The 57,671-nt window shown below is 55.6% G+C and carries 53 protein-coding genes, 1 tRNA gene and 1 pseudogene (2 of these 55 only partly in view); 19 read left to right on the forward strand and 36 right to left on the reverse strand.

All coding sequences use genetic code 11. The features are described from left to right. From ccpA to aroA, 11 genes are all read right to left on the reverse strand, one after another. On the reverse strand, positions 1–920 hold the 5' portion of the coding sequence (gene ccpA / locus KXG62_RS03440; RefSeq protein ID WP_218090521.1) for a catabolite control protein A. The gene continues 100 nt to the left of window position 1, outside the view; only the first 920 of its 1,020 coding nucleotides appear in the window; it begins with the start codon at positions 918–920; its stop codon lies beyond the left edge, outside the window. Between the two features lie 153 nt (positions 921–1,073). Further along, positions 1,074–1,490: a hypothetical protein gene (locus KXG62_RS03445; RefSeq protein WP_218090522.1), complete on the reverse strand. Its 417-nt coding sequence runs from the start codon at positions 1,488–1,490 to the stop codon at positions 1,074–1,076. Between the two features lie 192 nt (positions 1,491–1,682). Beyond that, positions 1,683–2,096, reverse strand: a complete 414-nt coding sequence (locus tag KXG62_RS03450) for a VanZ family protein (protein WP_246627270.1) — start codon at positions 2,094–2,096, stop codon at positions 1,683–1,685. Positions 2,097–2,115: 19 nt separating this feature from the next. Continuing rightward, a complete protein-coding gene (locus KXG62_RS03455; RefSeq protein WP_218090523.1) occupies positions 2,116–2,649 on the reverse strand; it encodes a type 1 glutamine amidotransferase domain-containing protein in 534 nt (177 codons plus the stop codon). A 68-nt stretch (positions 2,650–2,717) separates the two neighbouring features. Then, positions 2,718–4,469 (reverse strand): phosphoenolpyruvate--protein phosphotransferase, encoded by a 1,752-nt coding sequence (ptsP, locus tag KXG62_RS03460; protein ID WP_218090524.1) that lies wholly within the window; start codon positions 4,467–4,469, stop codon positions 2,718–2,720. Next, positions 4,462–6,351 carry a glucose PTS transporter subunit IIA gene (locus tag KXG62_RS03465; RefSeq protein ID WP_218090525.1) on the reverse strand — a complete coding sequence of 630 codons (1,890 nt, stop codon included), beginning with the start codon at positions 6,349–6,351 and terminating at the stop codon, positions 4,462–4,464. Before KXG62_RS03465 ends, ptsP begins: the two co-directional genes overlap by 8 nt. A 171-nt stretch (positions 6,352–6,522) precedes the next feature. After that, positions 6,523–7,227, reverse strand: a complete 705-nt coding sequence (locus KXG62_RS03470) for a hypothetical protein (RefSeq protein WP_218090526.1) — start codon at positions 7,225–7,227, stop codon at positions 6,523–6,525. Positions 7,228–7,412: 185 nt separating this feature from the next. Further along, positions 7,413–8,060: a thiamine phosphate synthase gene (thiE, locus tag KXG62_RS03475; RefSeq protein WP_218090527.1), complete on the reverse strand. Its 648-nt coding sequence runs from the start codon at positions 8,058–8,060 to the stop codon at positions 7,413–7,415. Then, positions 8,060–8,488 (reverse strand): CoA-binding protein, encoded by a 429-nt coding sequence (locus tag KXG62_RS03480; protein ID WP_218090528.1) that lies wholly within the window; start codon positions 8,486–8,488, stop codon positions 8,060–8,062. The genes thiE and KXG62_RS03480 overlap by 1 nt, the downstream gene beginning before the upstream one ends. Before the next feature lie 16 nt (positions 8,489–8,504). Beyond that, on the reverse strand, positions 8,505–9,317 hold the full coding sequence (locus tag KXG62_RS03485) for a C39 family peptidase (RefSeq protein ID WP_246627271.1): 813 nt from the start codon (positions 9,315–9,317) through the stop codon (positions 8,505–8,507). Positions 9,318–9,398: 81 nt separating this feature from the next. After that, positions 9,399–10,694, reverse strand: coding sequence for a 3-phosphoshikimate 1-carboxyvinyltransferase (gene aroA, locus KXG62_RS03490; protein ID WP_218090529.1), 1,296 nt, complete (start codon positions 10,692–10,694; stop codon positions 9,399–9,401). A gap of 200 nt (positions 10,695–10,894) precedes the next feature. Here aroA and KXG62_RS03495 point away from each other — a divergent pair, with 200 nt between their 5' ends. Beyond that, positions 10,895–11,188 (forward strand): rhodanese-like domain-containing protein, encoded by a 294-nt coding sequence (locus KXG62_RS03495; protein WP_218090530.1) that lies wholly within the window; start codon positions 10,895–10,897, stop codon positions 11,186–11,188. On the opposite strand, the gene KXG62_RS03500 is transcribed toward KXG62_RS03495, so the two are convergent. Beyond that, positions 11,185–11,700, reverse strand: coding sequence for a shikimate kinase (locus KXG62_RS03500; RefSeq protein ID WP_218090531.1), 516 nt, complete (start codon positions 11,698–11,700; stop codon positions 11,185–11,187). The genes KXG62_RS03495 and KXG62_RS03500 overlap by 4 nt on opposite strands. A 212-nt stretch (positions 11,701–11,912) precedes the next feature. On the opposite strand from KXG62_RS03500, the gene KXG62_RS03505 reads away from it, so the two are divergent. Then, positions 11,913–12,257 carry a hypothetical protein gene (locus tag KXG62_RS03505; RefSeq protein WP_218090532.1) on the forward strand — a complete coding sequence of 115 codons (345 nt, stop codon included), beginning with the start codon at positions 11,913–11,915 and terminating at the stop codon, positions 12,255–12,257. Here the strand turns inward: KXG62_RS03505 and gndA are convergent. The 14 genes from gndA to KXG62_RS03575 form a co-directional block, all read right to left on the reverse strand. Further along, positions 12,254–13,666 (reverse strand): NADP-dependent phosphogluconate dehydrogenase, encoded by a 1,413-nt coding sequence (gndA, locus tag KXG62_RS03510; RefSeq protein WP_218090533.1) that lies wholly within the window; start codon positions 13,664–13,666, stop codon positions 12,254–12,256. The genes KXG62_RS03505 and gndA overlap by 4 nt on opposite strands. 188 nt (positions 13,667–13,854) lie before the next feature. Continuing rightward, on the reverse strand, positions 13,855–14,622 hold the full coding sequence (locus KXG62_RS03515) for an SDR family oxidoreductase (RefSeq protein ID WP_218090717.1): 768 nt from the start codon (positions 14,620–14,622) through the stop codon (positions 13,855–13,857). Positions 14,623–14,641: 19 nt separating this feature from the next. Then, a complete protein-coding gene (locus tag KXG62_RS03520) occupies positions 14,642–16,195 on the reverse strand; it encodes a gluconokinase (protein WP_425517329.1) in 1,554 nt (517 codons plus the stop codon). A 10-nt stretch (positions 16,196–16,205) separates the two neighbouring features. Beyond that, positions 16,206–17,480, reverse strand: a complete 1,275-nt coding sequence (locus tag KXG62_RS03525) for a nickel pincer cofactor-dependent isomerase, group 22 (RefSeq protein WP_218090535.1) — start codon at positions 17,478–17,480, stop codon at positions 16,206–16,208. A gap of 2 nt (positions 17,481–17,482) precedes the next feature. Next, a complete protein-coding gene (locus KXG62_RS03530) occupies positions 17,483–18,496 on the reverse strand; it encodes a LacI family DNA-binding transcriptional regulator (protein ID WP_218090536.1) in 1,014 nt (337 codons plus the stop codon). 189 nt (positions 18,497–18,685) lie between these two features. Continuing rightward, positions 18,686–19,282: a hypothetical protein gene (locus KXG62_RS03535; protein WP_218090537.1), complete on the reverse strand. Its 597-nt coding sequence runs from the start codon at positions 19,280–19,282 to the stop codon at positions 18,686–18,688. A gap of 373 nt (positions 19,283–19,655) precedes the next feature. Next, positions 19,656–21,965: a DUF4962 domain-containing protein gene (locus tag KXG62_RS03540; RefSeq protein ID WP_218090538.1), complete on the reverse strand. Its 2,310-nt coding sequence runs from the start codon at positions 21,963–21,965 to the stop codon at positions 19,656–19,658. Positions 21,966–21,982: 17 nt separating this feature from the next. Next, a complete protein-coding gene (locus KXG62_RS03545; RefSeq protein WP_218090539.1) occupies positions 21,983–24,028 on the reverse strand; it encodes a heparinase II/III domain-containing protein in 2,046 nt (681 codons plus the stop codon). Continuing rightward, entirely contained in the window at positions 24,025–24,792 is a 768-nt protein-coding gene (locus KXG62_RS03550) for an SDR family NAD(P)-dependent oxidoreductase (RefSeq protein WP_218090540.1), read from the reverse strand. The genes KXG62_RS03545 and KXG62_RS03550 overlap by 4 nt, the downstream gene beginning before the upstream one ends. A 35-nt stretch (positions 24,793–24,827) precedes the next feature. Next, positions 24,828–26,690, reverse strand: a complete 1,863-nt coding sequence (locus tag KXG62_RS03555; RefSeq protein WP_218090541.1) for a cache domain-containing sensor histidine kinase — start codon at positions 26,688–26,690, stop codon at positions 24,828–24,830. Further along, positions 26,690–27,727: a response regulator transcription factor gene (locus KXG62_RS03560; RefSeq protein WP_218090542.1), complete on the reverse strand. Its 1,038-nt coding sequence runs from the start codon at positions 27,725–27,727 to the stop codon at positions 26,690–26,692. Before KXG62_RS03560 ends, KXG62_RS03555 begins: the two co-directional genes overlap by 1 nt. Positions 27,728–27,831: 104 nt before the next feature. Beyond that, positions 27,832–29,394: an extracellular solute-binding protein gene (locus tag KXG62_RS03565; RefSeq protein WP_218090543.1), complete on the reverse strand. Its 1,563-nt coding sequence runs from the start codon at positions 29,392–29,394 to the stop codon at positions 27,832–27,834. A 174-nt stretch (positions 29,395–29,568) separates the two neighbouring features. Continuing rightward, on the reverse strand, positions 29,569–30,447 hold the full coding sequence (locus KXG62_RS03570) for a carbohydrate ABC transporter permease (RefSeq protein ID WP_218090544.1): 879 nt from the start codon (positions 30,445–30,447) through the stop codon (positions 29,569–29,571). A 34-nt stretch (positions 30,448–30,481) separates the two neighbouring features. Then, on the reverse strand, positions 30,482–31,441 hold the full coding sequence (locus KXG62_RS03575) for an ABC transporter permease (protein ID WP_218090545.1): 960 nt from the start codon (positions 31,439–31,441) through the stop codon (positions 30,482–30,484). Positions 31,442–31,675: 234 nt separating this feature from the next. On the opposite strand from KXG62_RS03575, the gene KXG62_RS03580 reads away from it, so the two are divergent. The 5 genes and pseudogenes from KXG62_RS03580 to KXG62_RS03600 form a co-directional block, all read left to right on the forward strand. Then, positions 31,676–32,311 carry a YktB family protein gene (locus KXG62_RS03580; protein WP_218090546.1) on the forward strand — a complete coding sequence of 212 codons (636 nt, stop codon included), beginning with the start codon at positions 31,676–31,678 and terminating at the stop codon, positions 32,309–32,311. 129 nt (positions 32,312–32,440) lie between these two features. Continuing rightward, positions 32,441–33,214, forward strand: coding sequence for a hypothetical protein (locus tag KXG62_RS03585; RefSeq protein ID WP_218090547.1), 774 nt, complete (start codon positions 32,441–32,443; stop codon positions 33,212–33,214). Between the two features lie 999 nt (positions 33,215–34,213). Further along, positions 34,214–36,136 (forward strand): threonine--tRNA ligase, encoded by a 1,923-nt coding sequence (gene thrS, locus KXG62_RS03590; RefSeq protein WP_218090548.1) that lies wholly within the window; start codon positions 34,214–34,216, stop codon positions 36,134–36,136. A 93-nt stretch (positions 36,137–36,229) separates the two neighbouring features. Next, on the forward strand, positions 36,230–37,129 hold the full coding sequence (locus KXG62_RS03595; RefSeq protein WP_218090549.1) for an S-layer homology domain-containing protein: 900 nt from the start codon (positions 36,230–36,232) through the stop codon (positions 37,127–37,129). Between the two features lie 66 nt (positions 37,130–37,195). After that, positions 37,196–37,369 (forward strand): annotated as a pseudogene (locus tag KXG62_RS03600) (GNAT family N-acetyltransferase); the annotation flags it as partial. Positions 37,370–37,637: 268 nt separating this feature from the next. Here the strand turns inward: KXG62_RS03600 and KXG62_RS03605 are convergent. Beyond that, positions 37,638–38,819, reverse strand: coding sequence for an MFS transporter (locus KXG62_RS03605; RefSeq protein ID WP_218090550.1), 1,182 nt, complete (start codon positions 38,817–38,819; stop codon positions 37,638–37,640). 245 nt (positions 38,820–39,064) lie between these two features. Between KXG62_RS03605 and KXG62_RS03610 the strand changes: the two genes are divergently transcribed. Then, positions 39,065–40,534 carry an aminotransferase class I/II-fold pyridoxal phosphate-dependent enzyme gene (locus KXG62_RS03610; protein ID WP_485020605.1) on the forward strand — a complete coding sequence of 490 codons (1,470 nt, stop codon included), beginning with the start codon at positions 39,065–39,067 and terminating at the stop codon, positions 40,532–40,534. A gap of 169 nt (positions 40,535–40,703) precedes the next feature. On the opposite strand, the gene KXG62_RS03615 is transcribed toward KXG62_RS03610, so the two are convergent. After that, entirely contained in the window at positions 40,704–41,546 is an 843-nt protein-coding gene (locus tag KXG62_RS03615) for a Cof-type HAD-IIB family hydrolase (protein WP_218090552.1), read from the reverse strand. 131 nt (positions 41,547–41,677) lie between these two features. Between KXG62_RS03615 and KXG62_RS03620 the strand changes: the two genes are divergently transcribed. Next, complete coding sequence (locus KXG62_RS03620) at positions 41,678–42,097, forward strand: DUF1885 family protein (protein ID WP_218090553.1); 420 nt, start codon at positions 41,678–41,680, stop codon at positions 42,095–42,097. Between the two features lie 201 nt (positions 42,098–42,298). Here the strand turns inward: KXG62_RS03620 and KXG62_RS03625 are convergent, their stop codons facing one another. The 3 genes from KXG62_RS03625 to pruA form a co-directional block, all read right to left on the reverse strand. After that, a complete protein-coding gene (locus KXG62_RS03625) occupies positions 42,299–42,589 on the reverse strand; it encodes a DUF1292 domain-containing protein (RefSeq protein WP_218090554.1) in 291 nt (96 codons plus the stop codon). 98 nt (positions 42,590–42,687) lie between these two features. After that, positions 42,688–43,302 (reverse strand): stalk domain-containing protein, encoded by a 615-nt coding sequence (locus tag KXG62_RS03630; RefSeq protein WP_218090555.1) that lies wholly within the window; start codon positions 43,300–43,302, stop codon positions 42,688–42,690. 519 nt (positions 43,303–43,821) lie between these two features. Then, entirely contained in the window at positions 43,822–45,372 is a 1,551-nt protein-coding gene (gene pruA, locus KXG62_RS03635) for an L-glutamate gamma-semialdehyde dehydrogenase (RefSeq protein ID WP_218090556.1), read from the reverse strand. A 156-nt stretch (positions 45,373–45,528) separates the two neighbouring features. Here pruA and KXG62_RS03640 point away from each other — a divergent pair, with 156 nt between their 5' ends. From KXG62_RS03640 to KXG62_RS03660, 5 genes are all read left to right on the forward strand, one after another. Then, positions 45,529–46,449, forward strand: coding sequence for a proline dehydrogenase family protein (locus KXG62_RS03640; RefSeq protein ID WP_218090557.1), 921 nt, complete (start codon positions 45,529–45,531; stop codon positions 46,447–46,449). 74 nt (positions 46,450–46,523) lie between these two features. Continuing rightward, a complete protein-coding gene (gene rocF, locus KXG62_RS03645; RefSeq protein WP_218090558.1) occupies positions 46,524–47,504 on the forward strand; it encodes an arginase in 981 nt (326 codons plus the stop codon). Positions 47,505–47,518: 14 nt separating this feature from the next. After that, positions 47,519–48,745, forward strand: a complete 1,227-nt coding sequence (locus KXG62_RS03650) for an ornithine--oxo-acid transaminase (protein WP_218090559.1) — start codon at positions 47,519–47,521, stop codon at positions 48,743–48,745. A gap of 49 nt (positions 48,746–48,794) precedes the next feature. Beyond that, positions 48,795–49,028 carry a DUF3892 domain-containing protein gene (locus tag KXG62_RS03655; protein ID WP_218090560.1) on the forward strand — a complete coding sequence of 78 codons (234 nt, stop codon included), beginning with the start codon at positions 48,795–48,797 and terminating at the stop codon, positions 49,026–49,028. A 222-nt stretch (positions 49,029–49,250) separates the two neighbouring features. Next, on the forward strand, positions 49,251–50,882 hold the full coding sequence (locus KXG62_RS03660) for an ATP-binding protein (protein ID WP_218090561.1): 1,632 nt from the start codon (positions 49,251–49,253) through the stop codon (positions 50,880–50,882). Here KXG62_RS03660 and KXG62_RS03665 read toward each other — a convergent pair. From KXG62_RS03665 to KXG62_RS03675, 3 genes are all read right to left on the reverse strand, one after another. Beyond that, positions 50,851–51,366, reverse strand: coding sequence for a divergent PAP2 family protein (locus KXG62_RS03665; protein WP_218090562.1), 516 nt, complete (start codon positions 51,364–51,366; stop codon positions 50,851–50,853). The genes KXG62_RS03660 and KXG62_RS03665 overlap by 32 nt on opposite strands. Positions 51,367–51,407: 41 nt before the next feature. Beyond that, the gene (locus KXG62_RS03670; RefSeq protein ID WP_218090563.1) at positions 51,408–52,913 is read right to left on the reverse strand and encodes a hypothetical protein; all 1,506 of its coding nucleotides are present in this window, start codon (positions 52,911–52,913) and stop codon (positions 51,408–51,410) included. Positions 52,914–53,170: 257 nt separating this feature from the next. Continuing rightward, positions 53,171–53,494 carry a DUF1811 family protein gene (locus tag KXG62_RS03675; protein WP_246627272.1) on the reverse strand — a complete coding sequence of 108 codons (324 nt, stop codon included), beginning with the start codon at positions 53,492–53,494 and terminating at the stop codon, positions 53,171–53,173. Positions 53,495–53,651: 157 nt separating this feature from the next. Here KXG62_RS03675 and KXG62_RS03680 point away from each other — a divergent pair, with 157 nt between their 5' ends. Further along, on the forward strand, positions 53,652–53,864 hold the full coding sequence (locus KXG62_RS03680) for a hypothetical protein (protein ID WP_218090564.1): 213 nt from the start codon (positions 53,652–53,654) through the stop codon (positions 53,862–53,864). A gap of 101 nt (positions 53,865–53,965) precedes the next feature. Next, the gene (locus KXG62_RS03685; RefSeq protein ID WP_218090565.1) at positions 53,966–54,418 is read left to right on the forward strand and encodes a PilZ domain-containing protein; all 453 of its coding nucleotides are present in this window, start codon (positions 53,966–53,968) and stop codon (positions 54,416–54,418) included. Here KXG62_RS03685 and KXG62_RS03690 read toward each other — a convergent pair. Continuing rightward, the gene (locus KXG62_RS03690) at positions 54,398–55,336 is read right to left on the reverse strand and encodes a hypothetical protein (protein ID WP_246627273.1); all 939 of its coding nucleotides are present in this window, start codon (positions 55,334–55,336) and stop codon (positions 54,398–54,400) included. The genes KXG62_RS03685 and KXG62_RS03690 overlap by 21 nt on opposite strands. 201 nt (positions 55,337–55,537) lie before the next feature. On the opposite strand from KXG62_RS03690, the gene KXG62_RS03695 reads away from it, so the two are divergent. After that, positions 55,538–55,610 (forward strand) — tRNA-Val (locus tag KXG62_RS03695). 121 nt (positions 55,611–55,731) lie between these two features. Here KXG62_RS03695 and KXG62_RS33990 read toward each other — a convergent pair. Next, entirely contained in the window at positions 55,732–56,322 is a 591-nt protein-coding gene (locus KXG62_RS33990; RefSeq protein WP_246627274.1) for a CBO0543 family protein, read from the reverse strand. A gap of 89 nt (positions 56,323–56,411) precedes the next feature. Here KXG62_RS33990 and KXG62_RS03705 point away from each other — a divergent pair, with 89 nt between their 5' ends. Beyond that, positions 56,412–56,765, forward strand: coding sequence for a hypothetical protein (locus tag KXG62_RS03705; protein WP_218090566.1), 354 nt, complete (start codon positions 56,412–56,414; stop codon positions 56,763–56,765). A 475-nt stretch (positions 56,766–57,240) separates the two neighbouring features. After that, positions 57,241–57,671 carry the 5' portion of a cation:proton antiporter regulatory subunit gene (locus KXG62_RS03710; protein ID WP_218090567.1) on the forward strand. 64 nt of this gene lie beyond the right edge of the window, so the window shows 431 of its 495 coding nt (coding positions 1–431); it begins with the start codon at positions 57,241–57,243; the stop codon falls past the right edge of the window.

Consider the following 57,671-nt stretch of genomic DNA (forward strand, 5'->3'; position numbering starts at 1 on the left):
AGAAGCCTCATCGCCACTGCACCGATATCGTACATCGGCTGAGCAACGGTCGTAAGCTGCGGGCGTACCATGGACGCCATCCGAATGTTGTCGACGCTGATCACCGACATGTCTTCCGGCACCTTGAGCCCGTTGTCCTGCAGCGTATGGATGGCGCCGATCGCCATTTCGTCGTTGGCGGCGAAGATGGCCGTCGGACGCTCGTCCAGCGTCAGGAAGTATTTGGTCACTTCAAGACCGGATTCATAGCGGTAATTGCCTACGCGAACATAGTCCTCGCGCACCGGGATGCCGGCGGACTCGAGCGCGTTCTTGTAGCCCTGGTAACGGGCGAAGCCAAGCGCCGGATCCTGCAGCGTTCCCGAAATCATAGCGATGCTGCGATGCCCTTTATCGATCAACAGCTGAACCGCGTCGAATGCCGCTTTCTCATGATCGATGTCGACCGACGGAATCGTATGCTTCTCATCGGCCGTAGCGCAGAGAACGACAGGAACCGACGACGTCTTGAACGCTTGTATATGCTCGTCCGTAATTGTGCCGCCCATAAAGAGGAGCCCGTCCACTTGCTTCTCAAGCAAGGTGTTGATGACGCGAATCTCCTTCTCTTTCTTCTTGTCGGCGTTGCAAAGTATAATATTGTAATGGTACATGTTAGCGATATCCTCGATTCCCCTTGCCACTTCGGAGAAGATCGAATTGGAAATGTCAGGAATGACTACGCCAACTGTCGTTGTCTTTTTGCTGGCGAGCCCTCTGGCCACTGCATTCGGCCGGTATCCCAACCGCTCGATGGCTTCAAAAACTTTTTTGCGGGTTTGCGGCTTTACGTTCGGGTTGTTGTTAACAACGCGCGACACGGTTGCCATGGAAACGCCTGCTTCTCTGGCTACATCATAAATTGTCACAGTCACGGACATTCTCTCCAATGTTTATCATATTTATTAATGCGAACAGGCCATCATTTAGCCTTATCATACGACAAAATGCTGAGCTTCGCAACGAATTTGGATTGTTCCCATGTTTAATAGTATCAAATAAAGGCAAAAAAGCCAACTGCAAGGCAGCGGCTTTCAGAAATCCCGGGCAGTTAACGAGCGGCTGGCAATCTGGGACAACCGTTTCCTGAGATCGGCAATCCATGCTTCATCCTCTAGCGACTGGGCCAGAAGCAGTAAATCGAGCAGCTCGTTGATGCGTTCATCGATGATCATCTCTACAGGGTCTGCGGCACGTTTTTTCTCCGTAACCTTCACCATCAAATGGGCGATTTCACTGATGTCCTCGAATTGCATCTGCTGCTTGCCAGGCTTGCTGCCCAGTGTCCCGATCAGACCGGTGAGCTCCGGCTTCACCTCGGGGAACACTTCGCTTCGGCTGCATGAGCCGCACGAGTAAATCGGTACGTTTTCAATTTCCACTTTGTTTTGATAAATGACGGTACGAAGACGGATGGTCATCGCTTTGCCGCATTTGCATTGCTTCTGCAACAAAACCACTCCTTTGGACGAGTCAGAAATGCGAGCGTTTCCCCGAACCCCGGAAATCGGGATAACGGCATTCTGAATGAAGAAAAACGGCCTGCCTGCAAGGCGGGTAAGGCGCTTTTCTTACAAGAGATCGCATACGTTTGTTATGTAGAATAATTCTACTTCCGTTTCGAATCTCCTGCCGTTTGGAGGTTAGTAATATTTAGCATCGGCCCGGCGTTCGAACCACTTCTTGCAAGCCGGAATCCTTGCGGCAAGCATCGCCAGCGCGGCACCGATGGCATCGTTGCGAATGTCCGCCGCATCCGGCGTCCGGCCGGGGATGAACGATTGATGGTACTCATCCGTAATCCCGTACAGCACGCATAGCAGCACGACAATAAGCTGAATGCGGAGGGTCACTCGTTTCGGACGAATACCCCATAGCAACGTAAGCGAAAGAATAAAATAGGAAAGAAAATGGCCCCAATCGAAACTTTCCAGCATCGGCACGTAGCGGCGCACTTCATCGAGCCAGCCGCCCACGTCATCGCCCGTGCGGGAAGACATATAAAAGATGACTGCCATCCAAGCGACGGACGGCAACCATGAACCGATTGTTCTCACCAGCAAAGCTCCTAACGGATTATTTTTGAATATAAGCCGTCAGTACGTCGACGAACGCTTTGGTAAATGCCGGCAAGTCCGGCGGTCTGCGCCCGGACACGATGTTGCGGTCGACGACCGCTTCCTCGTCCACCCAGATCGCTCCCGCGTTCTCCAGATCGTCTTTAATGCCCGGCGTGGACGTCATTTTGTAGCCTTTGCATATTTTCGCCGAAGCCAGCACCCAGCCGGCGTGGCATATATGTGCGATCGGCTTCTCCGCCTCATGGAACTCACGGGTCAGGCGAAGCACAGATTCATACCGTCTCAGCTTGTCCGGCGCCCATCCTCCCGGCACGTACAGGCCGATATAATCATCCGCCTTCACTTCATCCAGCGCATGATCGGTCGTCAGCGGCACTCCGTATTTGCCATGGTACACAGCGGCTGATTTCGGTCCTGCCAGATGCACCTCGGCCCCGGCTTCGCGAAGCCGCAGCACCGGATACCACATCTCCAGATCTTCGAATTCTTCATCAACGAATGCAAGCACTTTATAACCTTTAAGCTCCATCGTATATCCTCCTGCACTATCGCGTATTGATTGCTTCTCCTATGCTTGAGGCGATCGTCCTGCCGACGTTACAGCCCGGCCGCTCTCGTCTCTTCCGCCAAATCGACCTGAATGTAGCGATTGAGCACATCCATCACGTGCTGGCTGCTCGGACAGCGCGACAGCTCGCTCCAGATGTGGTCGCCGTCGTTGTAACGGCTTTGGAGCACACTGTTTTTGACCCGCAAAATCGACTGCACCGACATGCTCAGCTCGGTGACGCCGAGGGCAATCCAAATCGGCAGGGCGCGGATATCGCCCGCCAGCTCGCCGCACACGCTGATGTGTTTCCCGTAGCGTCTCGCGCCTTCCACCGTCATGCGCAGCATGCGGAGCACCGCCGGATGAAACGGATCGTACAAATGCGCCACCGTCTCGTTCATCCGGTCAACGGCTAATATATACTGAACGAGATCATTCGTGCCGATGCTGAAAAAATCGACCTCCTGCGCCAGCAGCTCCGCGATCATGACCGCCGCCGGCAGTTCGATCATAATGCCCACTTCCAGCTTCTCGCGGAACGGGATCCCGTCGGCCGCCAGCTCGCGTTTGGCTTCGGCCAAAATTTCATTCGCCCTGCGAAGCTCGTCAAGCGAAGAAATCATCGGGTACATGATCTGGATGTTGCCGTAATGGCTCGCCCGCAATATGGCCCGTAATTGCGTCTTGAACAGGTCGATCCGGTCGAGGGAAATGCGGATGGCGCGATACCCGAGCGAAGGATTCTCCTCCTCGGGCAGCTCCAAATAATCCAGATGCTTGTCGCCGCCGATGTCGAGGGTGCGAATGACGACCCGCTTGCCTTCCATCCGCTCGGCTACCTCTTTGTACACCGCAAACTGTTCTTCTTCCTGCGGAAAATTATGGCGGTCCATGTAGAGAAATTCGGTTCGGAACAGCCCTACGCCCGAAGCTGCATTCCGAATCGCTTGTTCCAGCTCCTTGACAGAGCTGATGTTCGCGGCAAGCTGGAACGGCTTCCCGTCCTCCGTCTCCGCGGCTACATGCGCAAGCTGCTGCAGCTGCTCGTGCATCGCCTTCCAATTCTCGCGAAGCTTTTTGTACCGATCAATCACATCTTTGGGCGGGTTCACGTAAAGCAGTCCGGCATCGCCGTCAATAATGAGAAAATCGCCGCTTTGAATCGGAACCGGCAGCTTTCCTTCGACCCCGAGCACATAAGGAACGCCCATAGCGCGCGCCATGATGGCTACGTGCGACGTCTTGCCTCCGAGCATCGTAACCAGACCGAGCGCGTGATTCACGTCCAGATGCACCATCTGCGACGGGGACAGCTCCTTGGCTACAAGCACATACGGCTCGTCCTTGGGCGGCAGCGTTTCTTCCAATGCGCCGAGCAAATGCTTGAGCAGCCGGTTGCCGACATCTTTAATGTCCAGCGCCCGTTCCTTCATGTACGTATCGTCGAGCAGATCGAACATATTGACGAACTTCTCGATCGCTTCCTTCACAGCGACTTCGGCCGCTTTATACTGCCGCTGCATAATGCCCTGCACTTCGTTCATAAAGATCGGATCGTCCAGTATGGCCAGATGCGCGTCAAAAATTTGCGTCTGATCCTCTCCGATCACGCTCACGAAGTCCTGCTTGATTTGTTCGATTTCTACTTTGGAATGACGAATTCCGTCATACAATCTTTCGAACTCGTAAGCAAGATCCGTGACGTCGATGAGCTTCTCCGGAAAGTCCCATTCCCAGGTTGGAATGACGAACGCTTTGCCCATGGCGATACCGGATGAAGCTCCTATCCCCTCAACCATAAGTGCTTCCTCCCCCTGTGACGGCATTTTTGAGTACGACCGACATGACGGAAGCTTGGCCTTTCTTTACCGCCTTATACGGCGCGAAGCTCCATGATTTGACTATATCGGCATTAGTAATAAGCATGGGGGTCGCAAGCGATGTGCTGTTCTGCTTCACCTTTTGCAGGTTAAACCGAACGAGCAGCTGTCCCGGCTCCACCTCGTCGCCTTCTTTGACGTGAGCGGTAAAATATTTCCCTTGCAGATGCGACGTATTGATCCCGATATGCAGCAGCACCTGCAGCCCTTCCCGCGTCTCGATCCCAAGCGCATGCAGCGACGGATAAATATGGACGATTTTTCCCGCGACAGGCGACACAAGCTCCCCTTTTTCCGGAAGGAAGGCAACGCCGTTGCCGACCAGCTTGCCGGCGAATATTTTATCAGGCACCTCTTCGAGCGGAATCATGCGACCCTGCATCGGCGAGCTGAACAGCACCTGATGAATATCTTTGCGGATCGTCTTCATGATCTCTTCCCGGATCAGCTCGGAATACGTACCGAAGACGACCTGGACGTTCCCGCCTCCAAGATGGATGACGCCGGCCGCGCCCAGCAGCTTGAGTGCCGCCGTGTCCATCTGCTTGTCGTTGACCAGCGTCAGGCGCAGCCGCGTGATGCACGCTTCGATGTTCTTGATGTTCTCCTTCCCGCCGAGCGCCTGCAAAATAAGCGGTGAGCGGTAAGGGATATCCCCGGCCCACTCCTCGAGCTGAGAGCCTTCTTCACGTCCCGGCGTCGGAATGCGGAAGCGGCGGATCGCGAAGCGGAACAGCACGTAGTACAGCAGCCCGTACGCAATCCCTATCGGAATGAGCAGCATGCCGTTCTTCGACAAGTGCAAATTGATCAGGAAGTCGATCGCGCCCGCGGAATACGAGAAGCCGTGATGAATGTCCAGCACATAGGCGATCCACATCGATAAACCGGATAATAGCGCATGAATAAAAAATAAATAAGGGGCCACGAACAAAAAAGCAAATTCGATCGGCTCCGTTACGCCCGTCAGGAAGCATGCGAAAGCTGCGGTCAAAAAGGTAGCACGGATTTTAGGTTTTAAATCTTCGCGCGACTCCTGGATGATCGCGATGGCAATCGCGGGAAGCGCAAACATCATGATCGGATACAATCCGGCCATGTAAATGCCCGCGGTCGGGTCGCCGGCGAAATACCTCGGCAAATCGCCGAACACGGGATTGCCTTCCGCATTGTACGCGCCGAGTTGAAACCAAAAAAAGTTATTGAACACATGATGCAGCCCCGACGGAACAAGCAGCCTGTGAATAACCCCATATAAGAACGTCCCGAAGCCGCCCAGCCCCAAAATAAAATCCGTCAATGCCTGCATGCCCGTCTCGAGCATCGGCCCAACCTGAATCATGATGCCGGCAAGAATAAAAATGACCAGCCCCATAAGAAGCGGAACCATGCGCGGGCCGCCGAAAAATTGAATGGATTCAGGCAACTGAATATGTTTCACGCGGTGGTATAAGACCGCTGCGATCAGTCCGATTAATATGCCTCCGGGCACGCCAAGCTGAAACAAATCGCCCATGTAATGCTCTACGGAGACGGTAAACATATAGTGGCCGATGAGCGCGGACATCCCGGCAATCCCTGCATTCTCCGTAAGTCCGAGAGCCACGCCGACAGCGAAGATCAAAGGCAGATAAGTGAAAATCGTCGTGCCGCACATCAGCAGCAGTTCGCCCACTTGCGGAATATGCATGGCATCCCATGGTAAATTACCGAGCCGCAGCAAAATGGCAGCGACAGGTAGCGTGATGGTCGGCAGCATTAACGACCTTCCCAGCTGCTGCAAATTCCCCATCCAATTCAAATAACCGTTCCTCCTTTCCCTATAACGATGGTACGCGCACAACCGTTATTTGTCAAACGAATCCGCTATGTATGCTGCACCTGCAGAAGCCTGCGCCGAACGCCTGTTTTCTTAAAAAAAGCGGCAGGCCGTTCAGGCCCGCCGCTAGCTCAAATATACGCTGAGGACGAATTAAAATTGGTAACGGTTGATGCTGCCCGCACCGTATTGGCTTTGCGCAGGCTGCGCAGAATCCGAGCGCAGGTAGTTATCATGACCTTGCTGATTGCCGCGGTAGTTCGCCGTATGGTAAGCTTGCGGGCTCGCAGCTTGCGCATACTGTGCGGACGGATTCCAGCTGGATGCGGAAGTCCCGAACTGGCTGCCGTACGTGTTCGTCGTGTACTGGATTTGGCTGTTCGTCGGCTGCGTGGAGTCCGCACGCAGGTAAGCGTCATGACCTTGCTGGTCGCCGCGGTAGTTCGCGGTATGGTAGGACTGAGGGCTTGCGAACTGAGAGGACGTGTATTGATTTTGATTTTGGATCTGGTTCATGGCGCCCATCGAAGTGCCGTAGGAAGATGCGCTGAAGCCCGTCGCGAATTGGGCAGGCTGCGTAGAATCCGAGCGCAGGTAGGCGTCATGGCCTTGTTGGTCGCCGCGGTAGTTGGCCGTATGGAACGATTGCGGGCTTTGATAGTTGGTGTACTGGGCAGCGAAAGGTTGGCTGCTGAATTGCTGGCTGCCGATCGATTGGTTGTTCAGGGATTGGTTATACTGGGACTGTACCATCCCTACCGGTTGGTATTTCGCTGCATAACCGCGATATTGCGAGTTTGCAAAGCCTGCGCCGGATTGATTGGAGAAGTTGTTTTGTTGGTAGTTTTGGCTGTACATGCAATAAATCCTCCTCGAGGTATTAGAGAAGTCTTCCGGATGACGATCCGAGTTTCCAACAAGGACCGTTCCCTTCCAGAAGCCTTTCTTATTGTCTTCAAGGAGGATTTATTTTATAACCGTGCACCCATAAACTTTTCGAGCATTGCCGATCGGAATGGTAATAACTTGGTTCGCCCGATAGGTTATTGCGTTTCCTTCATGTGACGAAGCAGCGTTTGCGCCGCTTGCTTCGGGTCCGCCTGACGCGTAATCGCCGATACGACTGCTACGCCATCGGCGCCTGCGGCGATAACTTCCTTGCTGTTGCCAGGGTGAATGCCGCCGATGCCGACCATGCACACCTGCGGCCAGCGTTCTTTGATCTGCGCAATCAGGCCTGTGCCGATCGGCGCGCCCGCGTCGCCTTTGGTCAAGGTCGCGTATACTGCGCCTACGCCCAAATAATCGGCGCCTTGCTCCATAGCCCATTCCGCTTCTTCCATCGTCCCCGCCGATACGCCGATAATCTTGCCCTCGCCGAGCAGCTTGCGCGCTTCCCGGGCCGGCAAGTCGTCCTGGCCGACGTGCACGCCGTCCGCATCCAGCAGCAGCGCTACGTCGACCCGGTCGTTAACGATAAACGGAACGCCGTGCTCGCGGCACAGCTCCCGGATTGCCGCCCCCGCTTGGAGCGTATCGCGCAGCTGCGCTTTTTTCTCCCTCAGCTGCACCATCGTCACGCCGCCTTGCAGCGCTTCGCGGACGATGTGCAAAGCCGATTTCCCTTCGTACTCCGACAAGTCGGTAACCAAATATAGCGGTAAAAGGCCGCGAAGCTGTTCCTTGAACATTACTTTCCTCCAGGCAATAAAATCGAGTCTTCCACTTTAATGCAGCGGTCCATGATGACTTCAAGTCCGCCCGCTTTGGCAATGTCGGCTGCTTCTTCATTATATATGCCGAGCTGCAGCCAAAAGACGTTGGCTTTGATCTTCACCGCTTCCTCCGCCACAGGCACGACTTGATCGCTGCGCCGGAACACGTTGACGATATCGACCGGTTCCGGAATATCGCTGAGCGACGCGTAGCATTTCTCGCCGAGAATCGTTCCCGTGACCGTCGGATTAACCGGAATGATCCGGTATCCTTTCTGCTGCATCGCTTCCGACACCATGTACGATACGCGGTCCGGTTTATCGGAAAGTCCGACGACCGCCACAGTCTTCGCTTGCTTCAAAATATTCCGGATTTCATCTCTCGAAGGATTTTCGAATGGCATAGCATTGACCTCCTCATCATTTGGCCGCTTCCGTGTAGCTTAAAGCCTGTTTTCCCATTGCTTCCCACGTGGCGATAAATTGCGATTTCTCGATTTTTCGTTTGCCGGTCAACGGGTCGTTCACGTATACATACTGCTCATCATAGCCGACCAGCAACACGGCGTGCTCCATAAAAGTCGTCCGGATCGGACCCAGGTCGGTATCCCACGTTACCCACTTTTCCGGGACCTTATAATCGATGGTGGTCCAGGCGACGACCGGGAATCCTTCCGATACTTGGCGCTCCAGCTTGGAGAACGGCTCGCGAGTCAAATCGACCGCAGAAGAAACATATTTCTGTAACAAATCGATCAAGGCGGTGTGGTAAATGCCGAAGCCTTTGGCACTGCCCGTAATCTCACCGACGAAACCTGTATTCGGATTGCCCCAGTAAGCGATCGAGCCGTCCTTATTATATCGGATCGGCGTCGTATCCTTCTTCATCTCGGGTACAAGCTCCATCTTCGATTTCTTGACGCCGTAATATTGCAGCAGCATCGCAAGGCTCGTCAGCTCGCAGCCGGAAGGCAGCTCCGGCTTCTGATAAATGAGCGGCGCCTCCAGCATCGCTTTTTTCGGCGGCTCTTTTGCGGCGGCAGCCTCCGCGGCGCGCGTCGAACCGTTCGCGGGATCGGGCGGCGCCACCGCCGTTTCCTCCGCTGCGGATACTTGGCTATGCTCGGCATAGGCGACCATCTCGGTATCGCGAAACCATTCCTGTCCCGTTAGTTTACCGTAAAGCAGTACGCCGAATACGGCGCTTGCGAACACCAGTCCGGCGATGAGCAAATAGCCGATCGCGACTTGAATTCCTTTCCATAAAACGGTCAGGGCGTCTCACCGTCCTTACAGCAGTCATTGATGAACGTTTTATTCCTTGACCAGCTCGATTTGCGCCCCGAGCGACAGCAGATGGTCAAAATATTGCGGGTACGACTTGGCCACGTGATGCGCATCGTTAATGACAAGCCCCTGCTCCGAACGGAGACCGACGATCGTCAGCGCCATAATGACGCGATGGTCGTAATGAGCATTGATCTCGACGCCCCCGGCAACCCCTTGCGGACGGCCGTGAATAATAATTTCACTCTGTCTTTCTTCCACGTCGGCTCCAGCTTTGCGAAGCTCGGTTACGAAATCGGTAATGCGGTCACATTCCTTGTAGCGCAAATTTTCCACGTTGTAGAAGCGGGATGTTCCTTCGGCAAAGACGGCGGCCGCTACCATGGCGAGCACTCCGTCCGTAAAATGATCCCCGTCGAATTCGCCGGCTTGAAGCTTCTGGTTGCCCAGCACGTGAACAACATCATTCTCATGCGTCAGGTTGACGCCCATCGCGCGAAGCACATCGACGACGGCCCGCTCGCCCTGCTTGCTGTTCTCGGCCAGACGCAGCACCTTCACGTCGGAATTCGTCACTGCCGCCGCAGCCAGAATCGCGGCCGAACCGGGATAATCGCCCTGAACGACATACTCCTGCGGCGCATACTTCTGCTTGCCCGGGATTTTATAGTGCATCAAATCGTCGGACGCTTCGATCGTAATGCCGGCTTGGGCGATGACTTCAAGCGTTTGACCGACGATAACTTTGGACTTCAGATCATGCAGCACCGTAATTTCCGTATCTTCTTCCAGCAGCGGCGTCATAAACAGCAGCGAGCTTAAAAATTGCGAGGACACGTTGCCGGATACCGTGATTTTGCCGCCGCGCGGATTGCCGCCGCGGATCGTAATCGGCAATTTGCCGTCGTTGTGCTCCACTTGAACGCCCATTTGCCGAAGCGAATCGATCAAATCGTCATGCGGCCGTTTGCCGAGCGAGTTCGGATAAGCGTTAATAAATGTCACTTCCGGGCAAAATGCCGCGGTCGACATGAGAAATCGAAGCACCGCTCCGGCGTTGCCGACGTTGAGCTCCTTCACATGCTTCGGATGTTTGCCGAAGCCGCGGATCGTCATCTTCGTATCGTCTTCCTGCACATCGGCGCCCAGATCGCGAATGCAGCGGCGCATGGCGTCGCTGTCTTCGCTGTGCGCGGGATAGTAGACGGTGCTGGTTCCATCGGCCAGCGCGCCGATCAGCAAATAGCGCGTCGTATAGTTTTTCGAGGATAGTGCATTGATCGTGCCTTCCAAACGGCCCGTAGGCTTCACAATTGCTTTCATGACGATGTAATCTCTCCTTCATTGTGTATAGACCGAGATCTGTTGCTTTTATTCGACATGGGAAACGGGTTTCCTCTTCTTGATCGTTGTCGATTTGATGGCGATTCGGAATGCGCTGCGGCGGTTTGACAGACCGCCCGATAGTTCTTATGATGAAATGACGAGCGAACCCAAGAATTCAAAGGAGGCCATCTGCCCGTATGAACACGATTATGCCCGAACAATTGAAACAGCGGCTCGCCGGCGGCGAGAAGCCCGATATTATTGATGTCCGGGAGGACGAGGAAGTCGCGCTCGGCATGATCCCCGGCGCCATCCACATCCCGCTGATGCAGCTCCCCGAACGGCTTGCGGACATTCCGCAAAAAGGGGAAACGATTCTCGTATGCCGCAGCGGCAACCGAAGCGGCCGCGCCTACGAATATTTGACGGCGCAAGGCTTGACGGGGTTGAAAAACATGACCGGCGGCATGCTGGAATGGGAGAAGCTTTAAGCTTCTCCTCCCGGCAGCCGGCTCGCAATCCATTCCACGATGTCTTCTACCGGCTTGTCCGTCGTGTCAACCATAGCGTCGGCAAAATCGTAAGCATGCTTGCGTTCCTCCAGGAGGCGGCGCACCCGTTCCGCGGCATTGCCTTGCAGCAGCGGACGGTTGTCGTCGTTCCCCACCCGGCTAATAATCGTCTCCTCCGTCGCGCGCAGCGCAACCACGAAGCCGCCCGCTTTCATCGCATCCCGGTTCTGCTCCGCAAGCACAGCGCCGCCGCCGGTAGAAACAATCCGCTGTTCTCCCTGAAGCGCCTCCACGATCGTCTCGCTCTCCAAGCTGCGAAACGCGGGCTCCCCCTGCTGCGCAAAGATCGCCGGAATGGTCGCTCCCGCTTTCTTTTCAATGACCGCATCCGTATCGATAAACGTCCATCCGAGCTTTTCCGCAAGCGCTTTGCCTACCGTCGATTTCCCTGTGCCCATCGGCCCGATGAGCACCACATTTCTGCCTTTCAACCTATTCACCTCTTACTGAGCGCAGCCTGCAGAGCCTTGCGCTTATCCTATTGCGCGAATTATGTATTTGTACAAACTTACCCTTTATCATATCACAGCTTCCCGGGCGTGAATAGAAACTTTGTCCAAATCATATGATGGATGTGAATAATTTCCAACAAGAACAGTCATGATGTTAATACGACCCGATTACGCGAAAGGAGTTCGACGATATGTCCAGCGCCATGTCCCGTCCCAAACCGAACGCTCCGCAGTCGCCCGAAGCCCGGCTGGAGCATATACTGAACCCGTCTCACCCGCTGTGCAGAGACGATATTGTGTGGGTTCTGGAGTACATCAAAAAAAAGGTGACTGAGGAAGATCCTAGATTAATGGATCTGCCCCAGCCACGCTTGATGCAAAACTTTCGTTATTTTGCCGACATCTCGTTAATGCTGATTCAACGCCGGAACGGGTTCGATCAGGAAGCCGACCGGCTCAAACATTGGGTTTACGAAGCGGCCTACGGCCTTCATCCCCATCGTTCCGCAGACGCGGCAGCCAAAAAGAACCGTTAGTCGTTCATCCACTGGAAATGGAATGTGCCTTCCTTGTCTACGCGTTTGAACGTATGCGCTCCGAAATAGTCGCGCTGCGCCTGCAGCAGGTTCGCCGGCAAACGCTCCGTACGGTAGCTGTCGTAATAAGCCAGAGCGGATGCGAACGCCGGTACGGGCACGCCGCGCGTGATGGCGGTCGCAACGACCGTTCTCCATGCATCTTGATAGTTCTCCACGATGTTCTTGAAGTACTCGTCCAGCAGTAGGTTTCTCAGCTCCGGATTGCGGTCGTACGCGTCCTTGATGTTTTGCAGGAAGCGGGCGCGAATGATGCAGCCGCCGCGGAAAATCATCGCGATGTTGCCGTACTGCAAATCCCAGTTGTACTCTTCGCTTGCGGCGCGCATTTGCGCGAAGCCTTGGGCGTAGGAGCAAATTTTGCTGGCGTACAGCGCTTTGCGCACCGCTTCGATGAAGGCGGCCCGGTCGCCGTCGAATGCCGCCGGCTTCGGTCCGTTCAGCACCTTGCTTGCGGCTACTCGCTCTTCCTTCATCGCGGAGATGAAGCGGGAAAATACCGATTCCGTAATGATGGACAACGGTACGCCGAGATCCAGCGCGCTTTGCGATGTCCATTTGCCCGTGCCTTTTTGGCCTGCGGAGTCAAGAATGACATCCACCATCGGCTTGCCCGTTTCCGGGTCGTACTTCGTGAAAATATCCGTCGTAATTTCGATCAGGTAGCTGTCGAGTTCGCCTTTGTTCCACTCAGAGAAAATTTCATGAAGCTCCTGCGTGCTCAGGCCGACGACATCTTTCAGCAGCTGGTACGCTTCGCAGATCAACTGCATGTCGCCGTACTCGATGCCGTTATGCACCATTTTCACGTAATGGCCCGCGCCGTCCGGTCCAATGTACGTGCAGCAAGGGTCTCCGCCCACTTTGGCCGAGATGGCCGTCAGGATCGGCGCCACGAGCTCATAAGCGTCCTGCTGTCCGCCCGGCATGATGGCCGGCCCTTTGAGCGCGCCTTCTTCGCCGCCGGATACGCCTGTCCCGATGAAACGGAGGCCATGCGCTTCCAGTTCTTTGTTGCGGCGCTGCGTATCCGGGAAGAACGCATTGCCGCCGTCGATGATGATGTCGCCCTTGTCGAGGTGCGGAATCAATTGATTGATCGTATCGTCCGTCGCATGTCCCGCTTGCACCATGATCAAAATTTTGCGCGGTGCCTCAAGCGATGCTACGAATTCCTCAATCGTATATGTACCGGTCAAATTTTTGCCTTTCGCTTCGGACAAAAGCACATCCGTTTTTTCACGCGAACGGTTATATACGGACACGGTAAAGCCTCTGCTTTCGATATTGAGCGCCAGGTTTTTACCCATAACTGCGAGTCCGATCACGCCTACTTGCTGTTTTGCCATAATGGTTCTCTTCCTCTCATCTTTAGTTGCCGCATGCCTTTCTAAGCGCCGGCGGCGATCGCGTCAAGCGCCATACGGCTGGCGAACCGCAAACCGTCTACTATGCATAAGAACGATTGGCCGTTTGTCCACGGTCCGCGCCGCTGCGCACTGCCTGATCGGGGCCGCCGATGCTTGCCCCGCTTTCGCTAGATCGTCATTGCCCCGTAGCCGCCGTCCACACGCAGCAGCGAGCCCGTCACAAAACTCGAAGCCTTGTCGGAAGCCAAATAGACGGCAGCGCCTTGCAGTTCTTCCGCTTCCCCGAAACGGTTCATCGGCGTATGGCCGAGAATCGCTTGCACACGCTCGGGAGACAGGATCTTGCGGTTTTGCTCCGCCGGGAAAAAGCCCGGAATGATCGCGTTGACGCGCACCCGCGCAGGCGCAAATTCGCGCGCAAGGAACTTCGTTACGTTGTTGACCGCCGCTTTGGAGGCGGAGTACGTAAACACGCGGGAAAGCGGCGGTTCCGCCGAGACGGAGGAAATGTTGATGATGCTTCCTCCCTCGCCATTCTCCACCATATGTTTCCCAAATACTTGGCAAGCTAGCACGACGCTCTTCAGATTGACCTCCATGATGGAATCCCATTCTTCCATCGTAATCTCGAAGAAAGGCGTTGCGCTGTTTTTTCCTGGACAATTCATCAGCACATCGCAGCGGCCCGTCCACGCCAGCACTTCAGACAGCACGCGCTGCAAATCGTCCGCGCTCGTCGCGTCGGCCGAGAAGCTCTTCGCCTTGCCGCCTACCTCTTGAATCCGTTTGACGACCGCTTCCGACTTCTCTTCATTGCGGCCTACGACCGCCACATCGGCGCCGTGCCCGCCGAGCGCAACCGCCATTGCCCCGCCGAGCGTACTGTTTCCGCCGATAATGACGGCTGTTTTCCCCGTTAAATCGAACAAATTCATAGACATGAAGTGCATCCTCCTAAACAATAGTGTGCGTCTGTTGAAAGGCTGCGATTGCGTCAAACTCGTCCTTCAACTGATGGTACACACGATTATAAATTTTTGTCAACTGCATATATGTTTCATGATGCTGTTCGTTGGTCCGAAGCGACTGTTCCACCTGCATCCAATCGTGCACGGAACTGAAGTCCTTGATCTCCCCGAGCGCCAGCATCGCAAGCTGCGCCGCTCCGAGACCGGAGCTCTCAATCGTGTTCGGCACGGCTACTGTTGTGCCGAGCACATCGGACATCATCTGCAGCCAGAACGGCGAGCGGGCGAAGCCACCGGAAGCGCGCACTTCCTTGGTCGGCCCGCTGAGCTCTTCGAGCGCCGTGACGACCGAGTGAATGCGGTACACGACGCCTTCCAGCACCGAGCGGATCATATGCGGCTTCTGATGGTACAGCGACAGGCCGAAAAAGACGCCGCGTGCATTCGCGTTCCAGTAAGGCGCGCGTTCGCCGGCCAGCAGCGGGAGAAAGATCAGACCGTCGGAGCCTGGGGCGATGCCCTGCGCCAGCTCGGTCAAGTAATCGTACGGGTCCATGCCGCGGCGGCGTCCTTCTTCCGCCTCCAGCGTGGCGAGCTGATCGCGAACCCAGCGGAACATGATGCCGCCGTTGTTGATCGCGCCGCCGACAACCCAGAAATCTTCGTTCAGCGCGTAGCAGAACAGGCGGCCCTGCGGATCGGTCACCGGCTGGCGGACGACGCCGCGCACAGCGCCGCTCGTGCCGATCGTGACCGCGTATACGCCGGGGTCGATCGCGCCGACGCCGAGGTTGGCGAGGACGCCGTCCGACGCGCCGACGACGAACGGCGTGTCCGCAGGCAGTCCGATGGCGGATACATATTCGCCGTTAATGCCCTGCAGCACATGCGTCGTAGAGACCGGATCGGACAGCTGCTCCCGGCGTACGCCGCATGTATCGAGCGCCTGCTGATCCCAATCGAGCTGCTTCAGATTGAACAGCCCGGTCGCACTCGCGATAGAGTAATCGATGACCAGCTTGCCGAAAAGCTTAGCAAATACGTACTCTTTAATCCCGATGAATTTGTACGCCTGCTCGAACAGGTCCGGACGGTTGTCGCGGAACCACATCAGCTTGAGCAGCGGCGACATCGGGTGAATCGGCGTGCCGGTGTTGCGGTAAATTTGCAGCCCGTCCAGCTGCTCCTTCAGCGTCTTCACGTAGCCTACGCTGCGGTTGTCCGCCCAAGTGATGCAGCGGGTCAGCGGATGAAGATCGCGGTCGATCGCGATGACGCTGTGCATCGCGGAGCTGAACGACACGCACAGCACCTGGCTCGGCAATATGCTCGCCTTGCCGATGACGGTGCGGATCGCGGTCAGCACCGCCTGGAATATTTCATCCGGGTCCTGCTCGGCCATATCGGGCCTTGGCGTGTGCAGCGGATATTCGACGGAGTGCGAGCCGAGCACCCGGCCGCCCGCCGTGTCGATGACGAGCGTCTTCGTGCTCGTCGTGCCGATATCCGCGGCGATGATATATGGTTTTGCTCCCGTCATACCAGCCATGTTATCTCAAATTCCCTTCACTGTTAAATGCAAGGTCATAAGGTTCGGACAAAACTTCGATATCCGGATTGCGCTTCGCTTCCTCAAGCAGGTTGACGGATATTTCGATTTCGCCCAAATGCAGCGTATCCTGAATCCGGACAAGACGGCAAGTCGTATAGTCCAATATGTTGCACGTCTTCACCGCCGCCTTGATCGCGTACAAGTCGTTCTCCAGCGTCGTCGCCTGCTTCGTCGGGGCGCAGACGGTGGAGGTCAGGCCATTGGCATACGTAGCCGACCAGTTCGTCTTGTCCGCCAGCCGCTGCGTCGTGAAGTCGGCCGTGCCTACGCCGTTCGCGTTCCCCTGCGTTTCCGGCGTCAGGTCGAGCACGACCATCTTGGATACTTCCGGTCCGCCGTGCGCATATGGCGTCGGATAACGTCCCGTAATGTTCGGGTCCATCCCGTCGCCGCTAATGTTTTTGCCGATGTAATCGATCACGAGCACGTCGATCTGGTCGAACAAAATTTTCGGCAGGCGCGATTTGGCGATGTCGAGCAACTTCTCTTCCCGCTCCTCGATAAGCGCCGCCGGGAGCACTTCCACGATGCACGTTTCGTCGAAGGCGTTCTCGACCAGCGCGACGCCGAAGACGATCGGCAGCTTCTCCAGCATGATCTTGGCCATCGCGGGCACGTTCTCGGCCATGTACTTGAAGCCGAGCTGATGGCATACTTCCGCGCCTTTCTGCTTGCCGAGGCCAATGGAGATCATCTTCATGATGCCGCTCTCGATCCGTCCGCGGAACGCCGTATGCGGCTTCACGCGGTTGATGACGACGATCGCGTCCGCTTCCGATGCGTATTTGTCTACATAGACGGGAAGCCCGTTCGGAAGCTGGTCGATCTGAATCACTTCCATCGACGAGCGGATTTCCGCGCCCATCTTCTCTTCGGTGACGCCGAGATGGTGCAGCACTTCCTTCTGCCCTTCCGCCGTAGCTCCGCCGTGGCTTCCCATGCAAGGAACGATAAACGGATGCGCGCCTGCTTGTTTGATCGCGTCGATCGTCGTTTTCGTAAAGGCCGCGATGTTCGCTACCCCGCGGCTGCCGACAGCGACCGCGACTTGCTGGCCCGGCTTGAGCTGATCGATCGCGCCCGGCTTTTGCAGTTCGCGTTCCAGCACTTCGGCCGGATTGTCCAACTTCGTGCCGTCGAATTTTTGGCGGATGCGAACCATTTGCGGAATCGGAATATCCTGCAGCAGCGTTCTTAATACGCTTACGCTCATTGTTATTTTCCTCCTGCAATCGTTTTGACGGAATCCCGGATCACGAGCTCCGTGTGGAAGTAAACCGTTGATTTCTCGACTTGTTTTTTCTCGATGAAAGACAGCAGCTTCTCCGCCCCGACCCGGCTGATCTCCTCGATCGGCCTGCGGACCGTTGTGAGCGCCGGCGTCATAAAGGACGAAAACAAATGATCGTCGAAGCCGACCACCGACAAGTCGTCCGGCACGCGGAGTCCCCGCTCGGTAACGGCCTTGATCGCGCCGAGCGCCATGTCGTCGTTGGAGCAAAATACCGCGGTGGGACGCTCCGCCAGGTCCAGCAGCCGGCTCATGCCCGCATAGCCGCTCTCCAGGTCGTAATTGCCGGGCACGATCCACTCGCTGCGCAAGGGCACGCCGTGCTTCTCCAGCGCTTCACGGTAGCCGTCCCGGCGGGCCTGCGTCGATTTGAACCCTTGCTTGCCTTCGATGATGGCAATGCGCCGGTGGCCCTTCTCGATCAAATGCTCCGCGGCACGGTAAGCGCCGCTCTGATCGTCCGGCACCAGATTCATCACCTCGACCTTATCGATCGGCCGGTTGAGCACGACGAGCGGAATTTCCTTGTCTGCGGCGTATTCGATAAAGGATTGGTCGCTTGCGCTTTGGCTCATGACGATGAGGCCGTCAAAGCTTTTCCGATTCACGTTATGATAGCTCTTGTAATCGTCGATCCCGCGCACGATTAAGTTGAATTGGTCCTTGATGACATCGTTGACGCCCTTGACCGCTTCGTATAAAAAGCCCGAGGAGGTACCCGTATGCAGCGTCGAAAAAAATAGCCCCAGATTGTACGACCGGTCCAGAACCAAACTTCTTGCGCTGTAATTAGGCGTATAGTTCAGGCTGCCCGCAATCGACTTGATTCGTTCCTTTGTTTCCGGATTGATGAGCGGACTGTCGTTAAGCGCCCGGGAAACGGTCGTATGCGAGACACCGGCCAGTTTCGCGATGTCCTTAATTGTAACGCTGCTCATCCTTACCTACCACCCTCTAACAGTCATCATAGCATAGTGTTGCACACGTTAACAATGCTCTTTTCTTGCCCATTATAACGAAATATTAACCTTTTTTGCGACAAAAAGCGAGTCCGCCGCAAACCAAAAGAAAAACGGCCTGTGAACGATTCACAGACCGCTTATTTACAGGGCCATGCCCGAATGCCCTTACATTTCAAGCAATAGCATTTCATGCCGCAACTCCCTCAGCTTTTCTTTGCACTTTTGCACAGTCGCCAGGTCGCCGGATTGAATGGCTTCGTGCAGCGTAGCCAGCTCGTAATCAAGCTCCAGCCGCAATACCGGAATGCGTTCATCCGGCCGTTTGGAGCGGAAAGCCTGCATCATTTCTTCCACGGTCACCACCGGTTCCTTCTGAAACAAAACTTTATGCTCAACGCCAGAAATTTCAACCATCCGAATGATTTCCCCGAACATGATATTTTCGATCAAAATTTGCCGGTCCTTGAACCGCTTCACGACGGCGTGACCGCGCGTATCGCCGATCATTTTTTCCATCAGCTCCGCCAATTTCTCATCTTTGAAGGAATAATTGCCCACGATTTTGTACCGTTCGCCGATGCGTTGAAATTTCAGCTTCACCAGCTTCCTGCCCGTGCGGATCGATACGATGAATTGCTGGTCGTTCTCGTTCCAGTACAGCGAATACCCTTCTTGAATGAGCGTTTTGATGAAGTTACGGATTAGCCGACGGTCAAATCGTAACTCAAGGTTGCAATATTCCACTTCATGACTTTTACTCACGGCAATCCCCTCCTCATATTTCAAAAAACGGGCATCGGACTCGCAGCGACTTGAATTTCTTATCTTGTGGCGTGCGGCGCTCCGCAAAAGGCAAGCTCGCGGAGGACCGGACTTCGAAATGCCCTCAGCCCCTTTGATAGAATTTTCAGACTATTCGCATTTCTTGATTCTATCTTATTATGATTCATATGTTTTAGCAACTTGGTTATTGTCTTTTTTTACTCGATTTCGAACCTATTTTTATGGCGGCATGGTTCCTTTTCCTGCGCTTTCCAGAGGGGAGGCTCTGGGCGGAACAGACGGAACGCCAAATAACCCGCAGCTCCATAAAGGAACCGCGGGCTTCATTCGCCATCTAAGACGCCTAAACCGCTTAATAGGCGTTCGGGACGTCCACCTTGCGCGTGTTGCCGTCCAGCGTGAAATAAATGTTCACGCCGTGTCCTTGATCGTCCATGAAGAACGAAACATACTTCGGCTCGCCCTTCTTGACCGGGACGAGCAGCGTGGCGATCCGGTGGTTGCGGGCCTCGCCCGTCGTCGCCTTCAGGTGCCAATGAACCGGCAGCCCTTCGATCTCGCTCATGTCCACATCCGTGAACTCGTGATGCTGCGACAGCGCGAGCTCCCCGGACGAGCAGTACACGAACCGGCCATCCAGCTCCGCCTTCGCCCCCTGCACTTTGAACGACGCTCCGTTCAGCTTCATCTCGTGCAGCGTCTGGAACAGCCAGTCGACGCGGGCCGGCTGCGCCAAGTCGATATGATCGACAACGACGACGTACGCGTTATCCATGAAGTACAGCTCGCGCACGTACCGCTCCAGATAAGGCACATTCTCCTTGTAGGCGGCGGTCGCGTCGCTGCGGCTATAGCCATATCCGTCCCGCTGCTCGGCGATTTCAACGGTGCCCGTCGCTGCCATGTTCAACACCTTGTTCGTGCCTGCATACTGCCCTTGTCCGTCGATCAATATATTGTTCGTGCTTCGCGTCTGCTTGCGCCAGTTCATATGCATCGTGCTGCCAAACGCGACGTAATGCCCGCTCTCGATCGCCAGCGGTTCACCGTAAGCATGCAGCAGGAAGCCGTTCTGATCGCCGTGGCTGTGGCTGACGGAGCCGTATTTGCTGCTCTTCGTCAGCAGCATAATATGACGCTCCGGATCGGCCATATTCGCGTGGAAGGCGACCCAGCCGACGTCGCGGAACCATTTGACCGGTTCGATCTTGCCGTTGTCCGGCACGACCGGGGCGACGATCGGGTAATCGTTGCGGTACACCATCTCGTCGAAGCGGAAATCCCACCAGCCGTAATTGTAGAACTTCATTTCCGAATCGGTGTCGATTTCCTTCACCCGCTCGTAATACCACTGGTACAGCCCGCTGCCTGTCACTCCGGCGAACTGGCGCACGTTGAATCCGGTCTTCAGGCTGACCGGATCGCCGAGCGTCGACTGGTCGCCAAAGCTGGCCCGCAGCGTGTCCGGGCTGAAGCAGTACAGCGGGAAATCCCCGGTCTTGCCGAAAAACGGACGGCGGTAAAAATCGATCCCCGTATACTTCTTCAGCAGGTTCATCGCTTCCGTCACAAAAGCCATGCCGGTCGTCCAGTACATCGGACCTTCCGCCCAGCCGCCGTCAACGCCGCCCCACGGCGTATAAAGGGCGGCATAATATTCCAGCGTATAGTCGAGCCATTCCTGCGCCTTCGGCTCTTCTCCGAGCATCGCGATGCCGCAAGGCACCAGCACGCTGGACAGCGAGCGCACCGCATGGCTGTCGAACGGCACTTGATGAATCTTCGAACGCTCGATGACGTGAAACGCGACTTGTCCGGTGCGGGCGATCAGCTGCTTGCGCACCGTATCGCGCTCCTCCTGCGACAGATGGCTGTACAGCCAGTCGTAGCCCCAGGCCAAGGCGCCGGCCGTGCGGAAGGCCGCCTCATCGTTGTAATCGCGCGACGTCGGGCCTTCCGGGTTCCAGCCCGCTACGTGCAGCAGCCATGTCTTGGCGCGCCCGATGAGCGCGTCGTCCTCGAGCACGACGCCGGCTACGGCGAGATGCCGGATCGCATACAGCGCTTCCTGGCAATCGATATACATTTGCCGCCACAGCTTGGCGACTTTTTTGTTATTCGGGTAAGGCTGCGGCTCCGCGATCAGCTCGCGGTCGATCCACGGCTTGACTGAGCGCTCGTAAAAGACGTCCCAGCCGGTTCCCGCCGGATCGGTCTTCACCTTTTCACGAAAGCCGTCCAGCTCGCTCGCCTGCAGCCATAGGCGCGGATGCGCCGGCGCCGCCGAGGCGTAGCGCCCTTCCCGTGCCGTCAGCGGCGTCTCCGGCAGCCCTTCGGGCACGGCAAAGCGGCGCACGCGGCTCCAGACCGTGCGGCCGGCAGGCTCGTCCGTAAGCAGCGCGTAACGCCAGTAATAGACGCCCGGCGTCAATGCTTGCGCGGGCGTGTACAGGTTATAAGGGATCGGCTCTACCGTCGTGGTCCGCTCCTCGGAGAACTGCGCATCGCTTGAAAATTGAAGCACATAACGATCGTTCTCCAACTGAGCGGGAATCCATGTAAACCGCGGCGGGTTCTCGATCAGCACCGTCGTTTCGTCAGGTTCGTATTGCACGGTCAATACGCCGCTTTGCGGCTCGTATAATGGTGATAGCTCGCTCATTGTCCGTCCCCTCTCCCTTATCCGATCGTCAAACCATGTTCCTCATTAAGCTTGCAGGCGGTCGTCTCGGAGCCGCAGGTCACGCGCAGCTCATTGTCTCCATGCATCGCGACCTGGACAGGTCCCTTCGCGCTGTAGACATGGACGAATCGGCAGCGTTCCCCCATCTGCCGATGGAGCAGCGCCGTTAACGGTGCGCTCGGGTCGACCGTCGTGCCAGGCGTGCGCACGGACAGCGCCTCCTGCTCCGGCAGCAGCAGCGCCGTATGATACAGCTTCGAGCCGTCCTGCAGCGAATACGCGAACGACAACGGCTGCGCCATTCCCGATTCGCCAGATGCCGCATAGCGGCCCACAATCGGCAGCTCCCGCTGCGTCTTATCGATCTGCAGCGAATAGGCTTCCGGCGCTGCACCGGCCGAATACGGCGGCGCATGCACCGGCTCCGACACCGGATGCATCCACCATTCGACGGAAGCGGTCCGGTCCAGACGCACCTCGAATACGTCGAGCAGCCAGTTCTCCGTCAGCAGCAGGCGCCGGTCCAGGAGGCAGCCGGGATACGCGGCATCGGACTGCAGCCACACCGATGTCGCCGCCGCCGATTCCGCGAACGCGACGCAGCGGCCTGTGTGCTCGGCCTGCGACGTCCCGTCCACCGAAACCGTGTTGTGACTGGCGGTCTCGGCATACCATTGCTTACGCAGCGTCGAGCCGTAAGGCACCATCCCGAAGTCCGGCGTCCAGGCGCCGCTCTTGTGCATCACGGATACGTGCAGCTTGTCGTAGTGGCCATGCGAACCGCCGTGCGGTCCGAAATCGGCGAGAAACGAGAGTGTATTCCCCGCATGACGGCCGACGACAAAGCCGGAGGCAGGCAGCAGACATGAACCCCGCTTCTCCCCCTCGCGGATCGTCGATGACGAAACCGCGTGGCTGTCCTCGCCATACAGCAGCGCCTCCAGCTCGTTTCGTTCTCCCGTCTCGCTTCCCATCTGTCTATACGCTTCCGACAGCAGTGGAATCCATTCGCTTTTCCGGTAGCGCGCCAGGCCGATCTCCATAATTTCCGCGATTTCTCTGGCATACGGCACGCGCTGCATTGGTCCGTCATGCAAGGCGGGAAGCACGCCCGTATCGTCCGCAAGCGCCGCCAAGACGTCGAACATGCCGACCATCGACTGGCCCTCGCTCCCCTGCTCGGAATACAGGTCGACGCCGAACCGTTCGGCCATTTCGGCGGCAATCAAATACGCCCGCAGCACGAATATATGATAATAACCCGAGCCTTCGAATTCCAGTTGATCCGGCTTGACGCCGATCGACAGATGATGCTTCCAGCCGCCTTCGCCTTCAATCAGCCCGAGAAGCGCCTCGCGATTGCCCTGAACGGCGTAGACGCATGATAACGAAGCGTTCAGCCACGCCGTATAATTGTTCTCCGGATTTTTCCGCTCGTGAATGAGGATATGACGATATTCCGTCATGCTCGATTCAAGCATCGATACGAACAGGTCGAGCGCCGAGCGTTCGTCGGCAGTAAAGCTGACGCCCTCATCCTGCAAAAGCAAGTAAGCGCGAAGCAGTGTCGTCGACCAGATCGCTTCCGTCAGCGCCTGATGGAACGCTTTCCCCTTGAGCATCCACGGCTGCGCGTCCGGGTGCACCGGATAACGCGGGAACTGGCGTGCGTATGCGACGAGCAGCCGCTTGGCCAGCTCCGCATACGACGGCTCTCGCAAGCCGGCGTATACGGCCGCCGACTGCAGTGCAGCCCGGGCCAATGACTGGTGCTTGAATACGAGCCACGCTCCCCGGTATATTTCCTCATCGATCCGGCAGCCGTGCGGACATACGAAGGTATGCGCATCCGGCTCCAGCGGATCGAACAGCAGCTCCGCATGATGAACCGGGCATACATATTGATGCCACCAGCCCCCGGGCTCCTCCGGTATCGTCAGGCTATCTGCCTCGATCATCCGGTCAAGCTCGTCTTTCATCCGAAGCAGCACCTTGTCCACCCATGCCGACATGTTCCGTTTCTCCCCGATCGCCATGCTCATCTCATCATCATCCCGCCGTTAATTTCTAGCGTTTCCCCGGTTACGTACGCCGCCAAATCCGAAGCCAAGTACAGTACCGCCCCGGCCACATCCTCCGGCGTGCCTTCCCGCTGCAGCGGAATGCCGCCGATCGTCGCCTGCCGCGCGGCGTCGGACGTAAACGTCGCATGGAACATCGTACTGCCGATAAAGCCCGGCGAAACAATGTTCACGGTAATGCCGCTAGCCGCAAGCTCCTTGGCCAGCCCTTTGGAGTAGGCCGATACGGCCGCCTTGCTCGCCGCATAAATACTCGCGCCGGGACCGCCGCCATTTTGCGCCGCGACCGAAGACATATTGATGATGCGTCCCGCTCCTTTGGCTTTCATACCGCCGATCACGCGTTTACACAGGAACACCGTGCTTTTCAGGTTAACGTCCATCACCTGCGCGTAATGCTCCTCCGTCATCTCGCTGTTCGGCAGACGGCGAATCATATGGCCGGCATTGTTCACCAGAATGTCGACCGTACCGCCGAGCGCGCGCTCCACTTCGTCAACCAGCCGTTCGATTTGCGCCGGATCAGTGACGTCGGCTTGCACGAGCACCGCTTCGCCGCCGGCATCGCGAATGGCCGCAACCGTTTCTTCCCCTTGCGCTACGTTGCGTAGGCAGTTCACGCCTACCTTCGCTCCATGCGCCGCAAGCGCGATCGCGATCCCGCGGCCGATCCCTGCGTTCGAGCCCGTAACCAGTGCAATTTTCCCCGTAAAATCGATATTCATTGTGTATGTCCTCCCAGATTTGAAAAATGTACTTGCTATTCCTTCGAGCGAAGCGCGGGTCTGACCGTTTCCGGCATACTCATCGTGATGCGGGTTCCCCCGCCCTGCTCGCTTTCAATCCTCAGTCCGTATTGCTCGCCGAATACCATCTGGATGCGCCGGTGCACGTTCATCAGCCCGATGCCGCCGGTTCGTTTCTGCCCGCCGGACGTTTCCTGCTCGGCCAGCCGATTCAGCTCGAGCCGCCGGCGCAGCTCCGCCAGCCGCTCCGGACGGATGCCCTCGCCGTTATCCTCGACGATCACCAGAAACAGGCCGCCTTCCTTGCGAGCATCGATGCGGATATAATGATGCGGTTCGATGCCGCTCCAGAACGCATGCTGAAAAATATTTTCGATCAGCGGCTGCAGTGTGAGCCGCACCATCTTTTCAAGCAGCAAACTTGGCGGTATGACGACGTCAATCTCAAACGGCCGGCCGATACGGTGCTCGAGAATGATCATGTAGTTGCGCACATGATTCAGCTCGTTGGCGACTGTAATTTCCTCCAGATTCGTCTGAATCGAATAGCGCAGCATGAACGCCATCGCTTCGACCATCTCCGTAATTTCGCTGGAATCCTGCACAATGGCGTAGCAGTTGATCGTCTCGAGCGTGTTGTACAAAAAGTGCGGGTTGATTTGCAGCTGCAGCGACTGAAATTCCGCTTGCTGCCGCTCCAGCTCCGCTTGGCCGAGCTCCAGCGCGTTTTTTTGCTGCTGCAGCTCCGCTTCGTACACCTTCTCGATCATCTCTGACAGCCGCGTCACCATCACGTTGTAGCTGTGAATGAGATCGCCGATTTCGTCGCTTCGGCCCTTCCCGTCGATGTGCTGCCAGTTCCCCTTCTCTGTCTCGCGCATACTTTCCTTCAAATCGCGGATCGGCGCGACGATGGATCGACCGAAGCGGGAAGCAAGCCACAGGGCGACGCCCAGCGTAAGGAGACCGACCGCCAGCGTCGTCGTCCGGATGACGGAAACGGGACGGCGCAGCTCGCTCATCGGCATGGAAGCGACGAGATTCCAATCGGAGTAGCCCGACTTGCGGGAGACGAACATCCGTTCTTCGCCGTTGTACGATTCGATCAGCGGCCCGCCGCCGCTGGCCAATATGCGTTCGGCAAGCGACGGATCGAGCTTTTGCTCCTTCATTCCTATATTCGGGTGATAAATGTAATTCCCTTCGTTATCCACGATAAAAAAATAACCGTTTCTTCCCACATTGACGCGGTCCCAAATTTTGGCCAGTTCCGACAGCTTGAACTCGATCGCCACGACGCCTTGAAAAACATCGCTGTACTGCGAGCCGCGCACTTTGCGCGCCATCGTCGCCACTGAGCCTTCGTCTTCCTTCCGGATGCTCATCGTCAGCAGCTTGATCTCGCCCTTCTCCGGCGTCGACCGCATCAAATAATCGAATTTCTTGTTGATCAGCGCCGGGTCGAGAAACAGCAAATTTTGATTGTCATAAATGACGGACCTTCCATGCCGCCCGACGACGTATACCATGTTCAGCTGCCTGTAGATCGTTGTAATGGACGTAACCGATTCCCGGGCGAACTTCTTGATCAGCTCCGAATAGTAGTAATAATCGTAAGCGTCGTTCGGATCGATATCCAGGAAGGCGCGTACATCGGAGTTGGAGGAAAACGAGTTGCTGTACAGCTCGTACGTCTGCAAGTACGAATCGGTCTGGTACGCGGCGCTGTCGATCATCTGGTCCATGTATTGCAGAACTTGCCGATCGAGCGCCCGCGACGACTGTACATACGTGAACACGCCTACCGTGGACAGCGAAATGACGATAACGATCAGAAAGTAGCGGTAAATTTGCTGCGACAGCGTCCTGGTTTTCATTACTCGATGCCCATCTTCTGCCGGTACTCGGACGGCAAATAGCCCGTATATTTTTTGAACGTCTTCGTAAAATGCGGGTGATCGGCGTAGCCGACTTCGCCGGAAATATCGGTGATGCGGTACTGCGGCTGCTGCAGCAGCTTTTTCGCCTTCTCCATGCGGCGGCGCGTCCGATATTGCACGAACGTTTCACCCGTCGATTGCTTGAACAGCTGGCTGAAGTACGACGCATTGAGGCCGATATGCTCAGCCACTTCCTCCAGCGACACTTCCTCCGCCAAGTGATGCTCAATATACTGCTTCGCTTCCTCGACGGCGTCCTTTGGCTTGCCGCGGCGCTTCGCCCTCAGCCCCTCGTACAGGCTGGCAATGCTCGCATTGAACCGCAGCCACGACTCGCTATCGTCTGCGGTACCCGACAGCGCCAGCTCCGCGTGAAACGCGAAAACATCGCGCGTATTCAGCCGTTTGCCGAGCAGCGCGTGCAGCTCCGCGAGCACATCGTTCAACCGGCCTGTCTTCAGCCGGTACGAGTCGAGCTCCTGCTTCATCCGGTGCAGTTGATCGGCCAAATCCGCCTCGCGCAGCTCCCAGATCGCTTCGTCGAGCTGCTCGACCCACACCTCAAGCTTCGTTACCGGAACGAACGTCTCCGATTGCTGCCGCGTTTTGAGCCGGATCAGCTTCTCCAGCGTTTCCTGAAACTTCTTCTTGTTAACCGGCTTGAGCAAATACTCCTTGACGCCGTAAGAGACGCACTTCTGCGCGTACTCAAAATCGCCGAACCCGGAAATGACGACCAGCTGAATGTCTTCATCCAGCTCGGCTACGGTGCGGCACAGCTCCAGCCCGTCCATCTTCGGCATCCGGATATCGGTCAGCACAAAGTCAGGGCGCTCCTCGCGGATTTGCTGCAGCGCCGTGACGCCGTTGTCCGCCGTCCGGATCGATGCGAATGGCAGGCCGGACTGCTCCACCAGCTTTTGCAGACCTTTGCGGATCATCGGCTCGTCGTCGGCAATCAGTATACGATACATCTGCGGGCGCTCCTTTCCGTTGGCTCGCGCCAAAGCGTTGTATAACAATCACTCCCCACACCGGCTGTGCGGCGTGAGGAGGTCATATGGCTTACATTCAGTTATTAACGGCGCGGTGTAGAAATCGTGACGTTCGGGTCCTTCTTGGTGTACTTCTCGGTCGCTTCCTTGATCACGTCGTTGCCGCCCTTGGACTTCCATTCCTCAATGACTTTCGGCCAATCGGAAATCGGTTCCTTGCCATATACCATTTTCACCATATGGGCCATCAGCACAGGCGCGGCATAATCGGACTCCGGCGAAATGTCCGGATTTTTGATAAGCGAGTCGAGACGAGGCTCGAACTGAATGCCGTCGCGGCCTTCTTTCGACAACATTGTATCATAAATGTTCATCAATTTTTTGCCGTCTTCCGTCAGACCAAGCGTGCCTTTGTTGTATGTCGTGTCCTGAACCATCCACAGGAACGCTTGACGGTAACGCTCTTCGTCGACGCCCTGCGGGTCGGTCGGCGCTTTGTAATCGATCTTGCCGTCTTTTACCGTGTAGTTTTCCCCTTCGATGCCGAAGGTGAAGAATTTCTCGGCTTCATCCGATACCATCCAGTCGAAGAACTTGATGATCGCGGCCGGGTCCTTCACTTTCTTGTTAATAAACCAGGCGCGGGTTACGGAGTTATACAGGTAATAACCGCCTTTGCCGTCCGGACCTACCGGGGAAGGAATCAGTTCAATCTTCGCCGTAGGCACGCTTGCTTTGAGCTGCTGCTCCCATTGCAGCACTTCGTTGGCATTCATGGACCAGATGCCCGCTTTGCCCGCCAAAATGTTGTTTTTGTAAACGGTCGGGTTGATCGTTGCGAATTCTTTGGAAATCAAGCCCTCGTCGAACATCGTTTTATACGTTTGCAGCGCTTTTTGCATGCCGTCGACGTTGAAGAATTTCGGTACGACCTGATTGTCTTTCAGCATGGATTGCGACAAATACGGGAAGACATCATATGCGCCGAAGAACGTATCGGCGTACTTGAAGTTTTCGCGGCCTTGGTACGGCTGCTCGACGCCCATTTCCTTAAACTTGCGCAGCACGTTCAAATATTCGTCGACCGTCTTCGGCACCGGCAGGCCGGCCTTGTCCAGCAAGTCTTTGCGGATCGCCGTCGCGCGGCGGGAAGGGTTCGACAAAAACTCCGGAATGGCGTAAATTTTGCCTTGGTACGTTTCCTTCTGCCAAGCTTCCTTCGGAATTTTCTTCAAGAGGTTTTGCCCGTACTTTTGCAGCAAATCGTCCAGCGGCATGAATACGCCCGCTTGTACGGAACCTGCCATTTCTTTGCCGGCTACGCCGCCGCTGCCTTGTACGACATCGGGAATATCGTTGGTCGCGAACATTTGAATCATTTTCTGCTCATATTCCTTATGCGGCACAAGAACGATGTCCAGATCGGTATTCGTCAGCCCTTCGAGCTTTTTCACCCATTTGTCTTCGTTAATGTTCGGCGATTTCTCTACGTAGTTGAATGCAAGCGTTCGCATCGAGACGGAAAATTTGGCTTTTCCTCCCGCATTGGCGCCTTCCGCAGCCGGTTTGTCCGAAGAATTCGCACAGCCGGCCAGCATGCTGGCCGCCAGCGCGGAAGCCGTCCCAACCTTGACCCATTTGTTCATAGTCCATGCCCCTCTTCTCTAGTCATATTTGCTAGCGATGTCGTAAAAACGTATAAGCGCTTTCACTATAGTTCCATTGTAAGGGGGCACCGACAAACCGAACAGGGAGTGACTTTAGTTCGGATTGTCTTTTTTTTAGGGTGCCCGCCTTGCATAGTTGCCATACGGATGAGATTACGATTTGACCGAACCGACCATCATCCCTTTGACGAAATGACGCTGCAGGAACGGGTAGACCAAAATGATCGGGATCGTCGCGATAATGATCGTCGCCATCTTGATGCCTTCCGGGTCCATATGCGCAAGACCGCTAAACTGGGAGGCCGACGGATCGATGTTGATTTCATCAGATACGATCAGCTGGCGCAGCTTCACTTGCAGCGGCCACAGCGAAGGCTTGTTGATGTAGTACAGCGCGCTCATGTACGTGTTCCAATGGTTGACCGCGTAAAAGATACCGAGCGATGCCATAACCGGCTTGGACAGCGGCAGCACGATGCTCCACAGCATGCGCATTTCGGAGCAGCCGTCAATACGGCCGGAGTCGATAATTTCGCTCGGAATTTGCATGAAGAACGACCGCATGACGAAGAAGTTGAATGCGCTGATCGCGCCCGGAATAAGCAGCGCCCATAGCGAGTTGGTCAAATGCAGCTCCTTCATCAGGATGAAGTTCGGGATCAGCGGCGCGCTGAATACCATCGTAATCAGCACCAGCATAACGACCCACTGACGTCCCACATATTCCTGCCGCGATACTGGATAAGCCAGCGAAGCGGTTGCTGCCAGATTGATCAGCGTTCCGACAATCGTAATGTATACCGTGATGCCCAGGGACCGCCACATGGCCGCGTCGCTGAATACGTACTGATAGTTGATCCAGGTGAAATCAACCGGCAAAAACAACACTTTGCCGCTCACGACCGCTTCCGAGCTGCTGAACGATTGCGCCAGCACGTTGAGAAACGGCAGGAACATGGCGAGCGCAAGCGCGGTTAAAAACAAGATGTTGAACACATTGAACGTTTGCCAACCGGCAGATGTTCTCTTCATTACGAATTCACCTCCATCGAACTGCGTCTTTATGTTAGTACAGGCTTTCCCCTGTCGTCTTTTTGCTCAAGTAGTTGCCGATGACGACGAGCATGAGGCCTACGACCGATTTGAACAATCCGATCGCCGTCGTGTAGCTGAACTGCTGGCCCAGCAAACCGACTGTGTAAATGTACGTGTCAAGAATTTCGCCGTTCGTTTTGTTAAGCGGATTCAGGAAAACGAATACGCGCTCGAACCCGAAGTCCAGAAACTTGCCGATATGCAGCAGGAACAAGATCATAATCGTCGGAAGCAGTGCTGGAATCGTGATGGAAATCGTCTGCCGCCAGCGGTTCGCGCCGTCGACCTCCGCCGCTTCGTACAAATCCGGGTTGATGCCGGCAAGCGCCGCCAAATAAATGATCGTGCCGTAACCGGAATCGCGCCAAATGCCCGAGCCGATCAATACAGTGCGAATCCATGATTCTTCTCCGAGGAAGTAGACCGGGTCAAACCCGAGCGCCGAAATCAACTGATTGACGACACCGGTGGACGGAGACAGGACGCCGACCGCGATCCCCCCGATGATAACCCAGGACAAGAAGTGCGGCATATATACGACCGTTTGCAGCACCCGCTTGTACAGCACGAGACGAAGCTCGTTGAGCAGCAGCGCGAGCACGATCGGAGCCGGGAACGCAAGCACTAGATCATACAAGCCGATCAGCAGCGTATTTTTCAAGATATTCAAAAAGTCGTAGTGGGCGAACATCCGGCGGAAATGCTCCAATCCGACCCATTTGCTGCCGGCGATTCCGTTAAAAATGTTATAATCCTGGAATGCGATGATCGACCCGAACAGCGGTACGTATTTGAAGATGATGAAGTAAATAATGCCGGGCAATGATAAGAAATAAAGCGCTTTATATTTCCACATGAAACGCAGCAAGCTTCTTTTTTCACTCGATACGTTCGTGTCGACGGACTGCGCCGCTGGCATGTTTGCCGCCATTTGCAAGTCCCTCCTTCGTAAGTCTTTTCGTTTTGTAGCTTTATCTTACATGGAAGCGGCCCGGTCAACTATGGAATGCCTTTTCACTGGTTTGTGTTTTTTTTAGGTTCACCATGAAAAGTGTCGGTAATTGTCGAAAACTAGCCGCGGCCGTGCATTTAAGAAGGCGAATATGGTATATTGTTCTACAAAAACCGGTATCCCCGGCTGACATACAAGGGAGAGACATTCGTCATGAATACAGCATTCGAAGGCTTTCGAGAAACCGACTTCGACACCTTTCGCATCGACGGGCTGGAAGCCCGGATGGAGGCGATCCGCGGCCGCATTCAGCCGAAATTCCGCGACATCAGCGAAGCGCTGCTTCCGGCCATCCGCGCGCAAGCCGGCGAAGAAATGTTCCTGCATATCGCTCAACATGCGAGACGCAAAGTGAACGCGCCCGTCGACACATGGCTTGCGTTCGCCGGCAACAAGCGCGGGTACAAGCAGCATCCTCACTTTCAAATCGGCTTGTTCGACGACCGGGTATTCCTCTGGCTCGCGCTCATATACGAGCTTCCCGACAAAAAATCGATCGCGGAAGCTTATTTGAAGCAGGCAAAGCGCATATACAAAAGCTTGCCGAAAGACTTCGTCGTCTCGTTCGACCACATGAAAAAGGACGCCTCGCCGGTCAAATCGCTCGGAGAAGCAGGCCTCAAGCAAGCGATCGAACGGTTCCGCGACGTGAAAAGCGTCGAGCTGCTGGTAGGGCGCAATCTGCTCGCCGACGATCCGGTGCTGCGCGACGGGGACGTCTTCCTGCGAACCGCGGGCGAAACGTTCGAGGCGCTGATGCCGATGTATCGCCTTGCGCGATCGGTATAGTGCGGAAATATCCGCATGTTCATGAAATATTTATGTAATTCTAAGCTTCCTTTAAGCTAGTATTCAGGGAACCTGCACATGCTATAGTTGGTGCAAACCGAATCTAAGCGACAGGAAGGTGGATTGAAGTTGAACAAGACGTATGCGAAAAAAGTCATCGTCACCACGCTCACTCTCGCTCTTGTGCTTGGCGGCGGCGCGCTGTACGGCTCGCGTCAGCTCGTTCATGCCGAGCCGTCGGATGCCTCCGTGCAATCCGACGCTCCAGGCGGAGACGACGCCAAGGAGCAGAGCGGCAAATCGAACCGGCTGAAGGAATGGTTCGGCAAACGCGGCGATAAGCAGGAAGCCGGCAAAGACGGCAAAAAGCAGGCGGTCCCGAAGGGCATGCCGATTATCGATGAAGCCGCGGCCATTCTCGGCATGGAGCCGGAGGCGCTGCGAACGGCGCTCAAAGACAAAACGCTGGCGCAAATCGCCGCCGAGAAAAACATCAGCGAAGCCGATCTGATCGCCAAGCTTGAAGCGCAGCGCGGCAAAAAAATCGACGAAGCGGTCGCCTCCGGGAAGCTGACGGCGGAGAAGGCGGAGCAGATCAAGCAAAAGATGGCCAGGCACTTGAAATTTATGGTCAACCATAAATTCGACGGCGAGGGCAAGCACCGGGTGCATGGCGCGAAGCATCGCATGATGCCAGCGCCGGACAAGCTGGCCGGCATTCTGGGCATCTCCGAGGAGGAGCTGAAGACGCAGCTGAAGTCCGGCAAATCGCTGGCCGAGATCGCGCAGAGCAAAGGGATGACCAAGGAGCAGCTGGTCGATAAAATCAAAGACGGGATGACCCCTTGGATCGAAAAAATGGTCGAGCGGAAGCACGTCAAGGAAGAAAAGAAACAAAAATAATACTTATCCCCGGCAAGTCCTCCTTGCCGGGGAACGTTTACGGTAAATGCGCGTCCGCGAAGCGCGCTTACCACGCGACAAATCGCTTGCAAAGCAGCAGAGGCAGCACTCGGCAAAAAAACGGGACGGCCGCGGCCGTCCCGTTTTTTGATGTTCCCTCTTGCTTCCCTCCCTCTTGGACTCCATCTTCAATCAAATGATTCGCATCAAAAATTTCCTGATAACATGCCTATTGACATTTGGTAAATCGGCGGAATATAATGTGAAACATTACTTACACCGCAATGGCAACGACCAAGGACATGTGCACGAGAAACGCGCGCCCAGAGAAGAAGCCCTCGGCTGAAAGGCTTCCCGAACGCGTTCACGCCGCTTACCCCCTTGCAGCCGCAGCCGGGAACGAATCCGCAAGGCCTAGCGCCGATGTCCGGATTTCAGTAACGACTGCCGGGAGGCCGCTCCCGTTATCCAAGGTAAAGTTCGGTCTGTTCATCAGCAAGCCTCACAGCTGATAGACCGTGTAATAAGGGTGGAACCACGAGCACAATCGTCCCTGTTGACAACGTCCATCGGCAATCGCCGATGCGACGCTGCAGCGGCGATTGTGCTTTTTGAATTCCGCAACGATTCCCAAAATTCGTATAAGACAAGGCAATGACCAAGGACATGAGCACGTTCGACTCGCGCGCCCAGAGAGAAAGCCCCCGGCTGAGAGGCTTTCCGCTGCGTTCACGCCGCTTACCCCCTTGCAGCCGCAGTCGGGAACGAATTAACGGCATAGATGCTGTTAATTCCAGTAACTTCTGCCGGATTAGCCCCCGTTACCGGGCCTTACTAAGGATGGAGTCTCAGCGCGCCTGCGCGCTCTCCGTCGAATAAGGGTGGAACCACGAGCATAATCGTCCCTGTTGCAAAGCATATCGGCCCGCGCCGATGCAGCCTTGCAGCCGCGATTATGCTCTTTTTTATACACAAAACCAAACCGAGGAGTGATTCGAAATGGAACAAGTCCAAATCAAGCTGCCTGACCAATCCGTGAAACTACTGGGGAAAGGGGCGACCGTCAGCGATCTGGCCGCGTCCATCAGCATAAGCCTGAAAAAAAATGCCGTCGGAGGCAAAGTGAACGACGTGCTTGTCGACCTGGATACGCCGCTGGAAGCGGACGCATCGGTGCACATCGTTACGCTGGATTCGCCCGAAGGGCTGCATCTGCTGCGGCATAGCGCCGCCCATCTGATGGCGCAAGCGCTGAAGCGGATTTACGGCGAAGGCCAAGTTTCACTCGGCGTCGGTCCCGTCATCGCCGACGGCTTTTATTACGATATCGATTTGCCTGTCACGCTCTCCCCCGCCGACCTTCCGGCCATTGAGCGCATGATGGTGCAGATCGCGCAGGAAAACTTGCCGATCATGCGACAAACGCTGCCCCGAGCGGAAGCCATAAGGCTGTTCGAGCAGATCGGCGACCCGCTGAAGCTGGAGCTGATTCGCGATTTGCCGGAGGATGCCGTCATCTCCGTTTATCGCCAGGGCGAATTCGTCGATCTGTGCCGCGGCCCTCACCTTCCGTCTACCGGCTGGATCAAGGCGTTCAAGCTGCTGTCGGTCGCCGGCGCTTACTGGCGCGGGGATGCCAGCAACAAAATGCTGCAGCGCATCTATGGAACGGCGTTTCCGGACGCGCAGCAGCTTGAAGCGCATTTGCATTTGCTGGAGGAAGCCAAGAAGCGAGATCACCGCAAACTGGGCAAGGAGCTGGAGCTGTTCATGTTCTCCGAGGAAGCGCCCGGCATGCCGTTCTATTTGCCGAAAGGCGCGCGGCTGCGCAGCGAGCTGGAGGACTACGAGCGGAAGCTTCAGCAGCAGCGAGGGTATCAAGAGGTGCGCACACCGCTGCTGATGAACCGGCAGCTATGGGAGCGGTCGGGGCACTACGATCATTACCGCGATAACATGTACTTCAGTGAGGTCGACGGGGTCGCATATGCGCTGAAGCCGATGAACTGTCCCGGCCACATGCTGATCTACGGAAGCAAGCTGCGCTCGTACCGCGATCTGCCGATTCGCATGGCGGAGAACGGGCAGGTTCACCGCCACGAGCTGTCGGGCGCACTGAACGGCATGATGCGCGTCCGTACGTTCACACAGGACGACACGCACATTTTTTGCCGCCCCGACCAAATCGAAGCGGAAATTGTCGGCATCATCGAATTAATTCGCGAAATGTACGCGACATTCGGCTTCTCGTACAGCATGGAGCTGTCGACAAGGCCGGATGATTCCATGGGCTCGGATGAACTGTGGGAGCAGGCCGAAGGCGCTTTGACATCGGTGCTGGAATCGCTGAAGCTCCCCTATCGGCTGAACGAAGGCGACGGCGCGTTTTACGGACCGAAAATCGACTTCCACATTCAGGACTCGCTGAAGCGGAGCTGGCAGTGCGCAACGATTCAGCTGGACTTCCAGTTCCCGGAAAAATTCGATTTGACGTATGTGAGCGAATCGAACCAGAAGCTGCGCCCCGTCGTCATCCACCGGGCCGTGTACGGCTCCATCGACCGGTTCATCGGGATGATTACGGAGCACTACGGCGGCGCCTTCCCGCTCTGGCTCGCTCCGACGCAGGCCGTCGTTCTGCCGATCGCCGCTGCGCATATCGAGTACGCCAAGCAGGTCGAGTCGGAGCTGCTGACCGCGGGAATCCGGGCCGAGCTGGACGACCGGGGCGAGAAGATCGGCTATAAAATCCGCGAGGCGCAGCTGCAAAAAATTCCGTACATGCTCGTCATCGGCGATCAGGAGCTGCAGTCCGGTTCCGTGTCCGTGCGCAGCCGCAGCGAAGGCGATCTCGGCGTACTGGAGCTGTCGTCGCTCATGCAAAGGTTCCGCGGAGAAGCTGCCGCGAAAAAGCCGCAATAAAATTAGGATGGAGGGCGCGAATTGCCATAGTAATGTAAAAATTGCCTGATATACTGGAGATACATGATCTCTTATTCGATAAGGCGGTGCTACATGAGGTTGCGCTCTTCATCCAAACGCTGGTTAATGATTATAACCGCCGCCGCGGTTTTCGCCGGAGGCACGGCGCTGCAAAGCCGGCTTCGGGGAACTTCGGCCGCGTCCGCCGCTGCGGACATGGCCGAAGAAACCGGCGAAGCGATTTATATGCAGCATTGCTTAGCTTGCCACGCAGCGGATGGACAAGGCAGCGGCAAATATCCCGCGCTGGTCGGGGACAAAGCCAAAAAAGGCAGGCTGGCGAACTACGACAAGGCATACGCCTATATTAGCCGCAACATGCCGGGAGACAATCCCGGCTCCATGCGGGAGGAGGAATACAAGGCCGTCACGAAATACGTGCTGGGCCTGAACGGGATTCCGACCGACTTCAGCGACATTGCCGGCCATTGGGCAGCCAAGGAGATTACCGCGTTGCAGGACCTTCGCTTCATCGACGGTTATACGGAAAACGGGAAGCTGCTGTTCAAGCCGGATCAAGCCATTACGCGCGCGGAATTTATTCGTTATTTCGCGAAGGCAAAGGAATGGTTCCTCACGAACAGCACGGAATCCGATTTGACCGACCTGCCGAAAAATGCGGATCGTGCCTACATCTTGACTGCGATCGAATACGGCGTCATCGAAGGCTACCCGGATCACACGTTCAAGCCGAGGGGGACGCTCACCCGCGCGGAAATATCGGCGATCCTCGCCCGCAGTGAAATGCTGCAAGCGTCCGGTCCGGCCGGCTTCCGCGACGTCAGTCCCGGCTTCTGGGCGGCGGACGTCATCGCCGCCGTGCAGGAATCCGGGCTGTTCGGCGGCTACGAAGACGGAACGTTCGCTCCCGACCGCAAAATGACGCGCGCCGAAGCCGTGGCCGTTATTTACCGGCTGCTCAACCCGCAATAAGCCGGCCTCTCTTCGCCTTCGCTCGCTCTTATGGTATAATGCGTTAGCTTGCATCCGGACTGCCGGCGGGTACAGGCGGCGGTTATGCCCCGCAATATCCCGTCCGTCCGCGTCGTCGAGAAAAACGGACTGCGACTGGAAGGGCTCGCCAAGCGATATTTGCAAATAAACGGCGTATGGGAAGATCATGCCATATACGCCATCACAGCCGAAGAGTGGCCGGAGCGGGAGCAAGGCTGAAGCCTCCGGGCAGCGTCAAAGCGGGCGGTGCGGGGAAATACTTCGAAAGCGCAGACGCAAGGCTGTAATGAAGAAAAGCCTCTGATCGAAGCCTTGTCGACGAAGATACATTCGTGACCCCGATGAAGCTTTTCTGAACATAATCAAAAAGCTGCCGATAGCGATATTCAGATCGCTATCGGCAGCTTTTTTTGTAGTTGAGCCCTGATTATGGGGTAGCGGGTCCAAAGGCAGCGGTGCTTTGGATGCCGGACTTGACCACCCGCGCTTATACAGCGGGATGACTTGCCTTACGCATATCTTCCCGGTCGACCGCGATGAACCGCGCGAGCAAATAGATCGCGCCGACCGACAAGGCCGCGCCGATCAGGAACGGCATGCTTTGGCTGTAGTCGTATATGCCGGCGCCGAGCAGCGGCCCGGTAATGCGTCCGAGACTGTCCATGGAGGAGCTCAGGCCGGAAGCGACGCCCTGCCCGACCTTCGTCTTTTGCGTAATGAGCGAGGTGACGCATGGACGAATCAATGCGTTGCCGGCGGCAAATACGCTCAAATAGATCGATGCAGTCAGCAGATTACTGGAGAACAGGATCAGCACAAAGCCGATCGCCGACAGCACAAGTCCGATGCCGATGACGCGGGCTTCCTGCCCTTTCTTGATCAGCCGGCGCACGACGCCTCCTTGAATCAAAGCGCCGACGACGCCGCTGACCGCGAACATGATGCCGAGCTGGGTCGCATCAGCCCCGATCTTGTCTCCTTCGAAGAGCAGCAGCGTCGCTTCCAGTCCCGCGAGCGAGAACGAGACGAAGAACGACAGCACGTACAAATATTTGAGCGAGCCGACAAAGGCGGCCCAGCGCGAAACTTTCGCTTCCTTCGGCAAACGGCGCTTTTCCGGCGTAAGCGATTCCGGCAGCATGAACAGCGCGAACACGAAGGTAGCCAGCGCCAATGCCGATGAGACGAAGAACGGCACTTCGGTGCCGAAATGGCTGAGCAGACCGCCTACGGCCGGTCCGAAGATGAAGCCGAGTCCGATCGACATCCCGACCAGCCCCATTCCCTTCGTCCGGTTTTCTTCCGACGTAATGTCGGCAACGTATGCTACGGCGCATGCCGTTGCCGCTCCCGAGAACAGACCGCCCAGAATCCGCGATACGTACATCAGCAGCAGATTGTCTCCGGCGATGCCGAATACAAAGAAGCTGACGCTGAAGCCGAGCGTTCCGATCATGATGAGCGGCCGGCGGCCGATGCGGTCCGACAACGCGCCCCATATCGGCGACATCAGGAACGACGCCAGCGAATAAACCGACAGCAGCATGCCGAGATGGAAGCTGTCGCGGCCCGATCCGGTTACCGCGTCAGGCAGAACGGGAATAATGATGCCGAAGCCGATAAATATCGTCATCAGCAGTACCATGATGATGGCAAGCTGTTTTTTCATATGTATGAGGTCCTCCTGGTCTTATGGCGAGTCCGTCCTGCACAAGCATGTCCGCTAGTGCAAGACCCTTCTTATCGTACCACAACTTTTTTCCTGATGGAAACGGCCGCCAGTGAACTGTTGCAAAATGGACACACTAGACTTAAAATCCGCTTGCATCCGTGTCACTTTTTGTTATACTCAATTTTGTTTGATTTTTATAATCAAACGCCATATTACGACATAAATGAAGGGTAGGGATGACCGTGGATCAAACGAAAACGCCCCTGTTTACCGCGCTGAAGGAACACGCGGCACGCAATCCGGTGCAGTTTCATATTCCTGGACATAAGAAAGGAGTCGGGATGGACCCGGAGTTCAGGGAGTTTATCGGAGATAACGCGCTCTCCATCGACCTGATCAATATAGCGCCGCTCGACGACCTCCATCAGCCGACCGGCGTCATCGAGCAATCCCAGCAGCTGGCGGCCAAAGCTTTCGGCGCCGACCATACGTTTTTTTCCGTACAAGGGACAAGCGGTGCGATCATGACGATGATTTTGACCGTATGCTCCCAGGGCGATAAAATCATCGTGCCGCGCAACGTACATAAATCGGTCATGTCCGCAATCATCTTCGCCGGCGCGAAGCCCGTCTTTCTGAAGCCGGTGCGCGACGAAAATCTGGGGATCGATCACGGCGTGACGACAAGCTCCGTGCGCCGGGCGCTCGAACGCCATCCGGACGCCAAAGCAGTGCTGGTCATTAACCCGACGTACTACGGGGTATGCGCCAATCTGCAGGAAATCGTCGAGATTGTGCACAGCTACGACATTCCTGTGCTGGTCGATGAAGCGCACGGCGTGCTGATTCATTTCAGCGACAAGCTGCCGATGTCGGCGATGGCTGCCGGGGCCGATATGGCCGCAACGAGCGTTCACAAGCTCGGCGGCTCCATGACGCAAAGCTCGGTGCTGAACATTCGCGGCCGCCGGGTCAATGTACAGCGGGCAAAAACGATTATCAGCATGCTGACGACTACGTCGACTTCCTATATATTGCTCGCATCGCTCGACTGCGCGCGCCGCAATTTGGCCATCAACGGCAGCGGTATGGCAGAACGCGCCATCGAGCTTGCCAACTACGCCCGGTCGGAAATCAACCGGATGTCCGGGCTGGAATGCTTCGGCGAAGATATTCTCGGCACGGAAGCGACATTCGATTTCGATCCGACCAAGGTGAACATTCATGTGCGTCACCTCGGCATCACCGGATACGATGCGGAAAACTGGCTGCGAGAGCATTTCAATATCGAGGTGGAGCTCAGCGACATGTACAACATCCTCTGCCTCGTGACGCCAGGCGATACGCGGGATAATATCGACACGCTGCTTGTCGCGCTGCGCCGCCTGTCGGAGGAAAACTACAATGTGCGCACCGCCAACGAGCTGGTGATCAAAATTCCGAAAATTCCGCAGCTGACGTTAACGCCGCGCGATGCCTTCTATGGCGATACGGAAACGATCCCGTTCAAGGAATCCGCCGACCGGATCATCGCCGAGTTTATTTATGTATACCCGCCGGGAATTCCGATCCTGCTGCCCGGCGAAGTCATTTCCCAAGATTTGATCGATTACATCACGGAGCATATCGAAGTGGGACTGCCTGTCAAGGGACCGGAGGACCGCAGTATCGAGTATGTGAAGGTGATCGTGGAAACGCCGGCTATTTTTTAACGATACCGGCCAAAGTCAAAAAGCCTGGCGCAGTCGCCAGGCTTTTCGTTTTGCTGAGGTGCTCGCGATCCGAATTCAAACCCATTTCCCCGCTTCCCGTCTGCGGCTTGGTCAGCCCTTGTTCCGATCGATCGGCTGGATTCCGGTCATTGGCATCCGGTCCGGCATCTTATTGCGTGCGGATCTCGCTGCGCCGCCGCGCTTCCCACCAGGCGATCGCGTCCGCCACGGCGTGATCCTGATGATGCTTGCAGCAATGAACTGCCGCGCCGAGCAGCTCCGGATGGGCGTTCGCTACGGCAACGCCGACGCCTGCACGGCGGATCATCTCCAGGTCATTCAGATGGTCGCCCATGGCCAGACAGCAGTCCCGGGATATGCCGAGCTGCTGCATCAAGCGCTCCAGGGCATGGCCTTTGGAAGCGCCGGTTGACAACAGCTCGATATATTTGTCGTCCGAACGCACCCACAGCACATCCGCATTTCCCGTCAGTTCCTCGACGGCGGCCGCTACTTCGTCGATCCGCGCGGGCTCCCACGCAAACAGTACCTTGATCCAAGGCTGAGCTACAAGCCCCGGCCGGTCCGCTTTTTGAAACGGCATGCTTTCGATTTGCTGGTGCTGCGCCGTCATCTCATTCTCCTGCGCGATCGTCGGATATTCTTTCGCTGCCTCATATATTTCGACGCCAATTCCCGGAAAGCGGCGAACAGTCCGCTCTACGACTTCGAGCGCGCTCTCGGGCAAAGCTCGGGTCCACGTCCGCTCGTTCCGGTCAAAATCATAAATGACGGCGCCATTATATAATATTGCCGGCACGCCAACCGGAAGCTGCTCTACGTAAGAACGGGCGGAGGCGGCAATCCGTCCCGTAGCGATCGTAAACAAGCCGCCCTGCGCAACGAAACGCGCGATCGCCTCCCGATTTTCTGGACTGATCTTCTTATCGCGATCGAGCAGCGTCCCGTCCATATCTGTTACGAGCAAACAGCCTTCAAAAATTCGATCCATGCGTTTCATGTCCCCTTCTTTTTTCAATAAGAGCAAATATTGTATTTCCAAATTCTTAATGCTATGATGGTTTTGGTGCTCGCACCGGACTTTCCCCTTTTCCAGTCTATAAGCAGGCAGGTGCAAACGTCATGGCGCAAAGCGCATATATCAAATTTGTAGAGGGATCCGCCGTACCGTCACTCACACTCGAGGAACTGAAAAACCAGCTTCTCCATTACAAGGAACAGCTCGCGCTCACCGGCCGGCAGCTCGGTTGGGAATATGATGACGCCGGGTTCCCCTATTCGATCGAATCGAAACCCGGGGCTGAAGGTTTATGGTTTTATTTAAAAGGCAAATACCCGCAATACAAATATATCGTGATGGGGGTAGGCACCGAGACGAACAACGAAACCGAGCGCCACTTCGTGCAGGTCGTTCTTCCCGATGATGCCACGGTCGGAGACAAGAGCAAGGGCAACGAATATTGCAAATATTTGGGCAAGCTGTGGAAGGCCGAGCTTCATTTATTTAACGGACGCATCATGTATTTCAATCCGCGCAAATAGTTTGGCTATACCACGCCTGGCTGCAGTTGTCATGATAGGAATCTTCCATTATCACCAGGCGTCGGTTGAAGACGTCGCGATCGCTGTCCGGATGAACCGCGCGCTATCCTCGAATCGGAGGAGCGGGCGGTTTGCTTCATTGAAAGGTCCGCACGCATAGCGAAAAACCCTTCTCATAAAAGAAGGGTTCGACATGCACTATTATTGTTCTTGCTCTTCCACAATCTCGTTGTAGATTTGAACAACGCGATTCCATTCTTCTTCGTCTTCGATGCTGGCCAGCATCGCCTCGCCGTCTTCTTCCTCGATGCGGAAAATAACGCCGTCTGCTTCCATATCGTTACGGTCCAGCAGCACAGCGTAAGCCTGCTCGCTCACTTCGAAGGTGTATACCATCACCATCTCATGCTCCACACCGTTCTCGTCGGTCACGATAAAAATATCCTCATCATGATCGTGGTCACATGAAGCATCATGGATGTGATCGCTCATGGGAAAACCTCATTTCGTCATAAAATAAATTGCTCCCCGTATCGTAACATGACCGTGGTACGGAGTCAATGAATGACGAAACGGCTCCCATGCGATGCTTACTCGGAACCGATCACTTTTTCGGAGACGACGGTATAGGCGCTGCTCTCATCCTGCTTAATGGAAAACTTCACGACATACTTGCCCGATTCGTTAAATGTCACATTAAACGGCCATGGGTACCAAAAGCTCTCCCGTTGTCCGTTGACGACCTTCTCGTGCGTCGCTACTTGTTCGCCTTCAGGCGAGTAAATCGAAATCTGGAACGAATAAATCGGCGTTTGCAAATTATCCACTTGCGCGAAGACAGCAAAATCGAGCCTGTCTCCTTTTTTTACGACGCCGAACGGCTGCTTGATCGAATAATCGTTGTCAACTTTCTTGGCAACGAACATATGTACGTTCGGCTTCTGAATAGAGACCGTCTTTTTGGCGTCATCCCATTTGACCAGCGCTTGTAGAGACTCGGACAGCACGCGAACAGGAAGTACAGCGCTGCCTTTTACCAGAAAAGCAGGCGTATCGGCTTCGCCGAACGTCTTCTCTTCATTGTTGACCATCAATTTTGCCTTGGCAAATCCCTCATATTCGCCCCACAACGAGTTCGCATAAGCTCCTGCTGCCCCAAATAGGGAGAGCGACAGCGCCAATGTCAGCAAACGCGGCACTTTCATTTCAGTAACCTCCATCATGTACTTTCTTTGCTCTGTTCTTATGCTAGTTTATACTCCGTATTCGGCCAAGAGTTGCGGTCGATTGATGAAAATAATCATATTTTTTTCATAACACTCCCATATGTAGTGAAATAACTGGGATTACGGCAAATTTATATACAAAATATGGTATTATTCATTGGGGACAGCCGATTGGCGAAACATGCGAAACTTTGGCGAGAAAAGGCGCTTTGCGCGCTTTCCCGGGAAATCGCAGGACGGTGAGCGACGACGGAAGCACAAAAAAAACTCCTGATCGGAGTTGTCGCTTTCCTTCATTATGATAGGGGATCGTAAGTATATAGTTTGGCTCCAGCACAGAACGCTGCCGAACAGCTCCGATTGCCACACACAATCAGAACATATGTTACCGTATTGTAATCTCGCTACAAAAGGTTCAAGCGAGCGCCGCAACGCGCGCCTGAGATTCACACGCGCTGCAGCATCTCCGCTGTTCGTCATTCGCCGGACATCCAGCCATTACAATCGCTCGGAAACGACCTTCGGCTGGGTAAACAGCAGCAAATAATCGCGCCCTCCCGCTTTCGAATCGGTCCCCGACATATTGAAGCCGCCGAATGGATGCACGCCGACGAACGCTCCGGTGCATTTGCGGTTGAAGTACAGATTGCCGACATGAAACGATTCGCGCGCCGCTTCCAGATGCGCCCGGTTATTGGAAATGACCGAGCCGGTCAAGCCGTAGTCGGTGCCGTTGGCAATCTCCAGCGCCTCCTCGAACGTCGCCGCCCGATGAAAAGCCAGCACAGGCCCGAATATTTCCTCCTGGGCGATCCGCGCATCGGGCGCCACATCGGCGAAAATCGTCGGCTCGATAAAATAGCCTAGGGACGGATCGCCTGCGCTGCTTCCGGCCACCAACCTTCCCTCCGTCTTGCCGATTTCGATATATTCGTTGATTTTGTCAAACGCCTTCTTATCAATCACTGGGCCCATATAAACATCCGCGCGTTTCGGATTTCCTGTCACGATCGCCTCCGTCCGTTCCGCGACGCGCCGGATGACATCGTTGTAAGCCGGCCCGACGACGATGGCCCTGGAACAAGCGGAGCATTTTTGCCCGGCGAAGCCGAACGCCGAGGCTGCGATCGCCTCCGCCGCCAGCTCTAGATCGGCATCGCTATCGACAATAATCGCATCTTTGCCGCCCATTTCGGCAACGACCCGTTTGATCCATTTTTGCCCAGGCGCGGTTATGGCCGCCCGTTCGTTAATGCGCAAGCCGACTTCCCGCGATCCCGTAAATGAAATGAACCGCGTCAACGGATGGTCTACGAGCGTGTCCCCGACCTCGCTTCCCGAACCGGGGACAAAGCTGACGACGCCGTCCGGCAGCCCGGCCTCTTCGAGCAGCTCGACGAATTTGGCGGCAATGACCGGCGTTGCGCTGGCCGGCTTCAGCACAACCGTATTGCCGGCGACGACGGCCGCAGTCGTCATACCGGCCATAATCGCCAGCGGGAAATTCCATGGCGGAATGACGATGCCCACGCCAAGCGGGATGTAGGTTAGCTCGTTATCTTCGCCGGGAATGCGGACCAGCGGCTGCCGCTGATCCAGCCGTTCCATCTCCCTGCCGTAAAATTCCAGGAAATCGATCGCCTCCGCCGTGTCCGCATCCGCTTCGCTCCAGCTTTTTCCCGCTTCCAGCACCATGCAGGCAGAGAACTCATGCTTGCGTCTTCTCAGCAGCGCAGCGGTCTTGTACAAGCAGCGCGCCCGCTGCGGCGCCGAAGTTTTACGCCAGCTCTCGAAGGCGGCCGCCGCCGACAAGACCGCTTTGTTCGCGAGCGCCTGATCCGCCTGGGCGACAAGTCCGACCACCTGCGCCGGGTCGGCCGGATTGACGGATTCCAGCTTGCGGGCAGTGACGATCCGTTCCGACCCGATTCGGATCGGGTACACCCGTCCCCCTTCCGCTTCCACCTTGCATAACGCTGCCTCAAACAACTGCTTTTGCTTAGGATCGGAAAAATTCGTCAGCGGTTCATTGCGAAACGGCTCCAACATAGCGGGCGCCTCCTCGTTCCAAAAATTTCGGTCTCCTTCCGGGCGGCTGCCGAATAAGATATAGCAAAGAGACACGCTTGTATTGATATGTATGCGGCTGAAGCTCGCGACATACGCAGTCAAGCGTGCGCGGGAGCATCCGGAGGAGGTTACATCATGGATCTCGGTACAAAGCTGTTCCGCCAGACGCTGCTGCTGCTCGCCGGCAATCGGGCGGCGGCTGCGGCGGCCCAGCGATACGGATTGAAGCTGGGAGCCGGGCGGTTCGTGGCTGGCTTGACGCTCAGCGAAGCGCTGACCGAAATGGCGGAGCTGAACCGCAAACGGATTGCCGTCACAGCCGACCATCTCGGCGAAGGTGTACGCGAATCTGCCGAAGCCAGCGCATATGCGGAGGCCTACATGCAGCTGCTCGACGGCATTCATGACCGCGGGCTCGATGCCGGCGTTTCGCTGAAGCCTACGCAAATGGGACTGGCGCTGGACCCGGAAGCCGCTTATGCGCATATTCGCGACATCGTCCGTCATGCCGGCGAACATCGCCTCTTCGTCTGCATCGATATGGAGAATTCCCCCTTTACAGACGCGACGCTTGCCATCGTCCGCAAGCTGCATACCGAAGGGCTTACGGGAGTCGGCACGGTGCTCCAGGCTTACTTGCGTCGCAGCATGGACGACTGCCGCCGATTGACGCAGGAGCGGGTCGTGCTGAGGCTCGTAAAGGGCGCTTATCAAGAAGCACCCTCCATCGCCTATCCGCACAAGCGGGAGGTCGATGAACAATTCAAGCAGTTAATCCGCCACCGTCTCGATTCGGGGGTGTTCACCGCCATCGCCACCCACGATGCCGCCATCATCGATTGGACGTGCGCCTACGCCGCAAGGAAGGGCATCCAGCGCAGCGCCTACGAATTCCAGATGCTGTACGGCGTCGCTTCAACGCTGCAGGAGCGGCTCGCGCAGGAAGGCTATGGCGTCCGCTGCTATGTTCCCTACGGGCAATCATGGTACCCGTATTTCGTAAGACGGCTGGCCGAACGGCCGGCAAACGTATGGTTCATTCTAAAAAATTGGTGAGCGGACGCCGCTAACCGGCTAACCGCATAAGCGGTTCCGCCGCCAATGAACATAGGCAGAAAGGATTGTGCCGTATGAATAAACCGCATCTTCTGAACGTCATCAGCGTTCCCTTCGATTTGGGCGCCGGCCTCCGCGGGGCAAGCTTGGGGCCAGAGGCGATCATACAAGCCGGGCTCGTCCGCAGACTCCGGCAGATCGGTCATGTCGTCGAGGCGACTGCGACCGTCCATACGCCGCAGCCGCCTGTCCGGCGGCACAAGACGCCGTCCCCTGCAGCCGGACAGCCTGCTGGCGGACCCGCTGCCGATCCCGCCTCAGACGCGCCGGCACCGGCGGATTCCCGGCTGAAGCATCTGGACGAGGTGACCGCTATCAACCGCGAGCTGGCTCATCACGTCGCCGCCAGCGCCGCCGGAGGCCGGTTCCCGCTCGTGCTCGGCGGCGATCACAGCCTCGCGATCGGCACGATTTCCGGGCTCGCCCAGACGCACCGCCGGCTCGGCGTCCTGTGGTTCGACGCGCATTCCGATCTGAATACGGCGGATACAAGCCCTTCCGGCAACCTGCACGGCATGTCGCTTTCCGCGCTGCTGGGCAAAGGCCATGAGCGGCTGACACGGCTCGGCGGCGCAGCGCCGAAAGTGCGTCCCGAGCATGTAGTGATGATCGGTCTGCGCGATCTCGATCCTGGCGAGAAAGCGCTCATCGCAGCCGAAGGCATCCACTGCTTTACGATGCATGACATCGACAAGCTCGGCATGGCCCAAGTGATCGAGGAGGCGATTCGCATCGTCAGCCGGGATACCGACGGCGTGCACGTCAGCTTCGATATCGACAGCGTCGATCCGGCAGAAGCGCCCGGGACCGGAACGCCGGTTCGCGGAGGACTCAGCTATCGCGAGGCGCATCTCGCGCTGGAGCTGCTGGCGGAAGCCCGCATCGTCACTTCGGCGGAATTCGTCGAAGTGAATCCGGCGCTGGAATCGGACGGACGGACGGCGAAGCTCGCCGTCGACCTGATTTGTTCGCTGCTGGGCGAGACCATCCTGTGAAAGGGGATGCTCCAATGGATAACAGCGCTTCACCCTTCTCTTCCTCAAGCGATGCGATTCGGGCCGCCGAGCAATTCGGGGCGCACAACTATCACCCGCTGCCTGTGGCGATTGCCCGCGCCAAAGGCGTGTGGATGTGGGATATGGAGGGACGGCAATATATGGATATGCTGAGTGCGTATTCGGCGCTGAACCAGGGACACCGCCACCCGAAAATTATCGCTGCGCTGAAACGCCAGGCAGACCGGATCACCATCGCTTCGAGAGCGTTTCATACGGACCGGCTCGGACAGTTCTATCGCGAGCTGGCCGCGTTTACCGGCAAACCGATGATTCTTCCGATGAACACAGGCGCCGAGGCGGTGGAAACGGCGATCAAGGCAGCCCGTCGCTGGGCGTACCGGCGTAAAGGCGTGCCGGACGGCGAAGCGGAAATCATCGTGTGCAGCGGCAACTTTCACGGCCGCACCGTGACCGTTACCTCCTTCTCCTCGGACGAGGCGTACCGGCAGGGCTTCGGTCCGTTCACGCCGGGCTTCCGCATCATTCCGTACGGGGATGCGGCGGCGCTCGAGCGGGCGATTACGCCCGGTACGGCGGCATTTCTCGTGGAGCCGATCCAGGGCGAGGCAGGCGTCATTATTCCGCCTGAAGGCTACTTGCGCGAAGTTGCCGCCCTATGCAAGCGGCACCAAGTGCTGCTGATCGCCGACGAGATTCAAACCGGCTTCGGCCGGACCGGGCGGCGCTTTGCATGCGATCATGAGGAGGTCGTTCCCGACATGTACGTGCTCGGCAAGGCGCTTGGCGGCGGGGTGTTCCCCGTATCGGCCGTCGCCGCGGACCGGGACGTGCTCGAGGTGTTCGAGCCGGGCTCTCACGGCTCCACCTTCGGCGGCAATCCGCTGGCCAGCGCCGTAGCCGTGGCAGCGCTCGAAGTGACGGTGCAGGAGCGGCTGCCGGAACGCTCCGCCAAGCTGGGGGCTTACTTTCTCCGCATGCTGCGCCAGCTTCAATCGCCGCGAATTCGCGATATTCGCGGCAGGGGGCTGTTTATCGGCCTCGAATTGAACGAACCGGCAAGACCTTGGTGCGAGAAGCTGATGGGCGCCGGTCTGCTGTGCAAAGAAACGCACGAGCGGGTCATCCGCTTCACGCCGCCGCTGACCGTCACACGCCCGCAGTTGACGTGGGCGTTCGAGCGTATCCGCGAAACGCTGTGTCCCGACGCCTCCGAATAAATAATTTCCCGCTTTCTGGCACATACTATCGTCAAGGAGGCGATGCACTATGGAACAAAACAAAGAACAAGTCGTTGCGGTACGCAAAAACGGCGAAGGCGACATTGTCGAGCTGAAGCTGTCTTCCGGCCAAGTCGTCGATTACCAGGAAGCGCAGCATATGATCAAGAACGGCCAAATCGCCAATGCGAATGTATTTAAAGGCCGGGACGGCGAAGAGCATCTTCGTTCCAATCCGGACGGGGATCCTTCCAACAATTTCGATAATTTGCCCGGATTTTGATTCAAGTCGGGTGATGACGCAAATGACAGCTCGCGAAACCAAGCCTTTCTTCAGGCTTGGTTTTTTTGACGCTGTTGCGGGTAGTCCACACGCCATCCGTAGGCTAAGCAGACCGCACAAGTATTAATTTTACTTAAACTGGGAGCCGGGGGCAGGAATTCGGCATGCCCGTACAGAATCATCACTACTAGATAACGATTAGACCGGGAGATGAACGCTCTTATGAATAGCAAGTGGATCTGTATCGTTTACTCTGTCCTAGTGCTTTCTTCATCCCTCTATTTTGGCGCCTCCGTTTCCCCGATCTGGCTCGCGGTCGCAACGGCTTGTTACGCGGCGGCGCACGCTTTCGATAAGCTGCTGCCCGCCCGGCTGCCGATCCAGCTCGCATTGCTCGTTGCCGTCCACTGGCTGAGCGGTACCGCGTGGTGCATTCCGCTGTATTTGCTTCAAATGTGCAGTCTGTTCTACGCAATTCCATCCTTCCGCACCGCATTGCAGATCAATATGCTTCTGACGCTGGCCGGCATCGCCGTGGCGTTCGCCAATCGGGCGGCTTCCTTCGAAACCGAAGTAACGGCAGCTTATTCGATCGTCTCCTGCTTTCTGTTCGCCTGCCTGTACCGCAAAGTGTATTCCGATATCGAGCATCAAAAACAGCAGCTGACAAACGAAAAGAAGCATCTCAGCACGCATGATGCGCTGACCGGCTTATACAACTTTCAAGAATTTCACAAGCAAATGGAGAAGCTCGTCGGTTCCGGCGAGCCGGTCATTCTCGTTCTTATGGATTGCAAAGATTTGAAATCGCTTAACACGACGAACGGATTTCAAGGCGTGAACAAAATATTGAAGCAGGTCGCGCAGCTGCTGCGCATTATTTTCCCTGAAGCCGAGCTCATTTGCCGTTATGGCGGCGACGAATTCGCCATCGTGCTCAAAACGGACGATGTCGACCATTCCATCCACTCGGTTACTCAGCAGATGGCGGTCGAATTCCCGAAACTGACCGGGATCGAGATTAATTTCGGCATCGCCAGTTACCCAAGCGACGGCATGGCCAAAGACGACCTGATCCTGGTTGCGGAGCATAACCTGTATATGATGAAACGAGATAGCTGGCTGAAGCGCGAGGAGCATATGCTTCGTTCGGAGAAATTGCGCGTGGTCGGCGAGCTGGCTTCGGGCATGGCGCATGAAATCCGCAATCCGCTGACAACCGTCAAAGGCTTCTTGCAGCTTTCCAAGGCCGGACATTACAACATTGAGCCGTGGTATGATTTGATCATGGACGAAATAAACCGGATGAGCATGCTGACGGCGGAATTTTTACAATTTTCCAGACCGCATGTCACCCAGTTTAAAATTCAGTCGATTCAAAAATGCGTGTATCGGGTATTGTCGCTGCTAGATTCGGAAACGACCCGCCTCGGCCACCATGTGCAGTTCGATCATGAGGAGGAACCCGTTCTCATGCTGATGGATCATGACAAAATGCTCCAGCTCCTGCTCAATCTGGTCAAAAATGCATTTGAAGCGATGCCGGAAGAAGGACGCGTACACATTCGTTTATACACGCTCGAGAAGCAGGCGGTGATCGAGATTACCGACAACGGCAAAGGCATACCCGAATCCGATCTTGAAAAAGTGTTCATCCCGTTCTATACGACGAAAGATTCCGGAACAGGACTCGGCCTTTCCATTTGCCACAAAATCGTACAAGACCACGAAGGAACGATCGAGGTGGAGAGCTTCGTGAATAAAGGCACGAAATTTACGATCATGCTTCCGACAGTCGGCACAAAACAGCCCGAGGCCGCCGTTACAGCAAGCGGGACAAAGATTTCGGTATGAAGCTCAACCACCGTACCGATTTGCGCCGCGGCTCGGTTATAAAGCTAAGCATGCCGGTAAGCATACCAAGCATTGCGCCGGCAGCCACTTCCGCCGGCAAATGGCCGAGCCGCTCCTCCAGTTCCTTTTCCCGCTTCTCGTGGATTAAGGTCGGATGCTGCTCGGCCAGTTTGGCGACCGTATCTTCCATTTCGTTGACTTCCGTCGCAATGAGTCCCGTTTGCCTGCGAATTCCCATGGCATCGTACATAACGATCATGCCCAGCATCATTGCGATCGCAAACGAGGTGGACGATACTCCTTTGCGCAGCGCGAGATACGTAGCGAGCGAAGCCACACCGGCCGAATGCGAGCTCGGCATGCCCCCCGTCCCGGCCAATCGGCGCCAATCCCATCCGCCGCCATGCTCCCGCGGGCTCACCGTAACTTTGAGCGCCTGCGCCGCCGCAATCCCGATAATGGACGTCCATAACGCCCGGTTCATAGCCATCACCTCAAGAATAGGTTCCTATTCTTGAGACGATTCTATACCTGCGTCTCCAGCGCAATCTCTCCTTCCATCACAACGCTGTTCTCCTCGTCCTTCCATTCCGGCTTTAGCCCGAGCAGCCGCCCCAGCTCGCTGACGGCGATCGCCCGGCTTCCCCCGAATGTCTGCAGATGAACATTCAGCCTGAACCGTTTTCCGTCCAGTTCCAGCTCGTCGTCTTTGCGGGCAAAAAACGTCAGGTCATGCCCTCCCCACCGTACGATCGTTTCCCCCGGCATTCGCTGCTTCCGGTGGCGCGCGGGAAAGGATTGGATCGGAATATAGAGCTGTCCGCTCGTATCCGTATATCGTTTGCCGGCCGCCTGCACTTTGCCGTTGACGAATAAATAAAGCATCGGCCAGCGCTCCATCCCTTCTTTGCGCATGATGGCATACAATCCTTGCTGCTCCCAGGGAGGAGGAATGTCTTTCAGTACAGCGCCGCTGCGATCGTTACCGCCAGGCAGATGCAGTTGGTACCAGTTCTCATATACAGGCGTATGGACAAACTGACTTGTCGGTTCATGATAAGCCCATACGGACAAATGACCGAAGGACGCATCGTTCAAACCCGCAATACCCGGCAGCGGTATGCTCGCTTCGATATCTTCATCGATGAAGTCGGACGCGCATTCTGCGGTCAACCGTTCTGGCGCGCCGCCGCCGGTCGGGAACAATAACAGTTGAAGCGCATAGCGAATCGGCCTTCCGAACATTTCCATGCTGAAATCCGCAGCCGATGCGAACAACACCCGCAAGCGGGAATGCTCGTTGCCTTCCTCATCGGTTTCGGATTCGACGCCCGCCTCGAGCACTTCCGGCACAAACAAGCGGTTGGACGGCTTCAGTCCGGCCAGCTTTTCCCAATACTCCCGTACCGCTGGCGTCGTATAAACAAGCGGTATATATTCGTTTTCGTGCCGCGCAAAATTAATAAGCTCCTCTGTCGACCGCGGCGAAGGCTTGCCGCTATTGCCGAACAGCATCACATAATCTTCCGCCATGATTTCGCCCGGATCCCATTTGTGCAAATAGGACATACCGCTGTTTTTCCAGCGCACCGGGTACCCGTCGAGCTGACGCAGCTTCGCCCACTCGCTCTTTTCCGTCAATTCGAATGGGTAGACGCCCTCTTTCTTTTTAAGCCAGTAATACGTGAAATGGTGGCCGTACTCGTGGATCAGCGTCGCATCGACCGGCACTTTATCCACCTCGAAGAGACGGATTGTTTTCTCCTTGTTGTTGTAATTGCCTACTCGAAACCCGCTTTGTCCCGTGCTTTTCAGCGGATCGAGTATCACTCTCTTCAGTTGGGCAAGCTCTTCCCCGTGCCTGCAGTTAAGCAGGATGCGGTACAGCGCCCTAAGCCGGGTCTCATCCCACATCGGGCTGTAGCTAATAAATTGTATTCCTTCCGGGGATGTAAACATGCGCTCAATCGTACGCTGCTCCCCGGCCGCGGAGACAGTCAGCGCGGAACGAAAAAAAGTTAATAAAATCATACATAAGCATAACAGCCCGAGCCCTTTTTTAATGCTGAGACACCTCCGACAATTTACCAATGATTACGCTTACATTTTTCCAATATTCTATATACTACCACATCCCCTTCATTATATGCACGCCAAAAAGGCGTCTTTACCAAAACTTTAGACACCTTCGATTGCAACATAGGTCATACTGTCATTTTTCACGCCGGCCGAGCCGCGTTTTGTAAATATCAGCCGGCGTCAAGCCGGTCTGTCCCTTCTTAACGCGATTACCGAAGAGGCGTCAGCATCGAAATCGGGTAGCTCGCTTCCGGATCGTCGCCTATCGTCCCCCAAGCCATAATGCCGTTCAGGTAACGCACCTCGAACGGAAGCTGCACATGCTCGATTTTATACAAGCCGGGCGGGAAATCGTCCGGGTTCAAGGTATACGCCATCGCCGTATAGTATTTGCGCTCCAGCACCGCCTTCTGGCTCGGAAACTCGGCTCTGCCCATCTCCTCGCGCAGCTGCTTCATCTCTTCCTCCAGCTCGCTTGGCGACATTTGACTGTACAATCTTTTCATTGTCGTGTTCACACCTTCCAGCATCATGATGCCACCCGGCCCTTGAATCTAGTCCGGAGGTCCCGTCTCCGGGCGAATCGTTCCGCTTTTTGTCTGACTATGCCGGAAACTATTCGTCCCATGATCCGTTTCAATCCTGTATAATAGAAATAGAGTTTAAATACTGTGAGGAGGCTTAGCGAAAATGACGACGGAGCTGCATTTTCATGACAAGAAAATTCCCGTGACCTTCATTTCAAGCGATCAGAAAGCAATCCCCCGGCTCATTACCGTGTTGGAAAGCTCTGGCACTCACACCGCTACTATGACTTCCATCGACCGAATCGAGATCGTCGGCAACCAGGCGATTCTGCATTCGTCCGAGGAAAAAGAAAAAGTGCATCTGTCTCTTTTTTGATCGCGTTTACATTCGCACCCAGGGTTGCCTACATCATCCTACCTGGGTTATAGTAAGCTTGATCTTCATTTCTTCACATTCAAGCAAAGGATTGTCATGTCATGGCCACCGAAAATAAACGCAAGTTTTTCCGCGTACATTTTGATCGTGCGCTTCTAGCTGAAATCAAACTGATCGGGCTTCAGGACCGCGCGTTCGAACCGGAAATCAAATATTTCAAGGCCGCTGTAGTCGATATCGGCGCCGGGGGTGCCCGTTTCTACACGGAGACCCCTCTGCCCGATGAGCATCGCTTGCTCGTGGAAATGAAGTTTACCGTGCTCGGTAAACTATACAGCCCGCTCGGCACGATCGTCAGGTCCATTCTGCCGAAACAGGGGCACTATGAATATTGCACCGAATTTTCCTTGCAGGAATCGGAAACGGCCGCGCTCACCAGCATGCTCAACAACATAGCGATCAAGCTTCGCAAATCGAAGACGCCGGAGGACTGCAGCTTCTGCTCTGACGAAGATCTTGCTGCATTCACGCCTTTACGTTCGCGGAAGCCCTGATATGCCGGCAACGATGCAAGCTTTGCCGCTATCCATATGCCACACCCAGCAATGAAACAGCTGCTGCTCCGGTCTGAGCTTATCATGCAAGTCCTTCAGACCGAGCACGGCCGCTTCCAAACCGTACTTCCCGAACGACTCGAACAAAAATCGCCTCCGCTCTCCTTCCGTTTCCAGCCGATACAGCTCTTCCGCGATCCACTGCTTTTCCTCATCCAGTACGATGACTTCCGTCCAAGCGGTTACTCTACCGTCCGGCTTTACCAGCGAGAGCAGAAACTGGTTATAGTCCGTCACAAGACTGTTGCGCAAATACGCAAGAGCTTCCATGATTTGGCGAACCTCAGGTTCGCTATAACGACCCATATGGCTGTAAAACTGCGTCAGCGCATACAAGTAAAACAGCTGGGTATGAACGCCCGACGAAACGACAAGCGAAAAAGACTTCTTCACATGCGGCATCGTCTCGTGCAAGCGGACCTGAAAGGCGCAATCCCGCAAATAGCCTGTCACTTCGCCCGCAGCCGCCCCGGACAGCAGCATTTCCTCATACGTTTCATAGAACGAGATCTGATCCAGCCTTGTATAGTCGATCCCCGTCAGCGACTTGATCCGGTGCAGCGCCATGCCGTCCGCCGTTTCGAGCCATTCCTGCAGCATATTGTCTTCACTGTCCATGACGCTCACCTGCTGAAACTGAAGCCCTAACCCGGGTAAATCGACATCTCCGTGATTGCCGGCGCCAAGGACCGCCGCTTTCTCCATTCGTCCGAGCCTCTGAATGGACGCTTCCACCAGCCGATGGACATGGTACCGGTGCGTTCCGAATTCATGCTCCCCCCAGTCCAGTGCCATGCCCTCTTCTTCGGATGGTGTATCCATGTTCAGCGGCTGCATCAGCCGTTCAAAATCTCTCATGAAAGTCCCCTCTTTCCCAGCTTGACTGCATGTCTTCTGCACAATATTATAACATAATGCCCGGCCGCCAGCCTACGCAGGTTCATCTGCAGCACACGGACGAGCCAGTTCCCATTTTTCAAAAAAAAATGCAGGCAACAGCTTGACTTTTTTTCACCCCGCTGATACTATAGAAAATGTTCCCGATAACATTAATAACGTGACTTGTTAGCTCAGCTGGGAGAGCACCATCTTGACAGGGTGGGGGTCAGTGGTTCGAGCCCACTACAGGTCATACGAAAAGTCCTTGAGAAATCAAGGGCTTTTCGCTTTTTTGAGACCATTTCTCCCGTAGTACCATTCGATGAAGTGACGTCCATGGGGAGACAAAGAATACAAAAGCGGCTAGGCATCCGTTAAACGGTGCAGCCGCTTTTTTTTAAAACCCATCGGATAAATCTCAAGTTGTACCACAAAATCAAAAAAATGGGCGGGTATGCAATCGCTGAATACCACCATGTCCAACCGTTGTAATAAAACACGCCGGTCTTTATCGAGATAGCCTCGTAGAGAATCGAAAAAGCGTCCCAGGCAAGCAAATACACCATAACTTGAAGGAAGCCTTTTCCGGCAGGATACAGATTTAAAAGCAAGTAGTTTAAAGCCGGATACACACCTAGAAGTGCAATTAACGTTTTGGTGTCTACGCCTTTATTAAAATAGCCGTACAAATCATACTTCAGATCCAAAAAAATATTCGTCATCGTCTCAAAATATAATCCAAACAGCGTAGTGGTTAAAACTTCAATCCAGCTCAGCCGCCTGGGAACGAAGAAGCACGCCGTATAGAAAACAACCACAGATATCATTAAGAAAACCATTAACTCCTCCGACAAACTGCCATGATTGTGTATTAGCATTCCCTCTGCCATTGGATTTAACCAGAACCGAGCCTGGATGGGAACGCGACACCTCTTAATGCCTATGAGGAAAAAATAAGGCTCCAAAACCCGAACATCCGTCCCCCCTGTTTGATAAAAACAACGATTTATAGTATAATTTGATTATAAATCGTTGAAAAGGGGGTGAATCTACAATGTTTTCTCGGGATATCTCCATTAATCGCATGATTTCGTTAATTTTGATCATGATCTTCATGGTTTTCGCTACGCCGACGCCTACGTTGGAAGCCAATTCGGGCGAATCGACCCGGGTATCCCAAGGTACGGACTACTTTGTGCAGCAGGCAACCGTCCGCAAGCACGTTTCCGCTTACAAAAACAGCCTATTTGCCGCGCTCTTCTCCGTCTTATCGCTGTTTGCCCTGTTTATGATGAACGCATTTTGCCGCGTATTGCGCGAATCCCACGTTTCCTTCCGGCCTCATATTGCTCGCCGTCTGACCCACATGCTGCTATTCCCCATCAAATTTACTTCTCACTTCGTGTAGTGCCTTATCATACCCCTAGCGATTATTCCGTTTTCTGCAGGACCGCTTTTTTAGCGATTTCGAACGGGTTCTTTGTGTTGCCTCCATTCCAATGAACATGTTGTCGCCACTCCATCCGTATCGCATGGCATCTTGAAGCTCGCTTCGTTTTTTAGAAAAAACGAGTGCACGGAGTTTATTTGGCGACGCCTGAATATTGCATTGGTATTTGATGGATGATAACAAAAAGAACCGTTAATTTTTGTCACATAAGAAAGCCTTCGGATCGATGTCTTTTCGCTGAGGATGCGTTCATGGTTGATGTGAATGATTCTTTATTTCATGGCGCATCGTCAATGGAAAGACCCATCCCAAGATACAGCGCGCAAAATCGTCTTCCTGGTTCAGGGAACGCCTAGCAACGCCAATGCCCAATCATGGGGGTCTGCTTGAGGTCGCGCAAAAATGCAAATCATTGTGGAGGGATATAAACCAAATGAATATTCGTGAATCCGATTTGCCCGGTATCGGGAAAAAATATGTCATTCAAGCTCGTGGCGGAGATAAGCTCGTCATCATTATTCACGACGATGGCCGCAGAGAATTGTACCACTTCGATAACGACGATCCGGACGACAGCATTTCGATGGTTTCGCTGGACGATGACGAGGCCAGACAAGTTGCGGCGATGATCGGCGGCATGACCTATAAACCGAAAGCGCTCGAGACGATCGAGGTGGCGCTGGACGATCTGATCATCGAATGGTATAAAGTCGAACCGCATGCCAAATCGATCGGCAAAACGATCGGCGAGCTCGACGTTCGCCAGAAGACGGGAGCGACCGTCATCGCCATCGTCGGCAAAGACGGTTCCAAGCATATCGCTCCGGGACCGGACTCCCGAGTCACCGCCGAAGCGACGCTTGT

Origin of the sequence: Paenibacillus solanacearum (assembly GCF_910593845.1) — a bacterium.
GTDB lineage: Bacteria > Bacillota > Bacilli > Paenibacillales > NBRC-103111 > Paenibacillus_G > Paenibacillus_G solanacearum.

Excerpts from the sequence above, each read along its gene's own strand:
- KXG62_RS03455 (WP_218090523.1), bottom strand. The coding sequence starts at position 2,649 with ATGGAGCTTAAAGGTTATAAAGTGCTTGCATTCGTTGATGAAGAATTC.
- ptsP (WP_218090524.1), bottom strand. The coding sequence starts at position 4,469 with ATGGTTGAGGGGATAGGAGCTTCATCCGGTATCGCCATGGGCAAAGCG.
- KXG62_RS03470 (WP_218090526.1), bottom strand. The coding sequence starts at position 7,227 with ATGTACAGCCAAAACTACCAACAAAACAACTTCTCCAATCAATCCGGC.
- thiE (WP_218090527.1), bottom strand. The coding sequence starts at position 8,060 with ATGTTCAAGGAACAGCTTCGCGGCCTTTTACCGCTATATTTGGTTACC.
- KXG62_RS03480 (WP_218090528.1), bottom strand. The coding sequence starts at position 8,488 with ATGCCATTCGAAAATCCTTCGAGAGATGAAATCCGGAATATTTTGAAG.
- aroA (WP_218090529.1), bottom strand. The coding sequence starts at position 10,694 with ATGAAAGCAATTGTGAAGCCTACGGGCCGTTTGGAAGGCACGATCAAT.
- KXG62_RS03495 (WP_218090530.1), top strand. The coding sequence starts at position 10,895 with ATGAACACGATTATGCCCGAACAATTGAAACAGCGGCTCGCCGGCGGC.
- KXG62_RS03505 (WP_218090532.1), top strand. The coding sequence starts at position 11,913 with ATGTCCAGCGCCATGTCCCGTCCCAAACCGAACGCTCCGCAGTCGCCC.
- gndA (WP_218090533.1), bottom strand. The coding sequence starts at position 13,666 with ATGGCAAAACAGCAAGTAGGCGTGATCGGACTCGCAGTTATGGGTAAA.
- KXG62_RS03515 (WP_218090717.1), bottom strand. The coding sequence starts at position 14,622 with ATGAATTTGTTCGATTTAACGGGGAAAACAGCCGTCATTATCGGCGGA.
- KXG62_RS03520 (WP_425517329.1), bottom strand. The coding sequence starts at position 16,195 with ATGACGGGAGCAAAACCATATATCATCGCCGCGGATATCGGCACGACG.
- KXG62_RS03525 (WP_218090535.1), bottom strand. The coding sequence starts at position 17,480 with ATGAGCGTAAGCGTATTAAGAACGCTGCTGCAGGATATTCCGATTCCG.
- KXG62_RS03530 (WP_218090536.1), bottom strand. The coding sequence starts at position 18,496 with ATGAGCAGCGTTACAATTAAGGACATCGCGAAACTGGCCGGTGTCTCG.
- KXG62_RS03540 (WP_218090538.1), bottom strand. The coding sequence starts at position 21,965 with ATGAGCGAGCTATCACCATTATACGAGCCGCAAAGCGGCGTATTGACC.
- KXG62_RS03545 (WP_218090539.1), bottom strand. The coding sequence starts at position 24,028 with ATGAGCATGGCGATCGGGGAGAAACGGAACATGTCGGCATGGGTGGAC.
- KXG62_RS03550 (WP_218090540.1), bottom strand. The coding sequence starts at position 24,792 with ATGAATATCGATTTTACGGGGAAAATTGCACTGGTTACGGGCTCGAAC.
- KXG62_RS03555 (WP_218090541.1), bottom strand. The coding sequence starts at position 26,690 with ATGAAAACCAGGACGCTGTCGCAGCAAATTTACCGCTACTTTCTGATC.
- KXG62_RS03560 (WP_218090542.1), bottom strand. The coding sequence starts at position 27,727 with ATGTATCGTATACTGATTGCCGACGACGAGCCGATGATCCGCAAAGGT.
- KXG62_RS03565 (WP_218090543.1), bottom strand. The coding sequence starts at position 29,394 with ATGAACAAATGGGTCAAGGTTGGGACGGCTTCCGCGCTGGCGGCCAGC.
- KXG62_RS03570 (WP_218090544.1), bottom strand. The coding sequence starts at position 30,447 with ATGAAGAGAACATCTGCCGGTTGGCAAACGTTCAATGTGTTCAACATC.
- KXG62_RS03575 (WP_218090545.1), bottom strand. The coding sequence starts at position 31,441 with ATGGCGGCAAACATGCCAGCGGCGCAGTCCGTCGACACGAACGTATCG.
- KXG62_RS03580 (WP_218090546.1), top strand. The coding sequence starts at position 31,676 with ATGAATACAGCATTCGAAGGCTTTCGAGAAACCGACTTCGACACCTTT.
- thrS (WP_218090548.1), top strand. The coding sequence starts at position 34,214 with ATGGAACAAGTCCAAATCAAGCTGCCTGACCAATCCGTGAAACTACTG.
- KXG62_RS03595 (WP_218090549.1), top strand. The coding sequence starts at position 36,230 with ATGAGGTTGCGCTCTTCATCCAAACGCTGGTTAATGATTATAACCGCC.
- KXG62_RS03605 (WP_218090550.1), bottom strand. The coding sequence starts at position 38,819 with ATGAAAAAACAGCTTGCCATCATCATGGTACTGCTGATGACGATATTT.
- KXG62_RS03615 (WP_218090552.1), bottom strand. The coding sequence starts at position 41,546 with ATGGATCGAATTTTTGAAGGCTGTTTGCTCGTAACAGATATGGACGGG.
- KXG62_RS03620 (WP_218090553.1), top strand. The coding sequence starts at position 41,678 with ATGGCGCAAAGCGCATATATCAAATTTGTAGAGGGATCCGCCGTACCG.
- KXG62_RS03625 (WP_218090554.1), bottom strand. The coding sequence starts at position 42,589 with ATGAGCGATCACATCCATGATGCTTCATGTGACCACGATCATGATGAG.
- KXG62_RS03630 (WP_218090555.1), bottom strand. The coding sequence starts at position 43,302 with ATGAAAGTGCCGCGTTTGCTGACATTGGCGCTGTCGCTCTCCCTATTT.
- pruA (WP_218090556.1), bottom strand. The coding sequence starts at position 45,372 with ATGTTGGAGCCGTTTCGCAATGAACCGCTGACGAATTTTTCCGATCCT.
- KXG62_RS03640 (WP_218090557.1), top strand. The coding sequence starts at position 45,529 with ATGGATCTCGGTACAAAGCTGTTCCGCCAGACGCTGCTGCTGCTCGCC.
- rocF (WP_218090558.1), top strand. The coding sequence starts at position 46,524 with ATGAATAAACCGCATCTTCTGAACGTCATCAGCGTTCCCTTCGATTTG.
- KXG62_RS03650 (WP_218090559.1), top strand. The coding sequence starts at position 47,519 with ATGGATAACAGCGCTTCACCCTTCTCTTCCTCAAGCGATGCGATTCGG.
- KXG62_RS03655 (WP_218090560.1), top strand. The coding sequence starts at position 48,795 with ATGGAACAAAACAAAGAACAAGTCGTTGCGGTACGCAAAAACGGCGAA.
- KXG62_RS03660 (WP_218090561.1), top strand. The coding sequence starts at position 49,251 with ATGAATAGCAAGTGGATCTGTATCGTTTACTCTGTCCTAGTGCTTTCT.
- KXG62_RS03665 (WP_218090562.1), bottom strand. The coding sequence starts at position 51,366 with ATGAACCGGGCGTTATGGACGTCCATTATCGGGATTGCGGCGGCGCAG.
- KXG62_RS03670 (WP_218090563.1), bottom strand. The coding sequence starts at position 52,913 with ATGATTTTATTAACTTTTTTTCGTTCCGCGCTGACTGTCTCCGCGGCC.
- KXG62_RS03675 (WP_246627272.1), bottom strand. The coding sequence starts at position 53,494 with ATGATGCTGGAAGGTGTGAACACGACAATGAAAAGATTGTACAGTCAA.
- KXG62_RS03680 (WP_218090564.1), top strand. The coding sequence starts at position 53,652 with ATGACGACGGAGCTGCATTTTCATGACAAGAAAATTCCCGTGACCTTC.
- KXG62_RS03685 (WP_218090565.1), top strand. The coding sequence starts at position 53,966 with ATGGCCACCGAAAATAAACGCAAGTTTTTCCGCGTACATTTTGATCGT.
- KXG62_RS03690 (WP_246627273.1), bottom strand. The coding sequence starts at position 55,336 with ATGAGAGATTTTGAACGGCTGATGCAGCCGCTGAACATGGATACACCA.
- KXG62_RS03705 (WP_218090566.1), top strand. The coding sequence starts at position 56,412 with ATGTTTTCTCGGGATATCTCCATTAATCGCATGATTTCGTTAATTTTG.